The sequence below is a fragment of the Enterobacter kobei genome (assembly GCF_001729765.1).
GTDB classification, from domain to species: domain Bacteria; phylum Pseudomonadota; class Gammaproteobacteria; order Enterobacterales; family Enterobacteriaceae; genus Enterobacter; species Enterobacter kobei.
Map to the genome: position 1 here is coordinate 2,914,064 of NZ_CP017181.1, position 56,685 is coordinate 2,970,748.

At 53.1% G+C, this 56,685-nt stretch carries 56 protein-coding genes, 3 tRNA genes and 5 pseudogenes (2 of these 64 only partly in view); 33 read left to right on the forward strand and 31 right to left on the reverse strand.

Annotation, left to right across the window (positions count from 1 at the left end):
• Window positions 1–987, reverse strand: partial view of a site-specific integrase gene (locus tag BFV64_RS14055; protein WP_235611119.1) — the 5' portion only. Its footprint begins 129 nt before the window's first position; 987 of the gene's 1,116 nt are visible here — the first part of the coding sequence; the start codon lies at window positions 985–987; the stop codon falls past the left edge of the window.
• Between the two features lie 180 nt (window positions 988–1,167).
• Between BFV64_RS14055 and BFV64_RS14060 the strand changes: the two genes are divergently transcribed.
• Window positions 1,168–1,908, forward strand: coding sequence for a hypothetical protein (locus BFV64_RS14060; protein ID WP_069602201.1), 741 nt, complete (start codon window positions 1,168–1,170; stop codon window positions 1,906–1,908).
• 241 nt (window positions 1,909–2,149) lie between these two features.
• Here the strand turns inward: BFV64_RS14060 and BFV64_RS14065 are convergent.
• The 6 genes from BFV64_RS14065 to uvrY form a co-directional block, all read right to left on the reverse strand.
• Window positions 2,150–2,236, reverse strand: a tRNA-Leu gene (locus BFV64_RS14065).
• Between the two features lie 11 nt (window positions 2,237–2,247).
• Window positions 2,248–2,321 (reverse strand) — tRNA-Cys (locus BFV64_RS14070).
• Window positions 2,322–2,367: 46 nt separating this feature from the next.
• Window positions 2,368–2,443 (reverse strand) — tRNA-Gly (locus tag BFV64_RS14075).
• A 152-nt stretch (window positions 2,444–2,595) separates the two neighbouring features.
• Window positions 2,596–3,144, reverse strand: a complete 549-nt coding sequence (gene pgsA, locus BFV64_RS14080; RefSeq protein ID WP_008500348.1) for a CDP-diacylglycerol--glycerol-3-phosphate 3-phosphatidyltransferase — start codon at window positions 3,142–3,144, stop codon at window positions 2,596–2,598.
• Between the two features lie 56 nt (window positions 3,145–3,200).
• Window positions 3,201–5,033: an excinuclease ABC subunit UvrC gene (gene uvrC / locus BFV64_RS14085; protein ID WP_014884376.1), complete on the reverse strand. Its 1,833-nt coding sequence runs from the start codon at window positions 5,031–5,033 to the stop codon at window positions 3,201–3,203.
• Window positions 5,030–5,686 carry a UvrY/SirA/GacA family response regulator transcription factor gene (gene uvrY / locus BFV64_RS14090; RefSeq protein ID WP_023330806.1) on the reverse strand — a complete coding sequence of 219 codons (657 nt, stop codon included), beginning with the start codon at window positions 5,684–5,686 and terminating at the stop codon, window positions 5,030–5,032. The genes uvrC and uvrY overlap by 4 nt, the downstream gene beginning before the upstream one ends.
• Before the next feature lie 370 nt (window positions 5,687–6,056).
• Between uvrY and BFV64_RS26160 the strand changes: the two are divergent.
• Together BFV64_RS26160 and BFV64_RS14095 are read left to right on the forward strand one after the other, a co-directional pair.
• Window positions 6,057–6,125 (forward strand): annotated as a pseudogene (locus tag BFV64_RS26160) (hypothetical protein); the annotation flags it as partial.
• Between the two features lie 25 nt (window positions 6,126–6,150).
• The gene (locus tag BFV64_RS14095) at window positions 6,151–6,375 is read left to right on the forward strand and encodes a DUF2594 family protein (protein ID WP_014832453.1); all 225 of its coding nucleotides are present in this window, start codon (window positions 6,151–6,153) and stop codon (window positions 6,373–6,375) included.
• Between the two features lie 66 nt (window positions 6,376–6,441).
• Here the strand turns inward: BFV64_RS14095 and sdiA are convergent, their stop codons facing one another.
• The 8 genes from sdiA to BFV64_RS14135 form a co-directional block, all read right to left on the reverse strand.
• Window positions 6,442–7,164, reverse strand: a complete 723-nt coding sequence (sdiA, locus tag BFV64_RS14100) for a quorum-sensing transcriptional regulator SdiA (protein ID WP_047625769.1) — start codon at window positions 7,162–7,164, stop codon at window positions 6,442–6,444.
• Window positions 7,165–7,385: 221 nt separating this feature from the next.
• Window positions 7,386–8,138, reverse strand: coding sequence for an L-cystine ABC transporter ATP-binding protein TcyN (gene tcyN / locus BFV64_RS14105; RefSeq protein ID WP_014884379.1), 753 nt, complete (start codon window positions 8,136–8,138; stop codon window positions 7,386–7,388).
• The gene (gene tcyL, locus BFV64_RS14110) at window positions 8,135–8,803 is read right to left on the reverse strand and encodes a cystine ABC transporter permease (RefSeq protein ID WP_014884380.1); all 669 of its coding nucleotides are present in this window, start codon (window positions 8,801–8,803) and stop codon (window positions 8,135–8,137) included. The genes tcyN and tcyL overlap by 4 nt, the downstream gene beginning before the upstream one ends.
• A 21-nt stretch (window positions 8,804–8,824) precedes the next feature.
• Window positions 8,825–9,811, reverse strand: a complete 987-nt coding sequence (gene dcyD, locus BFV64_RS14115; RefSeq protein ID WP_023330807.1) for a D-cysteine desulfhydrase — start codon at window positions 9,809–9,811, stop codon at window positions 8,825–8,827.
• Window positions 9,812–9,918: 107 nt separating this feature from the next.
• A complete protein-coding gene (gene tcyJ / locus BFV64_RS14120) occupies window positions 9,919–10,719 on the reverse strand; it encodes a cystine ABC transporter substrate-binding protein (protein ID WP_014884382.1) in 801 nt (266 codons plus the stop codon).
• 86 nt (window positions 10,720–10,805) lie between these two features.
• Complete coding sequence (gene fliZ, locus BFV64_RS14125) at window positions 10,806–11,357, reverse strand: flagella biosynthesis regulatory protein FliZ (RefSeq protein ID WP_014884383.1); 552 nt, start codon at window positions 11,355–11,357, stop codon at window positions 10,806–10,808.
• 54 nt (window positions 11,358–11,411) lie between these two features.
• Complete coding sequence (locus BFV64_RS14130) at window positions 11,412–12,131, reverse strand: RNA polymerase sigma factor FliA (protein WP_014170714.1); 720 nt, start codon at window positions 12,129–12,131, stop codon at window positions 11,412–11,414.
• A gap of 163 nt (window positions 12,132–12,294) precedes the next feature.
• Window positions 12,295–13,647 (reverse strand): FliC/FljB family flagellin, encoded by a 1,353-nt coding sequence (locus tag BFV64_RS14135; protein ID WP_063308697.1) that lies wholly within the window; start codon window positions 13,645–13,647, stop codon window positions 12,295–12,297.
• Window positions 13,648–13,916: 269 nt separating this feature from the next.
• On the opposite strand from BFV64_RS14135, the gene fliD reads away from it, so the two are divergent.
• From fliD to amyA, 4 genes are all read left to right on the forward strand, one after another.
• Window positions 13,917–15,329, forward strand: a complete 1,413-nt coding sequence (gene fliD / locus BFV64_RS14140; protein ID WP_063308698.1) for a flagellar filament capping protein FliD — start codon at window positions 13,917–13,919, stop codon at window positions 15,327–15,329.
• Window positions 15,330–15,359: 30 nt separating this feature from the next.
• A complete protein-coding gene (gene fliS / locus BFV64_RS14145) occupies window positions 15,360–15,770 on the forward strand; it encodes a flagellar export chaperone FliS (RefSeq protein WP_014884387.1) in 411 nt (136 codons plus the stop codon).
• Window positions 15,770–16,141 carry a flagella biosynthesis regulatory protein FliT gene (fliT, locus tag BFV64_RS14150; protein ID WP_014884388.1) on the forward strand — a complete coding sequence of 124 codons (372 nt, stop codon included), beginning with the start codon at window positions 15,770–15,772 and terminating at the stop codon, window positions 16,139–16,141. The genes fliS and fliT overlap by 1 nt, the downstream gene beginning before the upstream one ends.
• Window positions 16,142–16,238: 97 nt before the next feature.
• On the forward strand, window positions 16,239–17,726 hold the full coding sequence (gene amyA / locus BFV64_RS14155) for an alpha-amylase (protein ID WP_045135352.1): 1,488 nt from the start codon (window positions 16,239–16,241) through the stop codon (window positions 17,724–17,726).
• A 93-nt stretch (window positions 17,727–17,819) separates the two neighbouring features.
• Here amyA and yedD read toward each other — a convergent pair whose 3' ends face one another.
• Together yedD and BFV64_RS14165 are read right to left on the reverse strand one after the other, a co-directional pair.
• Window positions 17,820–18,233 carry a lipoprotein YedD gene (gene yedD, locus BFV64_RS14160; protein WP_045135351.1) on the reverse strand — a complete coding sequence of 138 codons (414 nt, stop codon included), beginning with the start codon at window positions 18,231–18,233 and terminating at the stop codon, window positions 17,820–17,822.
• 229 nt (window positions 18,234–18,462) lie between these two features.
• On the reverse strand, window positions 18,463–18,852 hold the full coding sequence (locus BFV64_RS14165) for a HumD family translesion DNA polymerase (RefSeq protein WP_069602202.1): 390 nt from the start codon (window positions 18,850–18,852) through the stop codon (window positions 18,463–18,465).
• 113 nt (window positions 18,853–18,965) lie between these two features.
• On the opposite strand from BFV64_RS14165, the gene BFV64_RS14170 reads away from it, so the two are divergent.
• The 4 genes from BFV64_RS14170 to BFV64_RS24355 all read left to right on the forward strand — a co-directional run bounded on the left by BFV64_RS14170 (window position 18,966) and on the right by BFV64_RS24355 (window position 22,191).
• Complete coding sequence (locus BFV64_RS14170) at window positions 18,966–19,328, forward strand: GtrA family protein (RefSeq protein ID WP_069602203.1); 363 nt, start codon at window positions 18,966–18,968, stop codon at window positions 19,326–19,328.
• Window positions 19,325–20,257, forward strand: a complete 933-nt coding sequence (locus BFV64_RS14175) for a glycosyltransferase family 2 protein (protein ID WP_069602204.1) — start codon at window positions 19,325–19,327, stop codon at window positions 20,255–20,257. Before BFV64_RS14170 ends, BFV64_RS14175 begins: the two co-directional genes overlap by 4 nt.
• A gap of 9 nt (window positions 20,258–20,266) precedes the next feature.
• On the forward strand, window positions 20,267–21,769 hold the full coding sequence (locus BFV64_RS24350; protein ID WP_071978058.1) for a glucosyltransferase domain-containing protein: 1,503 nt from the start codon (window positions 20,267–20,269) through the stop codon (window positions 21,767–21,769).
• A gap of 149 nt (window positions 21,770–21,918) precedes the next feature.
• Window positions 21,919–22,191 (forward strand): P63C domain-containing protein, encoded by a 273-nt coding sequence (locus tag BFV64_RS24355; protein ID WP_071978059.1) that lies wholly within the window; start codon window positions 21,919–21,921, stop codon window positions 22,189–22,191.
• Window positions 22,192–22,581: 390 nt separating this feature from the next.
• On the opposite strand, the gene BFV64_RS25680 is transcribed toward BFV64_RS24355, so the two are convergent.
• The 3 genes and pseudogenes from BFV64_RS25680 to BFV64_RS25440 form a co-directional block, all read right to left on the reverse strand.
• Complete coding sequence (locus BFV64_RS25680) at window positions 22,582–22,944, reverse strand: tail fiber domain-containing protein (protein ID WP_080964260.1); 363 nt, start codon at window positions 22,942–22,944, stop codon at window positions 22,582–22,584.
• 408 nt (window positions 22,945–23,352) lie between these two features.
• Window positions 23,353–24,729, reverse strand: a pseudogene (locus tag BFV64_RS25685) (DUF4055 domain-containing protein); the annotation flags it as partial.
• Between the two features lie 4 nt (window positions 24,730–24,733).
• Window positions 24,734–25,234, reverse strand: a pseudogene (locus BFV64_RS25440) (terminase); the annotation flags it as partial.
• On the opposite strand from BFV64_RS25440, the pseudogene BFV64_RS14200 reads away from it, so the two are divergent.
• Window positions 25,235–26,203 (forward strand): annotated as a pseudogene (locus tag BFV64_RS14200) (tyrosine-type recombinase/integrase); the annotation flags it as partial.
• Between the two features lie 26 nt (window positions 26,204–26,229).
• On the opposite strand, the gene fliE reads toward BFV64_RS14200, so the two are convergent.
• The gene (gene fliE / locus BFV64_RS14205; RefSeq protein ID WP_014884391.1) at window positions 26,230–26,544 is read right to left on the reverse strand and encodes a flagellar hook-basal body complex protein FliE; all 315 of its coding nucleotides are present in this window, start codon (window positions 26,542–26,544) and stop codon (window positions 26,230–26,232) included.
• A 228-nt stretch (window positions 26,545–26,772) separates the two neighbouring features.
• Here fliE and fliF point away from each other — a divergent pair, with 228 nt between their 5' ends.
• The 14 genes and pseudogenes from fliF (at window position 26,773) to rcsA (ending at window position 38,304) form a co-directional block, all read left to right on the forward strand.
• Complete coding sequence (gene fliF / locus BFV64_RS14210; protein ID WP_045281537.1) at window positions 26,773–28,452, forward strand: flagellar basal-body MS-ring/collar protein FliF; 1,680 nt, start codon at window positions 26,773–26,775, stop codon at window positions 28,450–28,452.
• Entirely contained in the window at window positions 28,445–29,443 is a 999-nt protein-coding gene (fliG, locus tag BFV64_RS14215) for a flagellar motor switch protein FliG (protein WP_008500327.1), read from the forward strand. The genes fliF and fliG overlap by 8 nt, the downstream gene beginning before the upstream one ends.
• Window positions 29,436–30,143, forward strand: coding sequence for a flagellar assembly protein FliH (gene fliH, locus BFV64_RS14220; RefSeq protein ID WP_045281538.1), 708 nt, complete (start codon window positions 29,436–29,438; stop codon window positions 30,141–30,143). The genes fliG and fliH overlap by 8 nt, the downstream gene beginning before the upstream one ends.
• Complete coding sequence (gene fliI / locus BFV64_RS14225; RefSeq protein ID WP_014884394.1) at window positions 30,143–31,513, forward strand: flagellar protein export ATPase FliI; 1,371 nt, start codon at window positions 30,143–30,145, stop codon at window positions 31,511–31,513. The genes fliH and fliI overlap by 1 nt, the downstream gene beginning before the upstream one ends.
• 21 nt (window positions 31,514–31,534) lie before the next feature.
• Complete coding sequence (gene fliJ / locus BFV64_RS14230; RefSeq protein ID WP_014884395.1) at window positions 31,535–31,978, forward strand: flagellar export protein FliJ; 444 nt, start codon at window positions 31,535–31,537, stop codon at window positions 31,976–31,978.
• Window positions 31,975–33,204 carry a flagellar hook length control protein FliK gene (gene fliK / locus BFV64_RS14235; RefSeq protein WP_045135290.1) on the forward strand — a complete coding sequence of 410 codons (1,230 nt, stop codon included), beginning with the start codon at window positions 31,975–31,977 and terminating at the stop codon, window positions 33,202–33,204. The genes fliJ and fliK overlap by 4 nt, the downstream gene beginning before the upstream one ends.
• Window positions 33,205–33,310: 106 nt before the next feature.
• Window positions 33,311–33,781: a flagellar basal body-associated protein FliL gene (fliL, locus tag BFV64_RS14240; RefSeq protein WP_014884397.1), complete on the forward strand. Its 471-nt coding sequence runs from the start codon at window positions 33,311–33,313 to the stop codon at window positions 33,779–33,781.
• 4 nt (window positions 33,782–33,785) lie between these two features.
• Complete coding sequence (gene fliM, locus BFV64_RS14245; protein ID WP_014884398.1) at window positions 33,786–34,790, forward strand: flagellar motor switch protein FliM; 1,005 nt, start codon at window positions 33,786–33,788, stop codon at window positions 34,788–34,790.
• Window positions 34,787–35,200, forward strand: coding sequence for a flagellar motor switch protein FliN (fliN, locus tag BFV64_RS14250; protein WP_014884399.1), 414 nt, complete (start codon window positions 34,787–34,789; stop codon window positions 35,198–35,200). Before fliM ends, fliN begins: the two co-directional genes overlap by 4 nt.
• Window positions 35,201–35,202: 2 nt before the next feature.
• The gene (gene fliO / locus BFV64_RS14255; RefSeq protein ID WP_014884400.1) at window positions 35,203–35,577 is read left to right on the forward strand and encodes a flagellar biosynthetic protein FliO; all 375 of its coding nucleotides are present in this window, start codon (window positions 35,203–35,205) and stop codon (window positions 35,575–35,577) included.
• Complete coding sequence (gene fliP, locus BFV64_RS14260; protein WP_014884401.1) at window positions 35,577–36,314, forward strand: flagellar type III secretion system pore protein FliP; 738 nt, start codon at window positions 35,577–35,579, stop codon at window positions 36,312–36,314. The genes fliO and fliP overlap by 1 nt, the downstream gene beginning before the upstream one ends.
• A gap of 9 nt (window positions 36,315–36,323) precedes the next feature.
• Entirely contained in the window at window positions 36,324–36,593 is a 270-nt protein-coding gene (gene fliQ / locus BFV64_RS14265) for a flagellar biosynthesis protein FliQ (protein ID WP_008500315.1), read from the forward strand.
• A gap of 7 nt (window positions 36,594–36,600) precedes the next feature.
• Window positions 36,601–37,402, forward strand: a pseudogene (gene fliR, locus BFV64_RS14270) (flagellar biosynthetic protein FliR).
• A 278-nt stretch (window positions 37,403–37,680) separates the two neighbouring features.
• On the forward strand, window positions 37,681–38,304 hold the full coding sequence (rcsA, locus tag BFV64_RS14275) for a transcriptional regulator RcsA (protein WP_008500313.1): 624 nt from the start codon (window positions 37,681–37,683) through the stop codon (window positions 38,302–38,304).
• Between the two features lie 102 nt (window positions 38,305–38,406).
• Here rcsA and dsrB read toward each other — a convergent pair whose 3' ends face one another.
• Complete coding sequence (gene dsrB, locus BFV64_RS25795; RefSeq protein WP_013097741.1) at window positions 38,407–38,595, reverse strand: protein DsrB; 189 nt, start codon at window positions 38,593–38,595, stop codon at window positions 38,407–38,409.
• Between the two features lie 129 nt (window positions 38,596–38,724).
• Between dsrB and yodD the strand changes: the two genes are divergently transcribed.
• Both yodD and BFV64_RS14290 read left to right on the forward strand, forming a co-directional pair.
• Complete coding sequence (gene yodD / locus BFV64_RS25800) at window positions 38,725–38,952, forward strand: YodD family peroxide/acid resistance protein (RefSeq protein ID WP_014884403.1); 228 nt, start codon at window positions 38,725–38,727, stop codon at window positions 38,950–38,952.
• Between the two features lie 301 nt (window positions 38,953–39,253).
• Complete coding sequence (locus tag BFV64_RS14290; RefSeq protein ID WP_069602208.1) at window positions 39,254–40,054, forward strand: mannosyl-3-phosphoglycerate phosphatase-related protein; 801 nt, start codon at window positions 39,254–39,256, stop codon at window positions 40,052–40,054.
• On the opposite strand, the gene dgcQ is transcribed toward BFV64_RS14290, so the two are convergent.
• From dgcQ to BFV64_RS14305, 3 genes are all read right to left on the reverse strand, one after another.
• Window positions 40,039–41,739, reverse strand: a complete 1,701-nt coding sequence (gene dgcQ, locus BFV64_RS14295) for a cellulose biosynthesis regulator diguanylate cyclase DgcQ (RefSeq protein WP_069602209.1) — start codon at window positions 41,737–41,739, stop codon at window positions 40,039–40,041. The genes BFV64_RS14290 and dgcQ overlap by 16 nt on opposite strands.
• Before the next feature lie 73 nt (window positions 41,740–41,812).
• Window positions 41,813–41,995 carry a YodC family protein gene (locus tag BFV64_RS14300; protein WP_008500307.1) on the reverse strand — a complete coding sequence of 61 codons (183 nt, stop codon included), beginning with the start codon at window positions 41,993–41,995 and terminating at the stop codon, window positions 41,813–41,815.
• Between the two features lie 78 nt (window positions 41,996–42,073).
• Window positions 42,074–42,988, reverse strand: coding sequence for a DUF808 domain-containing protein (locus BFV64_RS14305; RefSeq protein ID WP_349675177.1), 915 nt, complete (start codon window positions 42,986–42,988; stop codon window positions 42,074–42,076).
• Window positions 42,989–43,163: 175 nt separating this feature from the next.
• Between BFV64_RS14305 and yedA the strand changes: the two genes are divergently transcribed.
• Complete coding sequence (gene yedA, locus BFV64_RS14310) at window positions 43,164–44,078, forward strand: drug/metabolite exporter YedA (protein ID WP_014884407.1); 915 nt, start codon at window positions 43,164–43,166, stop codon at window positions 44,076–44,078.
• On the opposite strand, the gene BFV64_RS14315 is transcribed toward yedA, so the two are convergent.
• The 3 genes from BFV64_RS14315 to BFV64_RS14325 form a co-directional block, all read right to left on the reverse strand.
• Window positions 44,050–44,541, reverse strand: coding sequence for a very short patch repair endonuclease (locus BFV64_RS14315; protein WP_023330822.1), 492 nt, complete (start codon window positions 44,539–44,541; stop codon window positions 44,050–44,052). The genes yedA and BFV64_RS14315 overlap by 29 nt on opposite strands.
• Window positions 44,522–45,937: a DNA cytosine methyltransferase gene (locus tag BFV64_RS14320; protein WP_014884409.1), complete on the reverse strand. Its 1,416-nt coding sequence runs from the start codon at window positions 45,935–45,937 to the stop codon at window positions 44,522–44,524. Before BFV64_RS14320 ends, BFV64_RS14315 begins: the two co-directional genes overlap by 20 nt.
• Window positions 45,938–45,998: 61 nt before the next feature.
• Complete coding sequence (locus tag BFV64_RS14325) at window positions 45,999–46,700, reverse strand: phosphohydrolase (protein ID WP_063614368.1); 702 nt, start codon at window positions 46,698–46,700, stop codon at window positions 45,999–46,001.
• Between the two features lie 285 nt (window positions 46,701–46,985).
• On the opposite strand from BFV64_RS14325, the gene ompC reads away from it, so the two are divergent.
• Entirely contained in the window at window positions 46,986–48,128 is a 1,143-nt protein-coding gene (gene ompC, locus BFV64_RS14330; RefSeq protein ID WP_014884411.1) for a porin OmpC, read from the forward strand.
• A 59-nt stretch (window positions 48,129–48,187) separates the two neighbouring features.
• On the opposite strand, the gene BFV64_RS14335 is transcribed toward ompC, so the two are convergent.
• Window positions 48,188–49,051 carry an N-acetylmuramic acid 6-phosphate etherase gene (locus BFV64_RS14335; RefSeq protein ID WP_063666227.1) on the reverse strand — a complete coding sequence of 288 codons (864 nt, stop codon included), beginning with the start codon at window positions 49,049–49,051 and terminating at the stop codon, window positions 48,188–48,190.
• A 164-nt stretch (window positions 49,052–49,215) separates the two neighbouring features.
• Here BFV64_RS14335 and BFV64_RS14340 point away from each other — a divergent pair, with 164 nt between their 5' ends.
• Complete coding sequence (locus BFV64_RS14340) at window positions 49,216–50,832, forward strand: sensor histidine kinase (RefSeq protein ID WP_014884413.1); 1,617 nt, start codon at window positions 49,216–49,218, stop codon at window positions 50,830–50,832.
• On the forward strand, window positions 50,829–51,548 hold the full coding sequence (gene dcuR, locus BFV64_RS14345) for a two-component system response regulator DcuR (RefSeq protein WP_058690832.1): 720 nt from the start codon (window positions 50,829–50,831) through the stop codon (window positions 51,546–51,548). The genes BFV64_RS14340 and dcuR overlap by 4 nt, the downstream gene beginning before the upstream one ends.
• Here the strand turns inward: dcuR and BFV64_RS14350 are convergent.
• On the reverse strand, window positions 51,529–52,488 hold the full coding sequence (locus BFV64_RS14350) for an FAD:protein FMN transferase (protein WP_045135165.1): 960 nt from the start codon (window positions 52,486–52,488) through the stop codon (window positions 51,529–51,531). The two genes, dcuR and BFV64_RS14350, sit on opposite strands and share 20 nt — an antisense overlap.
• A gap of 93 nt (window positions 52,489–52,581) precedes the next feature.
• Window positions 52,582–55,362 carry a flavocytochrome c gene (locus tag BFV64_RS14355; RefSeq protein ID WP_069602210.1) on the reverse strand — a complete coding sequence of 927 codons (2,781 nt, stop codon included), beginning with the start codon at window positions 55,360–55,362 and terminating at the stop codon, window positions 52,582–52,584.
• Between the two features lie 610 nt (window positions 55,363–55,972).
• Between BFV64_RS14355 and BFV64_RS14360 the strand changes: the two genes are divergently transcribed.
• Window positions 55,973–56,685, forward strand: partial view of an anion permease gene (locus BFV64_RS14360; RefSeq protein WP_014884418.1) — the 5' portion only. It continues 796 nt past the right edge of the window; only the first 713 of its 1,509 coding nucleotides appear in the window; its start codon is at window positions 55,973–55,975; its stop codon lies beyond the right edge, outside the window.

Genomic DNA, 56,685 nt, shown 5'->3' on the forward strand with positions numbered 1-56,685 from the left:
CGCATGCGCCAGTTGGGCTTTAACGTCATACAAACTGTACTGACCACTGGAGACAAGTAATGATGCGACAGAATGGCGCGTGGTGTGGAAACAGACTTCACTTTTATTTATCCCGCACTCTGCCAGTATTTTTTCATAGGCCCATCGGGGTTCAGATATCGGTTTTCCATTGTCCTTTATGGCGAACAGATAGGGATTACTGCCAACCCGTGGGATCGAATCAATAATTGATAATGCGGCTTCGCTAAGATATACAGTCCGGCTGCGACCATTCTTTGTATAAGGAATAAACAAGGACCTGTTATCTCGATCAACATGTTTGTGCATGACGTTAAGCATTTCTGATTTGCGGGTACCGGTTAACAACAGCATCGCTATCAGTCCCCCAGCAGCCTTATTGGGATATCGTGCCGCAGCGTCGAGGATCCTCCTGATCTCATCAGCGTCAAAAAAGCGCGTCCGCTGATTATTTTCCTTTAGCAAAGGGATCTTATCGGCTTCATTCTTCTCCAGGACATCCTGTCGTAGCGCATAACGCCCCATAGTTTTCAGAATAGCCAGTGCCCTGTTACAGGTAGAAGGTGCATACTGCTGGCCGTGAATACGGCCCTCAAGCATGTCAAAAAGCACCTGCTGAATCTCCCGGGCCCGAAGGTCGCAGTAACGTATCTTCCCCAGACGAGGTTCAATGTATTGCGTGAAACGCTGAACATCCTTATCCCAGGACTTTTTATGGCGTTTGATGAACGGAACATAGGTCTGGTGAAAAAACTCACTAAGTGTTGGCATCGCACGATAATTATCGCGTTCTGCTTTAGGGTCATTTCCCAGTGCAATCGCCTCCTTGTGACGACGAGCTATCTGACGGGCTGTCCCCACATCGATTTCAGGGAATCTGCCAATACTGATACTTTTTTTGGTACCGTGGAATGTGTAGCGCAGGAGGAAACGTTTGTTACCCGTTCGACCTGAGACATTTGAGGCCAATGACCTCGGTATCTGATACCTCTAGCTCTGTAGATCTGGTATCTGTGTTTGCCGGAAGGGCTTTGATGGATGAATTGGTGAATCGGAAGGATTTTTGCATATTTATCCTCATGTATCTGATTGATATCATGAAAATAATATATATCTGAAGGTGTTTTTATTACGGGGCAGGATTGAAGAATGGAAAAGCTATTAGACGCGTACAAACGGATATTGCAGGAAGTTAACGCCCAGTCATTTAACCTGAATGAGGATAAATACTCAGGCGTATTTTTACCCGTACCCTTTGAAGAATACTGGCATTCACCGATAAAAATCATGCTGGTTGGACGTGAAACCGCAGGCTGGAATACGCTGAATGGTAAGAATACGATATCACGGGTGTTGGGACTTATACCTGACGTCACCATCGGTCAAGTGGTTGAAGAAGCTGTAGATCGTTACAGGAAACATCTTCCGGTACAAAATTATGGCACCACCAACCTCAAATCACGTAGCCGCTTCACGCAGTATCATTTCCGGCTGGCCCGGGAGCTTAATATTCCTCCTCAGGCTATCGTGTATGCCAATCTACTGGCGTGGGATTACGATGGGCTGACACCTCTCACCCGACCTGTAAATGAAGTGCAGGAAGTCATATTAGCCTCACTGAAACTGCTGGCGGTACAAATTAAACACCTTGAACCAAATTTCATCATCTTTGCATCCGGAGCCCGGAGAACAGACTACATCATAAAACAAGTGCTTACTGAGTTAGGCGGCTATGAGACTTCTTCAGTCATACCGGGGAAGCTGTGGGAGTTCAAAACAGGTAATGCAATCTGTTTCAGAATTGCCCATCCAAGGGCTATGCGCGGACACCAGAAGTACAGAGATGAGGTGATTGCACGAATTAAGCAACTTTGTACTCAGGGTGGCTAGAGCATTACAGCTTGCTCAGCAGGGCCCCCTTCCCGGAAGAGTACCGGAAAACAGGCAAAACGACCTGGTTCTCTATGCTGGAGGCGACACGTTCGATTCGGCATTACCACGCTGGAGATTGCAGCTCATTGCACCCCGTGAGCACAGGATATGCACAGGACATGAATTTCAGGCACAAAAAAACCACCCGTAGGTGGTTTCACGACACTGCTTATTGCTCTGATTATTCTGATGTTTCCCATGGTAGCCGGAGTGGGACTTGAACCCACACAGCGCGAACGCCGAGGGATTTTAAATCCCTTGTGTCTACCGATTCCACCATCCGGCCAGGGAAGAAAGTGGAGGCGCGTTCCGGAGTCGAACCGGACTAGACGGATTTGCAATCCGCTACATAACCGCTTTGCTAACGCGCCGTAAAACTTTTCTAACTGACACCCGCTACTGCGCATGTCTTTAATCTGGAGCGGGAAACGAGACTCGAACTCGCGACCCCGACCTTGGCAAGGTCGTGCTCTACCAACTGAGCTATTCCCGCATGTCATCAAGTCAACTTCTAAACACTTGATTTCATTATCGTCCGGCTTGCTGTGCCGCCGTTCGATGCGTTGCATTCTACTGATATGACGTTATGAGTCAACGTTATTTTTTGCTTCCCTGGATCGTTTGCTGAAAATTACGGCGAAACGATCACTGATCAAGCAAATCCCCGCGCGCAGCGTTCAAATATTGCAGCATTGACCACAACGTCAGCACTGCCGCTACCCACAGCAGACCAATTCCCGCCCACTCAACCCAGGCGTTTGGACGCCAGAGCATCCAGACCAGCGCCGCCATCTGTGCGGTCGTTTTCACTTTCCCGATCCAGGAGACCGCCACGCTGCTGCGTTTACCCAACTCCGCCATCCACTCACGCAGCGCAGAAATGATGATTTCACGGCCGATCATGGTTGCCGCAGGCAGCGTCACCCACCAGGTATGATAGTGTTCAGCCACCAGCACCATCGCGATAGCAACCATGACCTTATCCGCTACCGGATCGAGAAACGCGCCGAAGCGAGTGCTTTGATTCCAGCGACGCGCCAGATAGCCATCAAACCAGTCCGTTACCGCTGCGATAAGGAAGATCAATGCGCAGGCAAAAGGTGCCCACACAACCGGCAGATAAAACGCCAGCACGAAGAACGGAATGAGTACAACACGAAAGAGAGTGAGCAACGTAGGGATATTATATTGCATAGTGACGGTAACTATTTGTTGTCAGTAAAATTTAGCTCTATGTTGCTACAGAGCCCTCAATGTTTCAACGAGTAGTAGATCTTTTCTGCCAGCCCTTGCGAAATACCCGGCACTTTTGCAATTTCCTCCATGCTGGCGTTGAGTAATCCTTGCAATCCGCCCATATACTTCAGCAGCATCTGACGACGTTTCGGCCCGACGCCCTCAATGGTTTCCAGAGTACTGGTATTTTTCACCTTCGCCCGTTTTTTACGGTGCCCGCTGATAGCATGGTCGTGCGATTCATCGCGAATATGCTGGATGACATGCAGCGCCGGGGAGTCTGGCGGCAGACTGAAGCCCTCACCTTCCGGTTCGAAGAACAACGTCTCCAGACCCGCCTTACGATCGGCCCCTTTCGCCACACCTAACAGCAGCGGATGGTTTTTGTCCCACTCAACGTCGAGCGATTCAAATACCGCTTTCGCCTGGCCAAGCTGGCCTTTACCACCGTCAATCAGGATCACATCCGGGATCTTGCTCTCTTCAATCGCTTTACCGTAACGACGACGCAGCACCTGATTCATGGCGGCATAGTCGTCCCCCGGCGTAATGCCGGTGATGTTATAGCGTCGATACTCGGCGCGCAGCGGGCCATTAGCATCAAACACGACGCAGGATGCTACCGTCTGCTCACCCATCGTATGGCTGATATCGAAACACTCCATACGTTTCACTTCCGGCAACTTCAGGAGCGTTGCCAGCGCGGTTAACCGCTGGCTGACCGTCGATTGCTGAGACAATTTTGTGGTCAGCGCTGTCGCCGCGTTGGTCCGCGCGAGCTTCAGATAACGCGCCCTGTCGCCGCGGGGTTTGGTTTGTACGTTGACCCGACGGCCCGCCAGCTCGGAAAGCGAATCGGCCAGCAGGGTTTTATCGTCAAGGTTGAAATCGAGCAGGATCTCCGAGGGGAGCGTTCGCATCTGGCTTCCCTGTAGATAGAACTGGCCGACAAAGGTTTCCACCACTTCCCCCAGCTCGGTGCCACCAGGCACTTTGGGGAAATAGCTGCGGCTGCCGAGTACTTTGCCCTGGCGGATAAACAGCACGTGAACACAGGCCATTCCTGCGTCAAAGGAGACGCCGATAACGTCGAGATCGTCACCGGTATTCGAGACAAACTGTTTCTCGGTGACCCGGCGCACCGCCTGAATTTGGTCACGGATCCGTGCGGCCTCTTCAAACTCAAGTGCGGCGCTGGCTTTTTCCATCCGCGCGATCAGCTGGGTTAACACCTGATCGTCTTTTCCGGCTAAGAACAGGCGTACATAGTCCACCTGCTGGGCATACTCATCTTCACTGACCAGCCCGGCAACACAGGGGCCCAGGCAGCGACCAATCTGGTACTGCAGACACGGACGCGAGCGGTTACGGTAGACACTGTTTTCGCACTGACGAATCGGGAAGATTTTTTGCAGCAGTGCCAGCGTCTCCCGCACGGCATAGCCATTCGGGAAAGGACCAAAATATTCCCCCTTCGCGTGTTTTGCACCACGGTGCATCGCCAGACGCGGATGGGTATCGCCACTCAAGAAGATAAAGGGATAGGATTTATCGTCCCGCAACAGCACGTTATAGCGCGGCTGATAGAGCTTTATATAATTGTGCTCAAGCAGCAGGGCTTCGGTTTCGGTATGCGTGACGGTGACATCAATATTATGAATGAGAGAGACCAGCGCTTCAGTCTTACGGGAGGCAAGGTTGCTGCGAAAATAGCTGGAAAGGCGTTTTTTAAGGTCTTTCGCCTTCCCCACATAGATAACCGTACCGCCAGCGTCATACATCCGATAGACGCCAGGCTGGCTGGTTACCGTTTTCAGAAATGCTTTTGAATCGAACACATCACTCACTGACTTAACAACGTCTCCGCATTACATAAACCATGTCGGATGGCCAGATGAGTCAGTTCAACATCACCATGAATGTTCAGTTTACTGAACATTCGATAACGATAGCTGTTCACCGTTTTCGGGCTGAGGTTCAGCTGTTCCGAGATCTCATTTACCTTCTGACCTTTCGTGATCATCAGCATAATCTGCAATTCGCGCTCAGACAAACTGGCAAACGGGGACTCGTTTTTCTCGGGTTCGATCTGGCTCAAAGCCATCTGTTGCGCAATGTCAGAGGCGATGTAACGCTGCCCGGCAAACACGGAGCGGATGGCATTGACGACCTCCTGCGGAGCGGCACCTTTACTCAGGTAACCGGCCGCACCCGCCTGCATCACTTTCGCAGGCAGTGGATTTTCAGTATGCACGGTCAGCATGATGACTTTGGTATCTACGAAGGTACGCGCAATTTTGCGCGTTGCCTCAAGGCCACCGATGCCGGGCATGTTCATATCCATCAGCACCACATCGGCGGAGTTTGTGCGGCACCATTTTACGGCATCTTCCCCACAGCACACCTCTCCGGCAACTTTAATCCCTTTTATATCTTCAAGAATGCGTCGTATCCCTGCGCGCACCAGTTCGTGGTCATCAACAAGAAGGACGTTGATCAAAGGAAATGTCTCCAGAATAGGGATAACGCTACTGAGTGATAATTTGGTTTATATTAACGGTTTTCCTCACAAGATTAAAACGTTAAAAAATCGGCTATTCGATTTTGCTCTCGTTTTTGGAAATTAGCCTGTACAGTCCGTGGAAAGAGAGTCCTTGCCATCAGGGCTTTTGCGCTTTTTTTTAAGCATCCGTATTCAAAAAGTTACAAAAACCTTGCTCCTTTTCTTCGGGGAAAACAGTTTTCAGATTTTTGTAACAATAATTAACGGTAAGCAAACCACTCATAAACAATTAATAGTCATACCAGGGCATCAGTCTACCGCCTGGCGGAGTTTACGCAAATAAACAGCGCAGTAAAAGTACGAAAAACAACCGCTGCATTTTTTGCTACAGCTTGTGGTATACTCCGCCGCCTTGACTTTCGTCGTCGCGCTTTAGCGCCGTTTAATAATGAGGAAAATAAATGAGCACACCTGAATTTGCCACTGCGGAGAATAACCAGGAACTGGCACAGGAAGTAAACTGCCTGAAAGCACTGCTGACGCTGATGCTGCAGGCGATGGGCCAGGCTGATGCTGGTCGTGTGATCATTAAAATGGAAAAGCAAATCGCGCAGATGGAAGACCAGGCGGAATCGGCTGTATTTGCAAACACCGTTAAGCAAATTAAACAAGCGTACCGCCAGTAACAAAAAACGGCTGGATGCACTGCATTCAGCCGTCCGCTCGTCTGTCACGCAGAACGTACTCGCTAATCAGATCAGTCCCGTTGCCGCCGCGTAACAAGCAATCTGGGTTTTGTTGGGTGCATTGAATTTTTTCTGCATATTCTTCTGATGGAAGTTAACCGTATTCTCTGAAATGGAGAGAATGATCGCTATTTCCGCTGACGTCTTCCCTTCCGCAGTCCATTTCAGAATTTCCCGCTCACGCTTGCTGAATTTCATCTCTGGCGGCATCACCATCCCATCTTCAAAACGCAACAACGTGGTTAATGCCATTTGCACCAGCATTTGCAACCGTAGTTCTATTTCTTCCTGCCTGTACGGCACATCCTGCACACTCGTACGGGAAACCGAGAGGAAACCGAGCGCGTGATTAGGCAGCATCAGACACTGCGTTATTCCCGTGCGTAAACCGTGATCCTGTGCGTTATGCCATAACTCCTGCGCATCCACGAATAATGCGTCCGTCCAGGGAAGATGACCCTGAATGAAATTCTCCGGCTTTAAAACCGGATCAATCGCGAAATAGTTCGCGGATTGATATTGCGCCATCCACTGCTTTGGATAAGTGGTTTGCAACGAGACCTTGGGCCGCGTAAATGGTACGGGATGGCGCACGCAGAGCGCGTAATAATCGAATTCAAGCGCCTGCGTTTGTCGCTGAAGTTCCTGATATACCTCGTCGGCACAGGTCAATTCCTGAAACCGGAGGAAGCAATCCCGTCGCCAGGTGAAAAAGTCTGAATCCTTCATACTTACTAAAAGAAGCCTCTGAAAAGATAATCATTATTATGGTGAATATAACCTAACACATAAAACTTATTTCTAACCACAAAATATCGGCAATAACACAATTAACTTTACTATTGATAAGGCTTATCTGCGTCGGGTGGAATAAAAAAGCAGACGCCCGGGGCAACAGGGAGAATAATTTGCTCCAGAAAAGATTTCCGGAGCAAATAAGGACAAAAATGCTACTGCATGAGGAATTTTTCAAGGAACTGGCGGGTTCGCGGCTGTTGAGGATCCGCAAATAAACTTTTCGCCGGCCCCTGCTCCACAATCCGCCCCTGGTCCATGAAAATGGCCCTGTCCGCCACGTCACGAGCAAAGCTCATTTCATGGGTCACGATGACCATCGTGCGCTTCTCCTGCGCCAGCTGGCGAATGGTGTTCAGCACTTCGCCCACCAGCTCGGGATCGAGCGCGGAGGTCGGTTCATCAAACAGGATCACGTCAGGGCGCATCGCCAGCGCACGCGCTATCGCCACGCGCTGCTGCTGGCCTCCTGACAGGCGGCGCGGATAGCTGGTCTCTTTACCTGCCAGCCCAACTTTAGCGAGCAGCTCGCGTGCACGCGCCGTCGCGTCCTCTTTTGGCTCACCTTTTACGATGACCGGCCCTTCAATAATGTTTTCCAGTACCGTGCGGTGCGGAAAAAGATTGAAGTTCTGGAAAACAAAGCCCACATGCTGACGCAGACGGCGAATTAATCCTTTCTGCTGACTGATGGATTTACCGGTATCAATCGTAATCTCCCCGACCCGGATGGTGCCCCCTTCCGGCTGTTCAAGCAGGTTAATACTGCGCAGTAGCGTCGTTTTTCCCGACCCGCTCGGCCCGATAATCGCCACCACTTCGCCCTGCTCCACTTCCAGATCGATCCCGTGGAGCACCGTTTGACCATGGAATTTTTTCACCAGGTTTTTAACGTCGATAGCACTCATTTTGGATCACGCTCCTGGCGGTTAAGCTGGTTTTCAAAATAGTTTTGCAGAGCAGACAACACCGTTGCCATCACCCAGTAAATCAGCGAGGCAGCCAGATACATGGTGAAGACTTCAAGGGTGCGCGAGGTAATAAGCTGCGCCTGACGGAACAGTTCAGGAACCTGAATCGTTGCGGCCAGAGAGGTATCTTTGACCAGGCTGATGAAGCTGTTGCTCAGCGGCGGAAGCGCCACCCGCGCAGCCTGCGGCAAAATAGCGCGACGCAATGTTTGCCACGGCGTCATCCCGATACTGGCCGCCGCTTCCCACTGACCTTTATCAATGGACGAGATTGCCGCGCGCAGGGTTTCAGAGGTATAGGCCGCCGTATTGAGCGACAGGCCAATCATCGCCGCCGGGATCGGATCCAGCTCGATACCGAATTGCGGTAGACCGTAGTAGATCATAAAGAGCTGAGCAATGAGTGGCGTACCGCGAAACACGGAGATATAGAAGCGCGCCAGCCAGCGTACCGGCAGAATGGGCGACATACGCATTAAAGCCAGCACGAAGCCCAGCACGAGGCCGAAGAACATCCCGCCAATACTCAGCTGGAGCGTGAATACCGCACCTTTCAGCAGATACGGCAGTGAATCAATAACCAGTTGTATACTTTCTTGCATTATTATTTTTCGACCTGATTTTTAGACATGAGGATGATAAGCAAACAGCGCGGGCGCCCCGCCGGTGTGCACAAATAAAATCGGCCCTTCATCCTTAAAGCGTTTCTGCGTAATGCCATCTATAAGCCCGGCCATCGCTTTACCCGTATAAACCGGATCAAGCAGTATACCCTCAAGGCGCGCCAGCAGTTTAACCGCCTCCATCCCCTCTTCATTAGGCGTGCCGTAGCCCGGCGCAAAATAGTCATCCCAGAGCAGAATATCGGCTTTTGCCTTAAGCGCCAGCTGCTCTGCCACCGCCTGCTGTAACGTGACCACTTTGGGCTTCTGATCCGCAACGCTGCGGGACACCGTCACGCCTATCAGTTCCACCTCGGGCATCAGCTGCTCCAGCCCCACCGCCAGCCCGGCGTGCGTGCCCGCACTGCCAGACGCGACAACCACGGAGGAGAGGCTCACCGCCCCCTCACACTGCTGCGCGATCTCCAGCGCACTTTCCACATAACCCAGCGCGCCCAGCGCATTCGAACCGCCGACAGGGATAACATAAGGACGGAAACCCTGCGCTTCGAGGCGCGTAGCCAGTTCATCTAGCTGCGCAGTCGGGTCGGTCAACGCATCGACCATCTCCACCTGCACATTAAACAGATCCAGCAGCAGACGATTACCGTTGGTGAGATAGTTTTCTGCCCGCGTGCCAATTGGGTTTTCCAGTAGTGCCACGCAATGGAGACCAAGCTTCGCCGCCACTGCCGCCGTCTGACGAACGTGGTTGGACTGGATTGCCCCGGCGGTGATGAGCGTGTCCGCCCCTTCACGCAGTGCATCCGCGGCCAGAAACTCCAGCTTACGCAGCTTGTTGCCCCCCATCGCCATCGGCGTCACGTCATCGCGCTTAATGAAAATATCGCGTCCTACGTAATCAGAAAATCGCGGCAGATACTCCAGCGGAGTCGGCGCGCCGATAAACTCCAGGCGGGGAAAGCGCGTTAAATTCTGTAGTGACATGGGTTCTCCGGTAACTCAGACAAAATGTGATATTTTTCATTATGCACGCAGACGCGTAAGAAATAAAAAAGGCGCTTTTAAAAGCGCCTTTTTTTCACGTCAAAGACTTATTTGGTGACGTCTGCGCCGAACCACTTCTCGGAGAGCGCCTTCAGGCTGCCGTCTTTTTGCATATCAGCAATCGCAGCGTCGATCGCTTTCACCAGGTCTTCGTTACCTTTACGGACCGCAACACCGGATTCCTGACGAGAGAACGCATCACCGGCAACCGCCAGGGTGTTGTTGGTTTTCTTCACCAGATCCAGCGCGGCCAGGCGGTCAACCAGAATGGCGTCAATACGGCCTACGCGCAGATCCTGGTATTTCGTCGGGTCATCATCATAGGTTCGGATGTCCACGCCCTGAACGTTCTGGCGCAGCCACTCTTCGTAGTTAGTGCCCAGACCGACACCCACTTTTTTACCTTTCAGGTCGGCCGCGGTTTTGATGGTGCCTTCGTTACCTTTCTTCACCAGCGCCTGAATACCGGACACGGTGTACGGCGTGGAGAAGTCATACTTCTTCTTACGCTCGTCAGAAATGGTCACCTGGTTAATCACCACGTCAATGCGTTTGGAATCCAGCGATGCCAGCATACCGTCCCATTTGGTCGGTTTCAGGGAGGCTTTCACGCCGAGGTGTTTTGCCAGTTCTTCGGCAAATTCCACTTCAAAACCGGTCAGTTTGCCGTCGTCGCCCTGGAAGCTGAACGGAGGATAGGTTCCTTCCAGCCCAACCAGCAGCGTTCCGCGCTCTTTTACTTTGTTCAGCAGATTTTCTGCAGCGAACGTTTTCACGCTCATACCCGCAACCAGCGCCACGGCCATAACGCCCATCAACGCCTGACGACCCAGAAGTGCTAATTTCATAAATACCCCGATAGCGTAGAATTTTTACGTAGTGTAGAGAAATCGCCTGCGACGTCAAAGGCGACTGCGCTACATCTTATTCTTTTTTAATATATATCAGAAGTTGTTCCGGCGTGGCCTTTCTGCTTCATCGCACCCGGCATTTGTACCTTATATTGCGCATACTTGCGCAGCGCAATACGGTAGTTGTTGGTGCTGGTGGCAGGCAGCCACGGCTCCAGATTCTCATCCAGATAACCGGTTTTTAGCAGATCGCGAGAGATGTTGTTAACGGTCAGATGCTGTCCAAGGCGGCGCAGGCGAACCACATATTCGCGCACGGTGCCGTGGCTCATCTCCGTTTGTTCAAACAGGAATTGTTTGAAGCCGATAATGTCGAAGAAGTCGCTTTGCTCTTTGCAGTGGAGATCGCCACAGAAACGGCAAAGCGCCACCCACTCTTTCTGCTCTTCGAGCCACGCCGCTTCGTCCATCAACGTGTCGAGGCGAGAGATCGCGATTTTATTCACGATCTCGCCACGGCGAACCAGCGTGATACGATCGAGTAGTTTCTTACAGTGGGCGCAATGCGTCTGGCTGTGTTTAAAGTCTTTCAGGTAGCGGCTTAAAGGCCGTCTTTTTGATTGCTGCACCGTCATGATAACTCCTGGTTGTCAATACGTTGTGCGGCATTTTTCGGGTGAAAAAATCACCTATAACTTACCCAGCTTGGTTCGTAAGCGTTTAATGGCCTGGCTGTGCAACTGGCTCACCCGCGACTCCCCCACCTCCAGAACAGCGCCAATCTCTTTGAGATTAAGCTCTTCCTGGTAATAAAGGGTCAACACCAGCTGTTCGCGTTCAGGCAGCGCTTCAATCGCTTCCATTACGCGCTGGCGTAAATTCCCTTCCATTAAATGGTGTAACGGGTTTTCCTGCTGGTGCTCATCCGTCACCAGCTCGATGCTATCGCCATGCTCTTCGCGCCACTCGTCATAAGAGAAGAGTTGGCTATTATTGGTATCGAGCAACATCTGACGATACTCTTCAACAGCAATGCCAAGACGTTCCGCCACTTCGGTTTCCGTTGCGTTGCGTCCCAGTTCCTGTTCCAGCTGCCCCATCGCATGCGCCACTTCGCGGGCGTTGCGGCGAACACTTCGCGGCACCCAGTCACGGCTGCGCAGTTCGTCCAGCATCGCACCACGAATACGCTGAACTGCGTAAGTCGTAAATGCCGTTCCTTGCAGAGCGTCGTATCGGTCAACTGCATTCAATAACCCGATACCGCCCGCCTGTAGCAGATCGTCAAGTTCCACGCTCGCCGGCAAGCGCACCTGGAGGCGCAATGCTTCGTGACGCACCAGCGGGACATAACGCTGCCACAGCGAGTGTTTATCCATTACACCTTCAGCGGTATAGAGTGAATTCACGATAAACAGCCCTGCGTTAATTGAGTTATCGGCATGATTATCCGATTCTGCAGGGGTTTCAATTGGGTGAATAGTGGGTGAAATGAGGGGTTATTTGGGGGGTTATGCGAATAGCGCTAAATAAAAAACCCCGCCGAAGCGGGGTTTGAGCATTATCAGGCGATTAGCCCTGCAGCAGAGACAGAACCTGCTGAGGAACCTGGTTAGCTTTGGACAGCACGGAGTTACCGGCCTGCTGAACGATCTGCGCTTTAGACATATTTGACACTTCGGTCGCATAGTCGGCGTCCTGAATACGGGACTGCGCTTCAGACAGGTTGGTGGTGGTATTGTTCAGGTTGGTTACCGCAGAGCTCAGACGGTTCTGTACCGCACCCAGAGAAGAACGGAATTTATCAACAGAAGCGATAGCTTTGTCCAGCAGAGCCAGAGGGTCATTTGTTGATGCGCCAGCGAATTCTGGGGATGCAGTTACTTTAGTAGTACCGTCAGATTCGGTGCCAGAGCTCAGTTCGATACCAACTGTTGCAGTACCAACAGAAGTAGTATCTGTTGCAGCTGCTGCATCATTACTGTTAGCAAGATAACCAGCGGCCACACCATAGTTTTTGCCTTGAACGGTAACAAAACCAGTCACAGTGCCAGCAGAATCGGTACCAACTTTAATCAACTGACCAGACATGCTTGCCTTGTTAGTATCGATGCCGTTAGCTGCATCGCCATAGGTTACATCAGTCGTGTTCAGTACTACTTTACCTGCATTAGCACCGGTGCTGCTGTCATTATCAACGGATACTGAGTAGTAATCGTTACCAGACTGAACAACATACTCAGAACTACCTTTAATGTTATGCAGGCTAAGAGTGCTTGCATCAACACCCAGTTTGCTTGCAACACCAGACAGGTCAACATCAACCATTGTGCCAGCAGAAGCAGCTGCGGTATCAGCAATCTGAGTAATTGAATCGCCAACATTCAGAGAGTTTTTAGAAACAGAGAAACCGTTCAGACCCAGAGTAGAAGAGTCGATTTTCTGCAGGTCGATGTTGATGGTCTGGCCATCATTCGCGCCAACCTGGATAGACATAGAACCGTTTTTAGCCAGTACGTTCACGCCGTTGAACTGAGTCTGACCCGATACGCGGTCGATTTCGTCCAGACGGGATTTGATTTCGTCCTGGATTGAAGACAGGTCAGAATCAGAGTTAGTACCGGTGGTCGCCTGAACGGTCAGTTCACGAACACGCTGCAGGTTGTTGTTGATTTCAGACAGCGCGCCTTCAGTGGTCTGCGCCAGAGAGATACCGTCGTTAGCGTTACGTGCAGCCTGAGTCAGACCTTTGATGTTAGACGTGAAGCGGTTAGCGATAGCCTGGCCCGCAGCATCATCTTTAGCGCTGTTGATACGCAGACCAGAAGACAGACGCTCGATAGAAGAAGACAGAGCAGACTGGTTCTTGTTGATGTTGTTCTGAGTGATCAGCGAGAGGCTGTTGGTATTAATGACTTGTGCCATGATTTCGATTCCTGTTGTTCATCAAATCTGTTTGGTTAGATTTGGGTTTCCACCCTTCGGCTTCATCGCCGTCAAAGGTGTTATCGTCTGGTCCAAAACAACCTTTAGATTTTTTTTCAGGATCTCGATAATTTTTTTAGCCACGGAAATACTCTTCTCTATTACCGTTATTCCCGCCATTAAAAAAAAGAAATTAACCGTAAACTTTCCCCCATTAAGGCCGATAACCCCACTATTCGTTCTACGTGTCGATAGATTAAGGAATAAATATGGCAAGTATTTCATCATTGGGGATTGGTTCGGGTCTTCAGTTAGCAGACATTCTGGATAGTCTGACCAAGGCCGAAAAAGAGCAGCTAACACCGATTTCCAAACAACAGTCATCTTATACCGCCAAGCTTAGCGCTTACGGCACGTTGAAGAGTTCACTGGAAGCGTTTCAGACCGCCAACACCGCGCTGAATAAAGCCGACTTGTTTACGGCCACCAGCACGGCGAGCAGCACCACGGCATTCAGCGCCACCACCTCCGGCAGCGCGATTGCGGGGAAATACACCGTTAGCGTGTCGCAGCTGGCGCAGGCGCAAACGCTGACCACCAAAAATACCCAGGCGGATACTAAAACCGCTATCGCCACGACAGATAGCAAAATTACCTTTACCGCAGGCAACGGTAAAAAACCGGTGACGGTAGATATCAGCGCCGCCAACTCCTCGCTGACCGGCATTCGCGATGCGATTAACAAAGCTGACGCTGGCGTGACCGCCAGTATTATTAACGTCGGTAATGGTCAGTATCGTCTGTCCATCACCTCTACCGAAACCGGGGCGGACAACGCGGTCAGCATCAGCGTGAGCGGCGACAGCGCTCTGCAATCCTTTATGGGTTATAACGGCACCAGCACCGACGCCAGCAACGGGATGACGGAAAGCGTCACCGCGCAGAACGCGAAGCTGAAGGTGAACAACGTAGATATCGAAAACAGCAGCAATACCATCAGCGATGCGCTGGAAGATATCACCCTGAACCTGAACGATGTCACCACAGGCAACCAGACGCTGACGATCACCAAAGATACGTCGAAAGCGGAAACGGCAATGAAAGCCTGGGTGGATGCCTACAACACCCTTCAGGACAGCTTTGCAACATTAACCAAATATACGGCGGTGGATGCAGGTACAGATGCACAGGATGCCAGCAACGGTGCCCTGCTCGGTGACAGCACGCTGCGTACGATCCAGACCCAGCTGAAAACCATGCTGAGCAACACCGTAGGCGGCACCACCTATAAGACGCTGTCGTCACTGGGCATTACCTCAGACCCAAGCTCAGGCAAACTGGAGCTGGACAGCGCGAAGCTGAAAAAAGCGCTAACTGATAACCCGATCGCCGTAAAAGATCTGGTTGTGGGCGACGGTAAAGCCACCGGTATCACCACCACCATGGCCACCAATCTGACTGACTGGCTCTCCAGCAAAGGGATTATCCAGGCGGCAAAAGATGGGGTCAGCAAAACGCTGAACAAGCTGACGGATCAATACAACTCAGTCAGCGATCGTATTGATGCTCGTGTGGCACAGTATAAAGCTCAGTTTACCCAGCTGGACGTACTGATGACCTCATTGAACAACACCAGTAGCTACCTGACGCAGCAGTTTGAAAATACGTCCAGCAACAAGTAGTAAACGCTAATCAGACCCGAGGGGGATAACATGTACGGCGCAAAAGGTACACAAGCCTACGCAAAAATAGAGGTTGAAAGCGCGGTGATGAGCGCCAGCCAGCAACAGCTGGTTATCATGCTATTTGATGGAGCCCTCAGCGCGCTGGTTCGCGCGCGTCTGTTCCTGCAAGACGGCAATATCCCGGCAAAGGGACTCGCGATTTCGAAAGCGATCAACATTATCGAGAACGGTCTGAAGGTCGGCCTGGTGGAAAGTAATGGTGATGAGCTCACACAAAACCTGATCGCCCTTTATGCCTATATGGTTCGTCGCCTCCTGCACGCCAATGTGAATAACGACGCCAGCGCCATCGAAGAGGTGGAAACATTGCTGCGCAATATCGCTGACGGGTGGAAGGAGGTTGCCGGTACCCCACAACTGATGCAGGACGCCGTCTAATGAGTAATGCACCGCAGCTCTATACCCTTTATCAGCAACTCCTTGAGCAGAGCCAGTTGATGTTGCGACTGGCCCGGCAGGGGCTATGGGATGATCTGATCATCTGTGAAACCGACTATGTTAATGCGGTGCACTCACTGGCTCGTCTCACTCAGGAAAGTGAACCTTCGATGCAGATTCAGGAGCAGCTTCGCCCGACGCTGCGGGTGATCCTGGACAACGAAGGCCAGGTAAAAACATTGCTGCAAGCCAGAATGGATGAGCTGGCGAAGCTAGTTGGGCAATCCTCCATCCAGAAAACCGTTCTCTCCACCTACGGTAATCAAGGCGGCCATGTCCTGGTTCCGCAAAGTAATAGCGATATAAGTTAGCCATTTTACTGGCGTACGAGCATTAACCGTTTCGTACGCCAGCATTTCTGCCAAACCTGCGCCATACTTGAGTCTCGCGACCTCATGGAGATGGTGCATGCGCAACCCAACACTTTTACAATGTTTTCACTGGTATTACCCTGCTGGCGGTGAATTGTGGCGCGAAGTCACGGCGTTAGCCCCTAATCTTAATGAAATCGGCATCAATATGATCTGGCTTCCCCCCGCGTATAAAGGTGCGTCCGGCGGGTATTCGGTTGGCTATGACTCATATGATCTGTTCGATCTCGGCGAATTTGACCAGAAAGGCAGTATCGCCACGAAATACGGTGACAAAGCGCAGCTGCTGGAGGCCATTGAGGCGCTGAAAAGCAATGATATCGCCGTGCTGCTGGACGTCGTGGTGAACCACAAGATGGGGGCAGACGAGAAAGAACCTGTCCGCGTTCAGCGCGTGAACGAGCAAGACCGCACGCAAATTGATGATGAAATCATTGAGTGTGAAGCCTGGACCCGCTATACCTTCCCTGCCCGTGCCGGGCAATATTCCCAATTCGTCTGGGATTACAAATGCTTCAGCGGCGTGGACCATATTGAAAACCCGGATGAAGACGGCATCTTTAAAATCGTCAACGACTACACTGGCGAAGGCTGGAACGATCAGGTTGATGATGAGATGGGTAACTTCGATTATCTGATGGGCGAGAATATTGATTTTCGCAATCACGCGGTCACCGAAGAGATCAAATACTGGGCCCGCTGGGTCATGGAACAGACGGGCTGCAACGGTTTTCGTCTGGATGCCGTCAAGCATATTCCCGCCTGGTTTTATAAAGAGTGGATTGAGCACGTCCAGGACGTCGCTGACCAGCCGCTGTTTATTGTGGCGGAATACTGGTCCCATGAGGTGGATAAGCTGCAGGCCTATATTGACCAGGTCGACGGTAAAACCATGCTCTTTGATGCTCCCCTGCAGATGAAATTCCACGAAGCGTCTCGTCAGGGACGGGATTATGACATGAGCCAGATTTTCACCGGTACGCTGGTGGAGGCGGATCCGTTCCATGCGGTCACTCTCGTCGCTAACCACGACACCCAACCTTTGCAGGCGCTGGAAGCACCGGTAGAAGCCTGGTTTAAACCGCTGGCGTATGCGTTGATCCTGCTGCGGGAAAACGGCGTGCCGAGCGTGTTTTATCCGGATCTCTTCGGGGCGAGCTATGACGATACGGGTGGAGATGGCGAGACCTACCACATCGACATGCCGGTCATTGAGCAGCTTCATGAACTGATCCTCGCCCGGCAGCGTTTTGCCCACGGCGTGCAGACCCTGTTTTTTGACCATCCTAACTGCATCGCCTTCAGCCGCAGCGGTACGGAAGACGATCCCGGCTGTGTGGTAGTGATGTCGAACGGCGACGACGGCGAGAAAGTGATTTGTCTTGGGGAAAATTACGGCGACAAAACGTGGCGTGATTTCCTCGGCAATCGCGAAGAAACGGTCACCACCGCGGCAGATGGCGAAGGCACCTTTACCTGTAATGGAGGGAGTGTCAGCGTTTGGGTAATAGAAGATGCGCTGTAGAAACAATGCCGGGTGGCGCTGACGCTTACCCGGCTTACGGGACGGTACTTTTGTAGGCCGGGCCAGGCGAAGCCGCCACCCGGCAACAAACGGCTACGGTAGTTTACTCTCCAGCGGGTTTTTGCTCAGGTAATCAGCACATTCCACCGTTGGGCGGTCAACCTTCTGCAGCTCCATCCCGTCATACTCAAGCGTCGCGCCATCGCGCTCCAGCGGATAGATATCCAGCTTGCGGGTAACGTTGTAGTAGCTGTCTGAACGCAGCATGATTTTACCCGGCACGGCAATCACGCGCTGCCACTGGCGGCAGTCCAGCGTATCGCCCTCTTCGGTCACCACCAGCGTGGCAATCGCTTCAGGACTGACCAGGCTACTCTGCGGTCCTTTTGACTGCCAGTATCCCGCCAGATGCGCCGGGACAGGATGCTTGATCACATCCTGATAGTTATCGACCTGTACGCACCCGGTCAGTGCCAGCAGCGCGCCAGCAATTGCTATTTTTTTCATCATCTTTCCTGCTTTCGAAGAAAAAAATATTGTGGCATTAAAGCGCTGCGGCTGCCAGCGAAGATAAAAGGCTTAAACCTGCATCCCCATCACATGAGCATACATTTTTCATAATCGACAAAGATCGTCCAAGAGCGCACCAAATAACAGATGGTTAGAGTCGTCGAAAACATCATTCGTCTAAGTTCACCTTAGAGCGAGTGCTGTTTTGTGTCCCATATATGCCCCATCACATCACCGGGCAGTCGTCGAACTCGCCAGAGCGAGCATCGTTGATGCTGTACGTGATCACCCCAAACACCGGCCGCGATGTATCCGACACATCGTCTTTCATCGGTAACGGCTCCCTCCTTCCATTTTCTGGGTTTTCCAGGCAGGGATGCGGTAGCTTCCTGTAGCGCATAATCCTGAACTCACCATCAACAGCACAGACAAGCAGAGAACCATCCTTCGGCGTCAGCGACGAGTCGACGATAAGCATAGCGCCCTTCATGATCCCGGCGCGCAGATATGTCGTTCCGGCTACCATCATGTACTTGGCTGATGGATGAGCGATAAGACGCTTATCGAGTGATATGCGCTCTTCAACGTAGTCTTGTGCTGGACTTGGAAATCCCATAACTCACCTCCGACAAATACTGTGTATAAATACAGTATAGTTAATCATTGGGGGTGATCAATGGTTGATCAGGTGCTAAACTTCAGACCTTTCCGAATTGACTGATTTATATAATGTTAAAGCTCTTTGCTAAGTACACATCAATCGGCGTCATAAACACGCTCATTCACTGGGTAGTGTTCGCTATTTGCATATACGTGTTTCGCACAGGTCAGGCACTTGGCAACTTCGCCGGTTTCGTCTTGGCGGTGTCGTTCAGCTTCTTCGCAAACGCCAGGTTCACCTTTAAGTCTTCGACAACTACGATGCGCTACATGCTCTACGTTGGATTTATGGGAACACTAAGTGCTGCTGTAGGTTGGGGCGCTGATAGATCTGGCATGGCCCCTATTATCACGTTAATCATCTTCTCCGCCATCAGTCTGGTGTGCGGCTTTATCTATTCAAAGTTCATTGTCTTTAGGGATGCGAAATGAAAGTTTCTCTGGTCGTTCCCGTCTTCAACGAAGAAGACGCGATACCTATTTTTTATAAAACGGTTCGGGAATTTGAAGGGCTTCAGCAGCATGAAGTCGAGATAGTCTTCATAAACGATGGCAGCAAAGACGCTACAGAATCAATTATCAACGCGCTTGCTGTTTCCGATCCGCTTGTGGTCCCGCTGTCATTCACAAGAAACTTCGGTAAAGAGCCTGCGCTATTCGCTGGCCTGGACCATGCAACAGGTGAGGCAATAATCCCAATTGATGTTGACTTGCAGGACCCAATTGAGGTCATTCCACACCTGATTGAGAAGTGGCAGGCTGGGGCAGATATGGTGCTGGCTAAGCGCACTGACCGCTCCACCGATGGGAGACTCAAGCGTAAGACCGCAGAATGGTTCTATAAGCTACACAACAAAATCAGCAACCCAAAGATCGAGGAGAACGTCGGTGACTTTCGCCTGATGTCTCGAGATGTTGTTGAGAGCATCAAGCTGATGCCAGAACGTAACCTTTTCATGAAAGGCGTTTTGAGTTGGGTTGGCGGACGCACTGACGTTGTTGAATACGCCCGCGCAGAACGTGTTGCCGGGGATTCTAAGTTCAATGGCTGGAAGCTGTGGAACCTTGCATTAGAGGGCATTACCAGTTTCTCAACTTTTCCACTGCGCATGTGGACGTATATCGGCTTGTTCGTTGCTGGCCTGGCCTTCATCTATGGCGCATGGATGATCGTCGACACGTTAGCATTTGGCAATCCGGTTCGCGGCTATCCATCAATGCTTGTTTCAATACTTTTCCTTGGTGGGATTCAGTTGATAGGCATAGGTGTTCTTGGGGAGTATATCGGAAGGATTTATGTTGAAGTTAAGGGAAGACCGCGATACATCATCAAAAATTATGAACCAACAAACAAGTCTTAAGGTGTTAAAATGCTTCGTTTCAATTTAGACAAAAAGCTTTTTTCAATGATATTGCTTATGTCATTGATATTCTTCTTACCAATTATCTTATCAAGTCACTATTACGTTGATGATTTAGGTCGTTCTATTTACGGATATTCAAAGTGGTCTGAGAACGGCAGGCCTCTTGCTGATCTTTTATTCCTATCTTTGAGCTTTGGGCCTCAGTTGCCAGACATATCTCCACTACCGCAATTGCTTGCCTTGGGCATCTTATCGCTGAGCGTTTACTTTTCTGCAAAAGCATTTCTCACTGAATTTGATGGGTACTTTGCTGCCATCATTTCAATGGTTGCAATTTCAAGCCCATTCTTGTTGGAGAATATATCATATAAATACGATGCTTTCCCAATGTCGATATCCGTATTGTGTGCAATAATTCCTTTTGCATTCAAATCGGTAGAATTAAAAAAACAATTTCTATATTGCTTTACTTCTGTAATTTTAATTTTGTGCATCTATCAGGCATCAATTAACATATATATAATATTCGCTATTATATACGTATTAAATATGTTCAGATTAGGTGAAACTCGCAATGGATTGTTATCAATAGTAGCATCCATTGGCGGATTAGGTATTAGTTATCTTATATATTCAACTTTCATTTCACCATATTTTTTAGTTGGTAGTTATAATTTAAGGCATAGTGAACTTGCAACTTCAGGAATAAATGATGCCTTAACGGTTCTATCACGCAATATTACCGAATTTGGAAAATTGATAAGTCTTGTTGTTACCACGCCATTTATAATATTTTGTGTAGTGGTGTTAACATTATCTTTAATTGCGTTAATAAAGATCTCGCTTGTTAAATGCAGTTACTCTAAGCCTGAGAAAATAATGAAGCTTTTAGTCATTGTATTTTCTCCATTTGCAGTTTTGTGCATGATAACAGGACCCATGATGCTCCTGAGGGACCCAGTACTATCTCCCAGGGTTCTAATGGCATTTGGAACTGCGTGTTTCTTCTTTGCGGTTCTTTCCACCTGGGCCTTCTCTCGCACAAAGCTTTACAAATCATTATGCGGTATTTTATTTACAGTCTACGCCCTATACTCTTTAGGGATTGCCTATGCTTACGCGAACTCACTTAACAATCAAGAAAAGTATGAGAATGCGATAATTCAATTAATGATGTCTGACTTAAACAGCCTTGGCTTGAGCAGTTATGAATTTATTGCTTTCAAAGGTGGAGTGTCGTTGTCACCAGAAGTTAGGATGGCAGCAAAAAAATACCCAATAATTTCAAAACTTATACAGCCGACAATAAATAATCAATGGGTGTGGGGCCATACCCAAATGATGCATTTCGATTTGGATAAAAAATTTCAAAGCTTTGATTATCACATGTCGCTTAAATCGAGTTTATGTACATTTGAAAATATCAGAAACTCTAACAACTATAACATTTTAGTTGATAAAAAAAGCTCAACTGTTGTATTTGATTTCACGAAGACAGAGTGTAAATAGCTTTTGAAAGCCCCCCCCCTCCAGATACTGGGGAGGGGGAATGTATTTATATGCTACTTGTATAAGTAGCACCGGAAAATAGGTATTTTCCATACCTTGTTTTGCTCCAATACCCTTCCAGCCTCATAGGAAAGAGAGGTATTCAGGTTATGCGCGCTCGCACCATCAACGGATGTGAGAAGATCAACGCTACATGGGATATTGTGAAAGCTTGGCGTTGTTTTAATTACCCACCAGAGTTTTTTGAGCAGTTGTGCCGATTGAGAGGTGTTCCGTTCAAAGCCAATATGCTCAAGCCACAATACTTAGGGCATCTTGTAAACAATATAACTTATGACCGTATGGCACCTGAGCTCAGAAGCGCATTAAAAGAAGAAAGAGCAAAAACCAAAAAATCGGGGCAAAAATGCATCAATTTTTAACCAATGGAACAGGATACAGCCTTCTCCAGAAGAGGCTCACAGGAGTTACAACGCTGATGCAAGCCAGCGATACATATGAGGGCTTCTTAGAGTTACTTGATAAAGTACATCCTCTTATGAAAATAGAAGAGAGTCATGATATAGATTAACCCATCACTCAGTCAGACAACTACCCGGCCCCCAAGCCGAGTTCTTTGTTTACAGAGCCTAGAAAGCACATTTGGCTGAGTTCCTGATAGTTCGCCAGGTTGGCCTTTAGATTTTACTCGGTTAATATTCCCCACGTTTGCTCGGGCATGAACACTGAGCAACCATCCGCCGCCCGTTCTTTCTTAAGTCGGACGGCGGTTTTCTTAGCGAAGCCGTTTCAATATGCTGTCTTCAGGTATATCAAGCTCCACCCTGTTTTAGCTCATCAACCTGTTTACTAAGTTCTGCTACCTTTGCGTTAAGTGCCTTTATGGCTGCAAGGGCATCCATCATCAGTGGGTTAAGGTCAAGCGTCATTTTCCCTACGCCCTCAGCAGAGTGAACATATTCCTTGTCGATTTGTTCGATCTGCTGAGCAATTACGCCACGGCGCTCTGTCTGCTCATCATCATCAAGATAGTAGAATCGCTTAAACTCCATTTGACAGATGTTTTCAAGAGAATCAGCAACATCGAGATCGCCGTTGACGTGTTTAAAATTAATATCTGATGTTCCAACAGACTGCATCTGTGTCCATGGAATGGTGGACGAAGCTGTATTCATAGCAGCACTAGCCAGGTTCCTGACAAAAAGATTGCCGGAAATTCCTGTAAATATTTGCTGTCGGCGAGTTAGGTCATACCCGCATACAATTCCAGATCCTGCTTGCGGCGCCCAGGAAGTACCAGAGCCGTCAATACCATAAAACCCTGATTCGGTACTTCCTAAAACGTTAACACCTGGAGTTCCGAAACCAAAGTATCCAACTCCTAAGACATTACCAGTATTGGGGCCAACATCTTTGGTGGCGGCACTTCCCAAATCGAGGTTTTTGCGAGCGTCAGCAGCATTCTTTGCACCTGTTCCGCCCTGGCTGATACTGAGCGCGGTAGTCAGGCCGCTTAGGCTGCTTATATCGCTGTTAGCCCCTTTCTTCGCCAGTGATTTCTGGCCCGGTAACGTTCTGGTATCCAGAGACGATGATTCAGCCAGCAGTTCGCTCAGAACCACATCAGGATCCGCATCGGCATCAATAATGTTCAACTTCTGTAGCGATTTAATCGCATCAGCTCGACGGATATCACCACCCTGGCGCAGTGCCTGGATGGCAAGCGCGGCGGACGGATTGAATACGGTCGATTCGACATCCAGCTCAGTGCGAACATCAACGTTGCCACCATCTTTCTCGCCGATGTACTCGGCCATGATTTGCAGAATGTTGTCGATCGCATCTTCAAGGCTGGTAGCCATGGTGTAGAGCGGTGACTGCTCCTGCATTTTCTCTTCGGAGGTCTGGTCTACCGATTTGGTAGAGGTGTTTTCCGTACGCAGCAGCTTCGCACCAGCCTGGCGCATCTGCTCCACAAGTTCTGCCAGCGACTCTTTACCAGCACCGATGGAGGAGCCTGTATGCTCGACGTATTCCAGACCCTGCTTTTGCCGATCAGTGAACGACGTAGCTGAAGACGAGCCAATTATCAGCTCTTGCCCCTCCTCCAGCCCGAACACCGTGAGCAACGGCACCCTGGCGACGTGCAGAATGTTGTCCTGCTCGCTCTGACTCTGCCAGTGCTTAACGTTCAGCAGCGCCATATTGAGCAGAGGCGGTGAGCCGCACATAAAGCCGGTGCGCTTCGTGTAGAGCGTGACCAGAGTGATATCCTGGCGGGATGTCTGCCACTCCTCGAATAGCGCCCAGTTCGCGGCACCGTCAGCATTTTTGGCCTTGCGGTAAATTTCCACCTTTCCGGGTGTCAGGTACCGGATTTGCTCGACCTTGGTCTGGCCGAAGTCGTCGCCGTCTTCGACCACAACCTCTTTGATACGCAGCGCAGTCAGCACCACTTTGCCGTCCACAATTTTCGACTTCCAGCCAATTACCTGGCGTGGATTGAGCATGGTGACATAGGGGCGCGCGCCGGTAGCTTTCTCTTCAGCTTTGGTTTTCACCTTTTCGGTGTCCACCCTGGGATAATCCACCAGCGCGTGGGAGAGGCCATACTGCATCGCAAGGCCGAAGAATGCCTGTGCCCATACGTCCAGGCGCGTCCCTTCAAGGTCGAAGTTTTTCGCATACTCGCGCAGTTGATCAGGAACATTCTCGGCCAGCTTAATCGGCTCGGCGAATACACGTCCGATGTTCTGCTTAATGGTCTCTTCGTAGGCTGGCAGAAGCGTGGCCACGGCGAGGCGTTTTTTGTAATCCTCTTTGTCTTCCTTGGGCCAGCGAGGGAGATAGGACTCGCCCAGCTGGCGCATATAAAGCGTGCCGCCCATCAGGGCATCGTTGATATCCCACGCCTCGACCATGTTCCCATAGTCCAGATTGGGGGTTGAAATATCAGGCATGGGGTTAGATCCGTAGGTTGGTGACTTTGCCGGTTGGTTTGCGGCGGTTTGTCTTCACGACTGCGAAATAGCGGAATCCATCAGAGCCGTGAGAGGTTTTGTCATGAAGTGGTTTATCTTTCCAGCAGCCGCGCTTGTCATCCCATTCCTTGCGATAACCCTCAAGGTGAGAGATCCCCTCTGCGCATCTTTCTTCCGCAAAAACACACGAAGGGAGTATTTCACGGACTGACTCAATGCCGGTATCGACCGAGACTTTCGGCACAACCTGGAAACGCAGCGAGTATTTCTGCCCGTCGATTTCGTAACCTTCACGAGCAAGCTCACGGCGTGATTTGGCATCGCTACCGAACTCTCTGTTATCGATATCGTGTGGCCCCCAGTGCTCACCGTAGGTGTAGCCCCGGTCTTTCAGCACCTTCATGTAATGCCGCAGGCCCTCGCCTGAGTTTTCGTAGTAGTCGATGATGTGGAACTCTTCGCCGACCTCGCGAACGAACCAGATATAGTGCGCAACATGGTGCCAAGGATCGGCGGTGACAGGCTGGTATCTGTGGTGACGCAGGAAGACCTGCTATTTATCAGGAAGGAATTGCTGACCGGTTATCACACTTTGAAGGCCGGGCAAAAAACGCCGGTTAAAGGCCGCTCCGTCAGAACGGTCAACAACTACATGAAGATCATGGGCGGGATGTTTAAGTTTGCCGCTGACAGCGGGTATGTCAGGGTGAACCCGTTCACCGGCATAGCCATGCTTAAGCGTTCACGTTGCGAGCCTGACCCGCTGACTCGCGAGGAGTTTGTCAGGATGATTAACGCCTGCGCCCACCAGCAGCTGAAAAACATGTGGTCGCTGGCCGTGTACACCGGCGTGCGCCACGGAGAACTTGTGTCGCTGGCCTGGGAAGATATAGACCTGAAAGCGGGTACGATGATGATCCGCCGAAACCACACGTTAACGAAGGAGTTCACCCTTCCAAAAACGGAGGCCGGAACGGACCGCATCATCAACCTCATTCAGCCGGCAATCGACGTGCTGAAGAGCCAGGCTGAACTAACACGCCTGGGTAAGCAGTATCAGGTTGAGGTGAAACTGCGCGAGTATGGCCGTACTGATGTGCATCCGTGCACGTTCGTGTTCAACCCGCAGATCGCATCACGTAATGGCCGTGCCGGGCATCATTACGCAGTGGGGTCGATTAACCAGTCGTGGGAGGCAGCAATGCGACGCGCCGGGATTCGCTATCGCAGAGCATACCAGTCCCGACACACGTATGCATGCTGGTCGTTGGCTGCCGGTGCTAACCCGAACTTCATCGCGAAGCAAATGGGTCACACCGACGCGCAAATGGTTTACCGGGTGTACGGATCCTGGATGGCTGAAAATAACCAGGACCAGATACTCATCCTCAACCAGAAATTGAGTGAGTTTGCCCCATCCATGCCCCACGCAGTGGGATCGGATGGTTATTAATTATAAATATCATTAGGTTAGACAACCTAAACCTGCATGCCCATCACTTCCTGATAAGCCGACACCAGTTTATTCCGCACCTGAATTCCCATCTGCAGGGAAACCGTGGCTTTCTGCAAATCGGCCATCACGTCATTCAGCGCCACGCCCGGCTCACCGAGGGTGAATTTCTCCGCCTGGGTACGCGCCGCGGTCTGGGTATCGCTGATACGGTCAAGAGCGGCATGCAGTTGCCCCGCAAAGCTGATGGTCGGCTGTTGTTCTGCCACATTCTGATTACGGGCCGTCATCGCCGTTGCCTGCAACTGACTGATTACCCCTTCAATGCCCTGTATAGCCATGACTCTCCCCTGGATGGTTTTTTACGCGGTCAAGACTAACAGCTTGTCAATAAGATAATGGCGGTAAATAGCGTGAAAAAACCAGGTTATTTGACGCATAGAAAATCCGGAATCATCAAATAATGGCAGGGCCATCAATATGGAACTTTTGTCGTGTTTGCCGACCCGGGAGTCAGTTTTGTTTCTCTACACGAATAACGTAAACCACCAGGATTTAAGAGGTGCGCAATGAGTGCAACAGCATCGACAGCGCCGCAAAATAAATCACTCGAGTGGATGAACCGCCTTCGCGCGAATCCTAAAATCCCGTTGATCGTGGCAGGCGCTGCCGCTATTGCCATCCTTGTAGCGATGGTTTTATGGGCAAAAAGCCCTGATTACCGCACGCTCTATAGCAACCTTTCCGATCAGGATGGCGGTGCCATCGTCACCCAGCTTACCCAGATGAACATCCCTTATCGCTTTGCCGATAACGGCGGTGCCCTTGAGGTGCCTGCTGATAAGGTCCACGAGCTGCGTCTGCGTCTGGCCCAGCAGGGCCTGCCGAAGGGCGGTGCGGTCGGTTTTGAACTGCTGGATCAGGAAAAGTTCGGTATCAGCCAGTTCAGCGAGCAGGTGAACTACCAGCGTGCGCTGGAAGGTGAGCTGGCCCGCACCATTGAAACGTTAGGCCCGGTGAAGAGTGCCCGTGTGCATCTGGCGATGCCTAAGCCTTCTTTATTTGTTCGTGAACAGAAATCCCCTTCAGCTTCCGTGACCGTGAACCTCGAACCTGGCCGCGCGCTGGACGAAGGGCAAATCAGCGCGGTGACGCATCTCGTCTCCAGCGCCGTCGCCGGTCTGCCACCGGGTAACGTGACGGTGGTCGATCAAAGCGGACACCTGCTGACCCAATCCAATACCGCCGGGCGTGACCTGAACGACGCGCAGCTGAAATATGCCGCAGACGTAGAAAACCGTCTCCAGCGTCGCATTGAAGCGATCCTCGGCCCGGTTGTCGGTAACAGCAACGTGCATGCGCAGGTGACCGCGCAGATTGACTTCTCTAATAAAGAACAAACCGAAGAGCAATACAGCCCGAACGGCGATCCGGCTCAGGCGGTGATGCGCTCGCGTCAGATCAACTCCAGCGAACAGGTAGGCGGCGCCTACCCTGGCGGCGTGCCGGGTGCGCTCTCTAACCAGCCTGCTCCGGCAAACACGGCACCGATTTCCACGCCGCCGGCCAATCAGCAGAACGGTCAGCAAAATAATCAGCAGACCACCTCAACGACCAGTAACGCCGGTCCACGCACCACTAGCCGTAACGAAACCACGAACTACGAAGTGGATCGGACGATCCGCCACACTAAACTCAACGTGGGCGATATTCAGCGTCTCTCTGTTGCGGTGGTGGTGAACTACAAAACGCTGGCGGATGGCAAACCGTTGCCGTTAACCGCTGAGCAGATGAAGCAGATTGAAAACCTGACCCGCGAAGCGATGGGCTACTCCGAGAAGCGTGGCGACACCCTTAACGTGGTGAACTCGCCGTTCAACGCGGTTGAAGAGACCGGCGGTGAACTGCCGTTCTGGCAACAACAGGCGTTTATCGACCAGCTGATGTCCGCAGGACGCTGGCTGCTGGTGCTGATTGTCGCGTGGCTGCTGTGGCGTAAGGGCGTTCGTCCACAACTCCAGCGTCGTGCTGAAGCAGAAAAAGCCGCTCGCGAACAGATGTCTACGCGTCAGGAAACGGAAGAAGCGGTTGAAGTTCGCCTCAGCAAAGATGAGCAGATGCAGCAGCGTCGGGCTAACCAGCGCATGGGCGCCGAAGTGATGAGCCAGCGCATTCGCGAAATGTCAGATAACGATCCGCGCGTCGTGGCGCTGGTCATCCGCCAGTGGATGGGTAACGAACATGAGTAATACGCTTACAGGCACCGATAAAAGCGTCATCCTGCTGATGACCATTGGCGAAGACCGCGCGGCAGAGGTGTTTAAGCACCTCTCCCAGCGGGAAGTGCAAATCCTCAGTGCGGCCATGGCCAACGTGCGTCAGATCTCCAATAAACAGCTGACCGAAGTGCTGTCGGAATTTGAGCAGGAAGCCGAACAGTTTGCCGCGCTCAACGTCAACGCCAACGACTACCTGCGCTCCGTCCTGGTCAAGGCGCTGGGCGAAGAGCGTGCCGCCAGCTTGCTGGAAGACATTCTGGAAACGCGCGATACCGCCAGCGGGATCGAAACGCTTAACTTTATGGAGCCGCAGAGTGCCGCCGACCTTATTCGCGACGAGCACCCGCAGATTATCGCCACCATCCTTGTCCACCTCAAACGGGGTCAGGCAGCCGATATTCTGGCCCTGTTCGAAGAGCGTCTGCGTCACGATGTGATGCTGCGTATCGCAACCTTCGGTGGCGTCCAGCCGGCCGCGCTGGCGGAGCTGACCGAAGTACTGAACAACCTGCTCGACGGTCAGAACCTCAAGCGCAGCAAAATGGGCGGCGTGAGAACGGCGGCGGAAATCATCAACCTGATGAAAACGCAGCAGGAAGAAGCGGTTATTACCGCGGTTCGCGAATTCGACGGCGAGCTGGCACAGAAAATTATCGACGAGATGTTCCTGTTCGAAAACCTGGTCGAAGTGGACGATCGCAGCATCCAGCGCCTGCTCCAGGAAGTGGACTCCGAATCGCTGCTTATCGCCCTCAAAGGTGCCGAACAGCCGCTGCGCGAGAAGTTCCTGCGCAACATGTCTCAGCGTGCGGCGGATATCCTGCGCGACGACCTTGCCAACCGCGGTCCGGTTCGTCTGTCTCAGGTGGAGAACGAACAGAAAGCCATCCTGCTTATTGTTCGTCGTCTGGCGGAAACCGGCGAGATGGTGATTGGCAGCGGAGACGACACCTATGTCTAATGAGCTGTCGTGGAAGCGCTGGACGCCAGACGATCTGGCCCCTCCCCTTTCTGAATTCACGCCCGCGAAGGTCTCACCCGCAGAGCCTGACGCCGACGTCGGGCAGCCCGAGCTGAGCGAGGAGGAGAAGCAAGCGCAGATGCTGGCGCAGCTGCAAATGCAGGCGCATGAGCAGGGCTACACTGCCGGTCTGAATGAAGGCCGCCAGAAAGGTCACGATCTGGGCTATCAGGAAGGTCTGGCGAAAGGATTAGAGCACGGTATCGACCAGGCGCGTCAGCAGCAGGCGCCGATCCACGCCCGCATGCAGCAGCTGGTCAGCGAGTTCCAGCACACGCTGGACGCGCTGGACAGCGTGATTGCGTCCCGTCTGATGCAGATGGCGCTGGAAGCTGCGCGTCAGGTCATTGGCCAGACGCCTGTGGTGGATAACACGGCGCTGATCAAACAGATTCAGGGGCTTCTGCAGCAGGAGCCGCTGTTCAGCGGCAAACCGCAGCTGCGCGTTCACCCGGACGATCTGCAGCGCATTGAAGAGAGTCTGGGGGCAACCCTCAGCCTGCACGGCTGGCGTTTGCGCGGCGATCCGTCGTTACACCACGGCGGCTGCAAAGTCTCTGCCGACGAAGGTGACCTGGATGCCAGCGTCGCCACTCGCTGGCAGGAACTGTGCCGCCTGGCGGCACCGGGAGTCGTCTGATGACCGCACGCCTCACCCGCTGGCTCAACACGCTCGACAACTTTGAGACGAAGATGGCGCAACTGCCATCCGTTCGTCGTTATGGACGACTGACGCGCGCGACCGGTCTGGTACTGGAAGCCACCGGCCTGCAGCTTCCGCTGGGCGCAACCTGTGTGATTGAGCGTCAGGATGGTCAGGAAACGCGTGAAGTCGAAAGCGAAGTGGTTGGGTTTAACGGTCAGCGACTGTTCCTGATGCCGCTTGAAGAGGTGGAAGGTATTCTCCCCGGCGCCCGCGTCTACGCGAAAAACATCAGCGGCGACGGCCTGCAAAGCGGGAAACAGCTGCCGCTTGGTCCGGCCCTGCTCGGCCGCGTGCTCGACGGCAGCGGGAAACCGCTGGATGGCCTGCCTGCGCCGGACACCACCGAAACCGGGGCGTTGATCACCCAGCCGTTTAACCCCCTGCAGCGTACCCCTATCGAGCATGTGCTGGATACCGGCGTACGGCCGATTAACGCCCTGCTCACGGTAGGACGCGGACAACGTATGGGTCTGTTCGCCGGCTCCGGCGTGGGTAAATCGGTCCTGCTCGGCATGATGGCGCGTTATACCCAGGCCGACGTGATCGTCGTTGGGCTGATCGGTGAGCGTGGCCGTGAAGTCAAAGATTTCATCGAAAACATTCTGGGTGCGGAAGGCCGGGCCCGTTCAGTGGTAATCGCCGCCCCGGCGGATGTGTCCCCCCTGCTGCGTATGCAGGGTGCCGCCTACGCCACCCGTATTGCCGAAGATTTCCGCGACCGCGGCAAGCACGTGCTGCTGATCATGGACTCCCTCACCCGCTACGCGATGGCACAGCGTGAAATTGCGCTGGCTATCGGTGAGCCACCGGCCACCAAAGGCTACCCGCCTTCGGTCTTTGCCAAACTTCCTGCGCTGGTTGAACGCGCAGGGAACGGCATCAGCGGCGGCGGATCCATCACTGCATTTTATACGGTACTGACCGAAGGCGATGACCAGCAGGACCCGATTGCCGACTCCGCGCGCGCCATTCTCGACGGTCATATTGTGTTATCGCGTCGTCTGGCTGAAGCCGGACACTACCCGGCGATTGATATTGAAGCATCCATCAGCCGCGCAATGACGGCGCTGATCACCGAGAAGCATTACGCCCGCGTGCGTAACTTTAAACAACTCCTCTCCAGCTTCCAGCGCAACCGCGATCTGGTCAGCGTGGGGGCGTATGCCAAAGGCAGCGATCCTATGCTCGACAAAGCGATTAGCCTGTGGCCGCAGCTGGAGGCGTTTTTACAACAGGGCATTTTTGAACGTGCCGACTGGGAAGATTCAATCCAGGCTCTGGAGCTGATTTTCCCGCAGGTGTAACACAGGTGGAGGGCGAAGGTCATGGCGCAAAACAGCGCGTTATCAACGCTGAAAGATCTGGCTGAAAAAGAAGTTGATGATGCCGCATTGCAGCTTGGCGCAATGCGACGCGGGTGCCAGCAGGCTGAAGAACAGTTGAAGATGTTAATCGACTATCAGCATGAGTATCGCACCAACCTCAATACCGATATGACCCAGGGCATTGGAAGCCAGCGGTGGATTAACTATCAGCAGTTTATCCAGACGCTGGAGAAGGCGATAGAGCAGCACCGCCAGCAGCTTAACCAGTGGACCCAAAAAGTCGATACCGCGCTGAATTTCTGGCGTGAGAAAAAACAGCGGCTGCAGGCCTGGCAAACCTTACAGGACCGGCAGATCGCAGCCGCGACCCTGGCGGAAAACCGTCTGGATCAGAAAAAAATGGATGAGTTTGCCCAGCGCGCATCAATGAGGAAACCGGAATGATCACACTGCAACAACTGCTGATGAGCGACAGCGACCTGTCGGGCGGGATGCAAACAGGGAAAGGCACCGACGGTGCGCAAGACTTTCTCTCCCTGCTAACGGGTGCCCTGACGGACGCGACGGGCAAGGGCAAAGATGCGCCGCTGACCCTGGCTGACCTGAAAGCCGCTGGCAGTAAGCTGTCAAAAGTCGCTCAGGACGCCAAAGGCGATACCGCGCTGCAGGCCAAAATTGCCGACCTGCTCGCGCGTCAGCCAGCCCTGAGTGGCGATGAAACGGCGCAGCTTGCCACGCCTGAAACCCTGATTTCCGGGCTGGTGCCGCTGTCAAAGGGCGATGCCCTGAAAACGCTCAATGCGGCCAACAGCAAGGATGACAGCAAAAGCGAACTGAGCGAAGAAGAGCTGGCCGGATTAAGCGCGCTGATGGCAATGCTGCCGCACCAGCAGACCAGCACGCCTCACGCGGCGGGCAGTAACGGCGTTTCCGCAACCTCAACGTTGAGTTCAGCGACGCTTTCGCCAAACGCAGCGGGCCACTCCCCCCTGAACGCGGTAGCGGGAGACCACGATAAAGCGCAGCTTTCCGCACCTTATCAGAGTCAGGCGAAAAACAACGACCCGGATCTCTCCGCCAATGCGCCAGTCACTCCGGTCGTGGCCGCTGCGGCAGAGAAGCAGGAATTCGCCAGTTCCTCTTCATCATCCTCACCCACGGCTACCCTGGCGCCGATCATGTCCAGTCATGCTACCAGCCAGCCTGCCGCTACCGTTGCCACCGCGCCGGTGTTAAGCCAGCCGCTGGGTACTCACGAATGGCAGCAGTCCCTGAGCCAGCACATCACGCTGTTCACTAAGCAGGGGCAACAGACTGCGGAGCTGCGCCTGCACCCGGAAGATCTGGGCCAGGTGCAAATCTCGCTTAAACTGGATGATAACCAGGCGCAGCTGCAGATGGTCTCGGCACACAGCCACGTGCGCGCGGCGCTGGAAGCGGCACTGCCTGTCCTGCGGACGTCACTGGCAGAGAACGGTATTCAGCTCTCTCAGAGCAGCGTCAGCAGCGAAAGCTTTGCCGGGCAACAGCAATCCTCATCGCAGCAGCATCAGGCTTCACGTTCCGGTCACAACGGCGGATTTAATGAAGAGAGCGAGGAGCTACTGCCCACCCCTGCCGCCCTGCAATCCGCGGCGCGCGGTAACAGCGCCGTAGACATCTTCGCCTAAACGCCAGAGGTAGCGTGATTATCCCCGTCTTTTCCACGCTTTGACGACGGCAGGACACGGGATAATCACCTTATTAAGCTGTACCGAAACAGGAAGCTCGTATCAGATGACAGACTCCGCTATCACCAAAAAAAGTAAGCGTTCCATCTGGATCCCGCTGCTGGTGTTGATCACGCTCGCCGCCTGCGCTACCGCGGGCTATAGTTACTGGCGTATGCAGCAGGAACCTTCAACCGCTGCCGCCAAAGCCGAACCCGCACCGCCGCCGGCGCCGGTCTTTTTCCCTCTGGACACCTTCACCGTTAACCTCGGTGATGCGGATCGTGTGCTGTATGTCGGTATTACGCTGCGCCTGAAGGATGAAGCCACCCGCGCGCGCCTGAATGATTATCTTCCGGAAGTGCGTAGCCGTCTTCTTCTGCTGTTCTCTCGTCAGGACGCCTCCGCGCTGGCCACCGACGTGGGTAAGCAAAAGCTGGTCGACGCCATCAAAGAGACGCTGGCCACCCCGCTGGTAAACGGCCAACCTAAGCAGGAAGTCACTGACGTTCTGTATACAGCCTTCATTCTGCGGTAACGACATGGGCGACAGTATTCTTTCTCAGGCAGAAATCGATGCGCTGCTCAACGGCGACAGCGATAAAAACGATGATCCGCAACCGGGCCTAACGGGTGACGACAATATTCGTCCCTATGATCCGAATACCCAGCGCCGCGTAGTTCGTGAACGTCTGCAGGCTCTGGAGATCATTAACGAACGTTTTGCACGTCAGTTCCGTATGGGGCTGTTCAACCTGTTGCGTCGTAGCCCGGATATCACGGTCGGTGCGATCCGCATTCAGCCGTATCACGAGTTTGCCCGCAACCTGCCGGTGCCAACCAACCTTAACCTGATTCATCTGAAGCCGCTGCGCGGCACCGGTCTGGTCGTGTTTTCGCCAAGCCTGGTGTTCATTGCGGTGGATAACCTGTTCGGCGGCGACGGGCGTTTCCCGACCAAAGTAGAAGGTCGTGAATTCACCCACACCGAACAGCGCGTCATCAACCGCATGCTGAAGCTGGCGCTGGAGTCCTACAGCGACGCGTGGAAAGCGATTAACCCGCTGGAAGTGGAATACGTTCGTTCCGAGATGCAGGTGAAGTTTACCAATATCACCACCTCCCCGAACGATATCGTCGTCAACACGCCGTTCCACGTTGAGATCGGTAACCTGACCGGCGAGTTCAATATCTGTCTGCCGTTCAGCATGATTGAACCGCTGCGCGAGCTGCTGGTTAACCCGCCGCTGGAAAACTCACGCAACGAAGATCAGAACTGGCGTGAAAACCTGGTTCGCCAGGTCCAGCACTCACAGCTTGAGCTGGTGGCTAACTTTGCCGACATCTCAATGCGGTTATCCCAGATCCTGAAATTACAACCCGGCGACGTTTTGCCGATAGACAAACCCGACCGCATTATTGCCCATGTGGATGGTGTCCCCGTGCTGACAAGCCAGTACGGCACGATTAACGGTCAGTATGCGTTACGCGTTGAGCACTTGATCAACCCGATTTTGAATTCGCTGAATGAGGAACAGCCCAAATGAGTGACATGAACAATCCGTCCGATGAAAACAGCGGAGCACTGGACGATCTGTGGGCTGACGCGTTAAACGAACAAAAAGCGACCCCAACGAAAAGCGCAGCGGATGCGGTATTCCAGCAACTCGGCGGCGGTGACGTCAGCGGCACGCTGCAGGATATCGACCTGATTATGGACATCCCGGTCAAGCTGACCGTTGAACTGGGACGCACCCGGATGACCATTAAAGAGCTGCTGCGCCTGACGCAGGGTTCCGTCGTGGCCCTTGACGGTCTGGCGGGTGAGCCGCTGGATATTCTGATCAACGGTTATCTGATTGCCCAGGGTGAAGTGGTGGTGGTTGCCGATAAATACGGCGTGCGTATCACGGACATCATCACCCCATCTGAACGTATGCGTCGTCTGAGCCGATAAGTATGAAAACCCAGGCAACACTATCGCAACCGTCTGCCGTTCCCGGTTCCCCGCTGCTCCAGGTGAGCGGGGCGTTGTTCGGTATTATTGCCTTTATTCTTATCGCCGCCTGGCTGGCGAAGCGTTTTGGTCTGGCGGGTAAAACCGCCGGTACCCGTGGCCTGAAGGTGAGCGCCAGCACCACGCTGGGGCCGCGTGAACGCGTGGTTATCGTCGAGGTGGACGATGCGCGTCTGGTTTTGGGTGTCACCGCCTCGAACATCAACGTATTACATAAACTGCCGCCCGCCCCTGTCACGGTGGAGGAGCGCGCACAAGCCCCTGCGGATTTTCAGTCCGTCATGAAGAGTTTGCTTAAGCGTTCCGGGAGATCCTGATGCGCCGTTTGTTATCCCTTACGCTTGCGGGCATTGGCCTGTTTGCTCCCGCGGTTTATGCGCAACTGCCCGGTCTGGTCTCAACGCCCATTGCCGGTGGCGGTCAGAGCTGGTCGCTCCCGGTGCAGACGCTGGTATTCATCACCTCGCTGACCTTTATCCCGGCCATCCTGCTGATGATGACCAGCTTCACCCGCATCATTATCGTCTTTGGTCTGCTGCGAAACGCGCTCGGTACCCCTTCCGCGCCGCCAAACCAGGTGCTGCTGGGGCTGGCGCTGTTTTTGACCTTTTTCATTATGTCGCCGGTCATCGATAAGATTTATACCGACGCGTACCAGCCGTTCAGCGAAGATAAAATCTCCATGCAGGAGGCGCTGGATAAAGGCGCACAGCCGCTGCGGGAATTTATGCTGCGCCAGACGCGCGAGGCGGATCTGGCACTCTTTGTTCGCTTGTCCAATACCGGCGAATTGCAGGGGCCGGAAGCGGTACCCATGCGCGTTTTGCTGCCAGCCTACGTCACCAGCGAGCTGAAAACGGCGTTTCAGATTGGCTTTACCATCTTTATTCCGTTCCTGATTATCGACCTGGTGATCGCCAGCGTCCTGATGGCGCTCGGGATGATGATGGTGCCGCCCGCAACCATTGCCCTGCCCTTTAAGATCATGCTCTTTGTACTGGTCGATGGCTGGCAGCTGCTGGTCAGTTCGCTGGCGCAGAGTTTCTACAGTTAAGGAACGGCAATGACACCCGAATCGGTCATGATGATGGGCACGGAAGCGATGAAAATCGCCATTGCCGTTGCCGCTCCCCTGCTGCTTGTCGCGCTGGTTACCGGTCTGATTATCAGTATTCTGCAGGCCGCCACGCAGATTAACGAAATGACGCTGTCCTTCATTCCGAAAATCATCGCCGTATTTGTGGCGATTATCGTGGCCGGACCGTGGATGCTGAACCTGTTGCTGGACTATATGCGCAACCTGTTTACCAATCTGCCGTACATCATCGGCTGACCTGACGATGCTGCACTTCACCAGCGACCAGTGGGTTCAGTGGCTCGGCGTCTATTTCTGGCCGATGCTGCGCATTCTGGCGCTGATTACCACCGCCCCGATTTTCAGCGAGAAATCGATCCCCAAGCGTGTCAAAGTGGGGCTGGGCATTATCATCACCATCATCGTCGCCCCTTCCCTTCCCCCGGTGGATATTCCGATCTTCTCGGCGAATGCGGTGTGGGTGGCATTACAGCAGGTGATGATTGGCGTTGCCGTAGGCTTTACCATGCAGCTCGCCTTTGCCGCCGTTCGCACGGCCGGGGAGCTGATTGGCCTGCAGATGGGCTTATCGTTCGCCACGTTTGTTGACCCCGGCAGCCACCTCAATATGCCGGTGCTGGCGCGCATTATCGATCTGCTCGCCATGCTGCTGTTCCTGTCGTTTAACGGTCATCTGTGGCTTATCTCCATGCTGGTGGATACTTTTCATACGCTGCCGATTGGTGAAAACCCGGTCAACAGCAATGCCTTTCTCGCGCTCACCCGCGCGGCGGGGCTGATCTTCCTCAACGGCCTGATGCTGGCGTTGCCGATTATCACCCTGCTCCTGACCGTCAACCTGGCATTAGGTCTGTTGAACCGCATGGCACCGCAGCTCTCCATCTTTGTGATCGGTTTTCCGCTGACGTTGACGGTCGGAATTTTATTAATGTCATTACTGATGCCCCTTATCGCCCCCTTCTGTGAACACTTATTCGGCGAGATATTCAATCTGTTAGCAGATATTGTCAGCGAGCTGCCACGTAAATAATAGTCCTCACGATTGATATTGTCTTTCTGAGGATATTCCTAAAATAAAACATGAAAAACATCTTCCAGGATATATCTGACGGGGTTTAATTGTTTCTAACCACCTCACAATACTTAATATTTACTTTACTTTAAGAAGATTCCTGGCAAATTATACGTAACTTTACGGGATAGTGAGTCCGCCTGAAAGTCTTTGTCATGCTCACAGGTTTATTATTTTTTTCCATCCCGTATGGCTGTTTTGAGCTCTCAGGCAGATGGTGAATTATCGTTACGCATTGAGTGAGGGTATGCCATGTCAACGATCATTATGGATTTATGCAGCTACACCCGGCTAGGGTTAACCGGGTACCTGGCAAGCAGAGGGGTAAGAAAGAGAGACATCAACGATGCACACACCGTTGACGAACTCGCAGCCGCTTGTGACGAACTAAAACCAGGCGTGGTGTTTATTAATGAGGACTGTTTCATTCACGATCCAGCCAACAGTCAGCACATTAAGCAAATCATTAATCAGCATCCAAAAACTCTGTTTATTGTTTTTATGGCGATCGCGAATATCCATTTCGATGAGTATTTGTTGGTCCGTAAAAATTTATTGATCAGTTCTAAGTCGATTAAGCCCGAGTCGCTGGATGACATTCTGGGTGATTATTTGAATAAAGAAGTTAAAAATGTAGGAGCGGTTAACTTACCCACCCTATCATTAAGCAGGACTGAATCAAGTATGCTGCGAATGTGGATGGCAGGACAAGGAACTATTCAGATCTCTGACCAGATGAATATTAAAGCAAAAACCGTTTCATCACATAAAGGAAATATTAAAAGGAAAATTAAAACGCATAATAAGCAAGTGATCTATCACGTGGTACGTTTGACCGATAATGTGACGAACGGGATTTTCGTCAACATGCGTTAGTGGCTTAAACCCCTTTGCACCCTACCTTTGATCTCTGGCCAGGCCAGAGATTTTTGCTTATGTGGGCGTTGTCGGGCAACCGCAATGCCACCCGACGCTGTGTTACTCCGCTTTTTCGACAAAAATGCCGTCCGGATGCCCCAGTTCATTAAAAAACCAGATGCCGAGCGGGTAGTCTTCCAGTGATACCAGGTACATTGTCCCCTCACTGAACTCTTCAATTGCCAATACTACCCCCGGGCGGCGCGGCCCACCGTCCGTTTTAACGGTAACCCGATCGTTGACCTTCATACATTCCTCCTCTGGTTTTGAGCCAGTGTAGAACAAAACGCATGCGCTGACATCGCTGACGGATGCGAATGCCGTTTTTGTGTGCGGTCTATACTTAACCGTGGACACGTTTATATGAGGTACCCCGTAATGAAGACCAACAAAGCGTATAGCGACACCATCAAGCGCGAAGTCGAAGTGGATGTCGATGCCCTGCTGGCCGCCATCAATGAGATCAGTGAATCCGAAGTACGTCGCGCAGAGGATGATTCCGAGAGGGTGATGGTGAACGGGAGGGATTACCATACCTACCGCGAACTGGCGGAGGCCTTCGAGCTTGATATACACGACTTTAGCGTGTCTGAAGCCAATCGATAGCGCGAAAAAAATCCCGGTCATGGGGATGGCCGGGATCAAAACTTGCTTATGCAAGAAGCACTTGAAAATTCGTTACACCAGGAAATCTGATGTACAAACCACACTATCCCCAACGATTTTGTCTGACAAGCATATATTCTTACGGCGAATATAATATTTTTAACATAATCATTTTTGTTATGAGCAATAACGCACGGTGAATGCGGCTTTGGCTGAATCGCGTCTTATAAAGACGGTTTTCCCTTCAGTATTTTTTTAAGAATATTCTTAGGTAGAGGCGCGTGCGCTTTCAGGAGTCATCATGCTTTCACTTCAGGGTCCCCTGCTGGTTTTTTCCGATCTGGATGGATCGCTTCTGGACATTCATACCTACGAGTGGCAACCCGCGATGCCATGGCTGGACAAACTGCAGGATTATCAGGTGCCGGTGATTCTGTGCAGCAGCAAGAGTGCCGCAGAGATGCTGGATATCCAACAGGATCTGGGCCTGGAGGGGTTACCTTTTATTGCTGAGAACGGCGCGGTCATTCAGCCTGATGTGCGCTGGGAGATGGGGCAGCGCCAGATCACAGGGATGACGCATCGGGAAATTCATCCGCTTATTGAGCAAATCCGCGAGCAGGCAGGCTTTAAATTCGTCACGTTTGATGACGTGAACGAACGCGTCATCAGCGAATGGACCGGGCTGACGCGCTACCGTGCGGCGCTCGCACGCAAACACGACGCCTCTGTCACGCTCATCTGGCGTGATACCGACGACGCGATGGTCCGCTTTGAAGAGGCGCTGGCGCAAAGGGGTCTGAAATGTTTACAAGGGGCCCGTTTCTGGCACATTCTGGATGCACGCTGCGGTAAAGACGTGGCGGTTAACTGGCTGATTGCGCAGTACCGCGAGCAGGAAGATTGTGTCCCCACCACCCTGGGGCTGGGGGATGGCCCAAACGATGCGCCGCTGCTGGACAGCGTCGACTTCGCCGTGGTGATTAAAAGCATAAACCGCCAGGGCATTACGCTACAGAATGATAGCCCTGAACGGGCTTATCACACGCAGCAGAGCGGTCCCTTAGGCTGGCGGGAAGGGATGGATCACTTTTTCTCCTGATCGCTCCAGCACACCCGGTTACGCCCGCTCTGCTTGGCCTGATACAGCCTGTCGTCCGCGGCAGACTGCAGCTGTTCAAAAACATAGTTCTCTTTTTCCTGCGCGCTGGCAACGCCCAGGGAGGCGCTAATGCGAACGGTCGTGCTCTTTTTCACCAGGATCTCCCTGCTATTGATGCGTGACCGGATGCGCTCCGCGACCCTTCTCCCCTCTTCCAGGCTGCTCCCCGGCAGGACGACGCAAAACTCTTCCCCGCCCACGCGCCCGGCAACGTCATTTTTGCGCAGCACGCTGGCAATCAACCCTGCGGCATGGGACAGCACTTTGTCACCCGCCTGATGCCCGTACTGGTCATTAATGCATTTGAAATGGTCAAGATCGATCTGTATCACCGTAAACGGCTGACCCTGTTGTCGACAGTTCTCCGCAATCACTTTTGCGCGCTCAAACAGCGCGCCGCGGTTATTCAGACGCGTGAGGGGATCGTGCCAGGCCTGCCACTGCAGGGAGTGCTGCAGGGTGTACATATTGCTGACCATCCTGCGGATGACCAGCCATGAAACAAGCAGCATGGCGGTAAAGAGCGCCCACAGCAGGGCCAGCACAATACTGATGCTGCCAAAGTCACCCTGTACGCCTTCGTGCAACGTATGAACGCGTAAGATCACCCCGTCAAAATGATCGAGTCGCTCCCAGCTAATAAAACGGCTTCCAAGGCGTATACCGCCTCGGGTGTCGTGCTCAATCGCGTGAGCAATTTGCGCCGTTTCAACCTCGTCAAAGCGGTTCACCTGACTGCCGTCCGCTTCTGACGTGGCAATCATGTTCAGACGCGTGTCATACAGTTGATACTCGCCCTCCGTCCGGTCCTGCGTCGCCTCAGTCAGCAGGCGTTTCATGGTGTGTATGGAGAAATCCATCGCTACCACGCCATACCAGTAATGCTCAAAATAGATGGGCACGCTCGCCGTTATCGTGCGCTCCCCATTGCTCCAGGGCGACGGCGACGAAATAAACCAGCGCACCGCCCGCGCGCGATTGTGGCGTTCTGACTGCAAGGTAAACCAGGGTTGAGTCACCAGAAAGTAATAGCGGGCGCTGATATCGTCAGCCATATCAGGCGTGTCTGTCGACAGGTAAAACCCCGCGCGGGAAACGTAGATAATCCGCTCTTCACTTTGCACGCCCGAGGAGGCCAGGCGCAGTAAATACCCCACTTCCAGGGCAGCAGAGATCTCATTGCTGATACGCTCACTATCACGGTTAAGGAGCGTGGATTTTGCAACGAAGGCATCCGACACGCCGTTCAGGGGAAGGGTGCGTTTTTTATCAACGGCCAGCTGCCAGGTTTCATCCGTCCGCACGGCGCTAAAACGAGACACCGCATCGTGCAGGACATCAAACCCCAGGGGGGTCTGTAAGGCATCATGCATGCTGGTGCGAAAAAACAGCATTTTGTCCACGCTGTACTGCAGCTGACGGTCCAGCGACGTGGCGACCGTTTCGAGATGGTTACGCTGGCTGGAGATATACGCCTCCTCCAGGACCACCACCTCACGCCAGGTCAGGAGGGTGGAAAAGACAAGGACGACAAGAAAACAGAGATTAACGATTAACCCCGGATTGCTACGCTTATGCAGCCATTGCAGAAAATATTGTTTTACAACAAAGGTATCGCGCTGCACACACACTCCCTGATTACTGCCTTACACCCGGTACATGAGATAAAAACGCCCGGCAAAGCCGGGCGTTATGTGATTAAGCCTTGTCCCGCTTGTGCTGCCCGTCGCCCGGCTGAAGCTCATCTTCACGAAATGCTTCCCGCTTGATGCTATAGCCATCGTGCCACCGACACTCCACCATTCCGCTAGAATAGCCTGTGACAATCATACGTGGGCCACCTTTCTTAGGCTTAACTTCATCACTGACCAAAAAGACCATACCTGCCTCCTGTATCAGGGTGAAACTGTTTCAATTTAGACGAGGAATAGTCTTTTTGCATACCACAACAGGTAACAATTAGTGCGCAGAACCGCGCATTTTTTCGACCAGTTTCACCGCCGCCACCACGATAGCGCCAACGATAAAGCCCAGCACAAGATTAAGCAGCGTCGGCAGAATAGCGGCCACCACGCTCCCCTGCGCCGAGGAGAACTGTTCGATCGCATGGTGCAGCGGAGCAATGCCGTGGACCACAATACCGCCCCCCACCAGGAACATCGCCAGGGTGCCAACCACCGACAAGCTCTTCATCAACCACGGTGCCAGCGTCAGTAAGCTTTTACCGATGCCTTTTGCCACCGCGCTTGATTTCTCCTCCAGCCAGTAGCCGATATCATCCAGCTTCACGATCAATCCGACCAGACCGTACACGCCGACGGTGACCAGAATGGCGATGCCGGAGAGGATCAACACCTGATTGAGCAGCGGCGCATCGGAGACAATGCCCAACGTAATGGCGACGATCTCTGCCGAGAGAATAAAGTCGGTCCGAATGGCGCCTTTGACTTTATCGCGCTCGAAGGTTTTCGGATCCTGCGCTGCCAGCGCGTCCAGACGCTGCTGGCGCATCTCCGGCGTGTCGTTATGCTTGCGTGCGCTGAAGGAGTGCAGGACTTTCTCCACGCCTTCAAAGCATAAAAATGCCCCGCCAATCATCAGCAACGGCGTGATAGCCCAGGGAATAAATGCACTGATCAGCAGCGCCAGCGGCACCAGGATCACTTTATTCAGAAACGAGCCTTTTGCCACGCCCCACACCACCGGCAGTTCGCGGTTAGCCCGTACACCGCTCACCTGTTGAGCGTTAAGCGATAAATCATCCCCCAGCACACCCGCGGTTTTCTTCGCCGCCAGTTTCCCCATCACGGAAATATCATCCAGTAAGGTGGCAATATCATCCAGCAATGTTAATAAGCTACTTCCTGCCAAAATCGTGATCCTTCTTTTTTTGGTAATTAAGTGAATAGTATGGAGCAAAAGCGCAAACGCGGAAACAGGCACCTCACGTCAACAAAAAATTCACATCAACTACACAATTAAAGGGCTCGCCAGCACGATAGTTTTCGCGTTTACTATCAGCGACCTTTTTATTTCGTCGTGAGGGATTATGCGTTTCCGGCAACTGCTACCGCTCATCGGGGCACTTTTTTCGCTTTATATCATCTGGGGTTCGACCTACTTTGTCATTCGCATCGGCGTGGAAAGCTGGCCGCCGCTGATGATGGCGGGCATTCGTTTCCTCTCGGCGGGCGTGTTGCTGCTGGCCTTTCTGCTGCTGCGCGGTCATAAGCTACCGCCGCTGCGCCCGATGCTCAACGCCGCCCTGATTGGCCTGCTGCTATTGGCGGTAGGGAATGGGTTTGTGACCATTGCCGAGCACCAGAACGTACCGTCGGGGATCGCCGCCGTGGTCGTTGCCACCGTACCGCTGTTTACCCTCTGCTTCAGCCGTCTTTTTGGCATCCGTACCCGCAAGCTGGAATGGCTGGGGATTGGCATCGGCCTGGCGGGCATTATTCTGCTCAACAGCGGCGGTAATCTGAGCGGCAATCCGTGGGGCGCGATCATTATTCTTATCGGCTCAATGAGCTGGGCGTTTGGTTCGGTATACGGTTCGCGTATCGAACTGCCAACCGGCATGATGGCGGGGGCGATTGAGATGCTTGCCGCGGGGATCGTGCTTCTGATTGCCTCTATGCTGACGGGGGAAAGGCTGACGACCATGCCGGATCTGTCGGGCTTCCTGGCGGTCGGGTATCTGGCGCTGTTTGGTTCGCTCATTGCAATCAATGCCTACATGTTCCTGATCCGCAATGTGTCTCCGGCGGTTGCCACCAGCTATGCCTACGTCAACCCGGTCGTGGCCGTGCTGCTCGGTACCGGGCTCGGCGGGGAAACGCTCTCTCCGGTTGAGTGGTTAGCATTAGGGGTGATTGTTTTTGCCGTCGTGCTGGTGACGCTGGGCAAATATTTACTGCCAGCGAAGCCCGTGATTACGCCTTGCGGGGTGGAGAAACCGTAAGCGCGTGGATCCCCTGTGTGTCGATCTGCGCGGTGTGTCCGCCGCCGCAGATCCACTCTTCCAGCCGTTCGCGCAGATCGGCATCGTTCAGTTTTAGCCGCCCTCTCAGCGCACACTCCCAGACGATCAGCACGCGCCAGCCCTGCGCGATAAGCGTGGTGAGATCACGCGCGTCGCGCGCAACGTTCTTGCCAATCTTCTCCAGCCAGAAATCAGTGCGCGTTGCCGGAACTTTAAACAGGTAACAGTCGTGATGATGCCAGAAACAGCCGTGGGTAAAGATAATGCACTGATACGCGTCGATGACGAAATCCGGTCGCCCCGCCAGCGCGGCATCCTGCACGCGGAAATCAAACCCCGCCTGCGTCAATAATCCGGCCAGACGCTTTTCAATGGCGGTATCACGCGTGCCGATGGCACGCATGTTTTTGCTGCGCGTTGCCTTATCGTGAACGTCCGTCATTGACGGCCTCACTCTGGCGGAGTGCCACCGCCTGCCGGATACGTGAGGCCAGCAGTTTTGCCACCGCCGCAAACGCGGGCACCACCACCGAGTTACCAAACTGACGGTATGCCTGAGTGTCCGACACCGGAATACGGAAACTGTAGCCCTGCGGCGTTTCAAAGCCCATCAGTCGGGCACATTCCCGTGGCGTGAGGCGTCGTGGACGGTGGAGCTGGTTTTGCGGATCGTCGAAATCCCTCTCGCCCAGCGCTTTATCCCAGCCTCTGTCGATCAGGATTTCCGCGCCGTCTTTATAATAACGAGCGGACAAGGTGCGGGTCACGCTGTGCGGATCGTGAGGATTAACCATGCCAAATCCGAAGCCGTTGCCTTTTGCCTGATGCTTTTTGGCATAGCGGTAGAGGTATTTCCACAGAACGGGCGTAAGGATAAATTTCGCGTCGACCACAGGCTCCAGCAGGTCGGCGACGGTTGGACGACGCTCGGGATACAGAGACGGGATATCCCGCAGGGTAAAATCTCCCTTCAGATTGAGATCGCGGCGGAAGCCGACCAGCACAATGCGCTCGCGATGCTGGGGCAGGAAATGTTTCCCGTCAATGATTTTTGGGTCATCCGCGCCCATATCCTCAGAATCGGCCACGTCGTAACCCAGCTCATCCAGGGTTTGCATAATAATGCGGAAGGTTTTTCCGCCGTCATGGCTCTTTAAGTTTTTGACGTTTTCCAGCACAAAGATGGCCGGGCGGCGGGCGTCAATGATGCGGGCCACATCAAAAAACAGCGTTCCCTGCGTATCGCAGGCGAAACCGTGGGCGCGACCGAGGGCATTCTTTTTCGATACGCCGGCCAGCGAGAAAGGCTGGCAGGGGAAGCCAGCCAGCAGCACGTCGTGCGCCGGGATCGTCTGACGAATATGCCCGGCGGCCTGCTCATCCGTGACGCCGCTTTTATGGCTCAGGGTGACATCACGTATATCGGCGTTGAAGTGATGCTCGTGCGGATCGCAGTACCAGTTCGCTTTATAGGTGCGTACCGCATGTTTGTTCCACTCGCTGGTAAACACACACTGACCGCCGATGGCTTCAAAACCGTGCCGGATCCCACCGATACCGGCGAACAGATCGATAAAGCGGAATGCATAGTCCGGGTGCGCGGCAGACGGACGCGGAAGCAGGTTTTGCAGATAACGAAACTCACCGTCGCTCAGGCGGCGCCCTGCCCGCTCGCTGGTCAGCAGTCGCTTAAGGATGGCCGGGCTCCAGTGGCTCTCACCGTGCGCTATCAGCTGGTTCGCCAGCGTTTTGACATCATAAATATCCAGCAGCTGGCGCAGTAATGCCTGCACCGTTGCCGTTGATTTCTCAGCCTGCTCTGGCGCGGGCCCTGTCACTGATCGATTTTCCTGCATTCTTTTAACCGGAGAATAAAGACTGGGAACAGATTACCACAGTTCAGTTGGGCAAACTGCGACAGAAGCGGTGCTGAATCTGGCTATCCAGCCCGATGCAGTCGCCCTGTAATTCGGCACTGAGTTTCGCCATAAAGTGAACGAGAAAATCGGCGTTATGTTGCGCGAGCTCGCGCCCGACGTCGGTTTGCATTGTATCAGGCAAGCGCAGCAGCTTAGTCTGAAAATGATCGAGGGCAAATGCCCGGTCATCCAGCGAGCGCGCATCGGCAAAGGGATCTTCCGCGTCAAACAGTGCCACGCCCAGCCCACCCGAGACGGCAAACACGCGCGCCAGGCCAATCGCGCCCAGCGCTTCGAGACGATCGGCATCCTGGACAATTTTGGCCTCGATACTTTGCGGCGCAATACCCGCGCTGAAACTGTGCGCCTCGATGGCGTGCTCCACGGCGGCAAAGCGATCCGGCGGAAAGTCCGGGAAATCGCGGTGCAGAATGTCCCGCGTTTTGCGCGCCGCCAGACGCGATGACTGACTGCGTTCAGGATGATTTTTCGGCAGGCTAACGATGTCGTGAAAATAGCAGGCGGTCAGGACCACCAGCGGATCGGCCTGATGATGAATCATTATTTTTCGGGCCGTCATCCAGACGCGGCGGAAGTGCGAAATATCATGCGCACTGTCATCGCTGGCGTGATGTTCATCAAGCCAGGATTCAAAACGCTGCTGCCACTGTACGAGTTCCATCATTCTTTCCTGTGACGAAAACAGGCTGTGGATTATAACACAGCCGAATTAAATGATTTAAAAAATAGAAATGAGAAATACTTAATAATAATTATGCGCAATGTATTCAGTTCATTAATTCACATGAAAAATAATGAGAGCTTTAGAAATATTTTGCAATATTTTTACCGATTTAATTACATTTATTTTTGAACCAAAATAACAATCCATAGAATAGTATCAAAATCGTAATTACGGAGGGTGATTACATATATTCATATAAATTATCTTTAAAGGGAATATATAATGAAAAGAAAAGTTCTGGCAATCCTGGTACCCGCATTATTAATGGCTGGCGCAGCAAATGCGGCTGAAATCTATAATAAAAACGGCAACAAAGTTGACCTGTATGGCAAAGTTGATGCGCGTCATACCTTCTCTGACAACCCTGGTGACGACGGCGATGAAACCTATGTACAGGTGGGTTTCAAAGGCGAAACTCAGATTACTAATGAGCTGACGGGTTACGGCCAATGGGAATATAAAACCTACGCCAACGATACTGAAAACGCAGGTGGTAACTCTTTCAACCGTCTGGCGTACGCTGGCCTGAAATATGGCGAATACGGTTCATTTGACTATGGCCGTAATTATGGCGTGGTGTATGACGTTGAAGCCTGGACCGATATGCTGCCAGTATTCGGCGGTGATTCTTACACCTGGACCGATAACTTCATGAACGGCCGTGCTAACGGTCTGGCAACCTACCGTAATAGTGATTTCTTCGGTCTCGTTGAAGGTCTGAATTTCGCGCTGCAGTATCAGGGTGCGAATGAAGGTGCTAACGCGAATGAAGATCAGGAAGGCACCAAAAACGGTCATAGCAAAGTACGTTTCCAGAACGGTGACGGCTTCGGTATGTCTACCTCCTATGATTTCTCTGGCGACCTGTCCGGCCTGAGCCTGGGTGCGGCGTACTCGTCTTCTGACCGTACCAATGAGCAGGTTGCAAACGGCAAACGCTTTGAAGGTGTCGGGTTTGCGGATGGCGAAAAAGCCGAAGCCTGGACTGTTGGCGCGAAATACGATGCAAACAGCATCTACCTGGCGATGATGTATGCGGAAACCCGCAACATGACGCCATTCGGTGACGTTGGTGTCGCAAACCAGACTCAAAACTTTGAAGCGGTTGCACAGTACCAGTTCGACTTTGGTCTGCGTCCTTCCCTGGCATGGGTTTACTCAAAAGGTAAAGACCTGGATGGTCAGGGCTTCAACCAGGATCTGGTTAACTACATTGACCTGGGCATGACTTACAGCTTCAACAAAAACTTCTCCACCTATGTTGATTACAAAATCAACATGCTGGATCAGGATGAAGCGCTGTATGATGAGTACGGTATCTCTACCGACGACATCGTTGGCGTAGGCATGACCTACCAGTTCTAATTCCCCAAAAATACTAAAGCCCGCACTCGCGGGCTTTTTTTCATTTATAAGAGCCGAATTTACGGCGCTTCCTGCAACGCCACGCGAATAAACCCGTTATTATGCGCCAGCAGTTCGTGGGCTTTCCATGCATCCAGCCCGGTCAGTACCATCAGGACTGCCGTTTTACAGTTATGGTTACAGCTCTCAAGCGCGGCTTTTGCCTGCGCCCGGGTGCAGCCCCCCGCCTCCATCACAATGGCAATTTGTCGTTCGGCCCATTTGGTATTGCGTGCCTCCAGATCCACCCGCAGGTTGCTGTAAACGCGCCCGGTCCGCACGGCCAGCCCGGTGGTGACCATCGAGAGGATCATTTTTTGCGCAATCCCCGCTTTGGTATTGCTAAAGCCTGCCACCACATCAGCCCCCAGCGCCGGGGCAATCACCATGCTTGCCAGCTGCGCCGCTTCACTTTGTGCATCACCGGTAATGATGGCGACCATAGAGCCCAGCGACCATGCATGGCGCATTGCCCCCCAGACCCACGGCGTTTTTCCGCTAACGGTAACCGCCAGCATCATATCGTGTTCACCAAACTTAATGGCCTGCAGATCGGCAACGCCACGCTCGTAGCTCCCTTCCCCTTCCTGTGCCGTCACGGCAATCACAGGGGTTTTGCCCGGCGCATATTCATCGGCAGCCTGTTGTGCGACACGGCCAGACGGCCCCGCCCCGACAATGACCAGACGGCCCCCGTGACTAAGCGTCGCCGCGGCGTTATCCACCACGCGGGCGATCGTCGTTAAACAGGGGGATATTGCAGCGGAAATGAGTGCATCTTCCTGGTGAATGACCTTCAGCATGTCCAGCGTGGACAATCTATCAATATTCATCGTGCTGGCGTGCCGTCTTTCCTTGACCGAACCGGTAAGCATAATGCTCATAAACAGCCTCCTTATTATGAGTACCCACACACTATAAAGTGTTTTATATGGATGACCTGCGAGGAGGGTCACGAAAAGAGGACCAAATCCACGCCTTTACATGGCTTTAAGAAACGCGCGTCATCAGCGATAATTACCCCTTTGTTAATCATCGCGGAGTATTGATGAGCGATTTGCAGCCTTTCCTTCTGACGCGCAAGCGCCCCATGAAACTGAACACGCTGGTCACGTTGATGGTATGCGCGATTATTGCCTCTGTGCTGCTTCTGGTCTTTGCGCTCTACTCCGTTCAGATCACCCGGGCCACCCGCGATGATGTCAAAGACACCGCACTGGGTATCGCCCGCACGCTGGCCGACAGCCCGGAGATCCAGCGAGGTCTGATGCAGTCCCCGCAGGCCGACATCATTCAGCCCATCGCCAAAGCGGTCACCCAACGCAACGATCTGCTGCTCACCGTGGTGACCGACATGCGCGGTATTCGTTACTCGCACCCGAACGAAGCACTGATTGGCTTGCATTTTATTGGCAACGATCTGGAACCCGCCCTGGAAGGTAAAGAGAACGTCTCGGTTAACCGGGGCGCCCTCGCCGAAGCGCTTCGCGTCTTTACCCCGGTTTATGACAGCCAGCACGATCAGATCGGGGTGGTGGTGGTCGGTATCTCCCTCAAAAAGGTGGAAGACCAGATTGCCCGCGGGCGGCTGAATGCGCTCTGGACGATATTATTCAGTATCTTTATGAGTTCGATGGCGATTTGGGGCCTGGTGCGGGTGCTGAAGCGCATTCTGTTCGGCCTCGAACCCTACGAGATATCCGCCCTTTTCGAACAACGTCAGGCGATGCTGCAGTCGCTTCGCGAAGGCGTACTGGCCGTCGATATTCACGGGCGCGTGACGATGATCAACCACACCGCCAGAGAAATTTTACTCCTGCCCTCCGGCAAGCAAACGGAAAACGCCAGCGCACCACTTTTAGCCAGCCTGCGTGAGATTTCAAAAACCGGCGTCGCGCGCCAGGATCAGGAGATCAGCTGTAACGGTCGGCTGTTGCTGTGCAACATGGTGCCGGTCAAAAGCCAGGAGCAGGTCATCGGGGCGATCGCCACCTTCCGCGATAAAACGGAAATCAGCCAGCTGATGCAGCGCATTGATGGCATGGTCAACTACGTCGACGCCCTGCGCAGCCACACGCACGAGTTTATGAATAAACTGCATGTGATCCTTGGCCTGCTGCATATGAAGCGCTATGACAAGCTGGAGGAGTACATCATCCAGACGGCGCATAATTACCAGACGGATATCGGTACGATCCAGAGCAAGGTAAAATCGCCGGTCATTGCCGGGTTCCTGCTGGGTAAAATCAACCGGGCAAAAGAGGCGGGCGTCACCCTGACGCTGGCGGACGAAAGCCAGATACCGGATACCGCCAGCGAAGAGCAGGTCGCGGTGTTGATCACCGCGCTGGGTAACCTGATTGAAAACGCGCTCGACGCGATGGAAGGACAGCAGGAAGGCGAGATCGGCCTGCTGCTGCATTATCAGAATGGCTGGCTCAGTTGCGAAGTCAGCGACGATGGCCCCGGCATTGATCCCACTCAGCTGGAGGCTATTTTTACTAAGGGCTTCTCAACGAAAGGTGAAAACCGCGGCGTTGGGCTGTTCCTTGCTCGCCAGCAGATTCAGAACCTGGGCGGAGAGATCTCCGTGGAGTCTGAGCCTGGCGTCTTTACCCAATTTTTTGTTCACATCCCCTGGGATAGCGAGAGGAATATCGCGTGATAAATGTATTAATTGTCGATGATGACGCCATGGTGGCCGACCTCAACCGTCTGTATGTCAACCGTGTTGAAGGCTTTAGCTGCTGCGGTGTCGCCTCCACGCTCAACCAGGCGAAGGCCGTGATTAACGACCCGGGTCAGCCGGTCGATCTGGTGCTACTGGATGTCTATATGCAGCAGGATAACGGGCTGGATCTGCTGCCCGTGATTCGCGCGTCCGGCCGCCCGATCGATGTCATTATGATCTCCTCGGCCGCCGATGCCGCCACGATCCAGACCTCTATCCACTACGGCGTGGTGGATTACCTGATCAAACCCTTCCAGTTCCCGCGCTTTGAAGAGGCGCTCAACGGCTGGAAAGCGAAGCATAACCTGATGGAATCGCATCCGTATTATGAACAGGCCGACGTTGACCGCCTGATCCACGGCGGAGCGCCGGAGCTGGCGGACAGCAAAAAGCTGCCGAAAGGGTTAACGCCGCAGACGCTGCGCACGATCTGCCAGTGGATTGACGCCCACCCGGAGATGGAGTTTTCCACCGATGACCTGGCGAGCGCGGTGAATATCTCCCGCGTCTCGTGCCGCAAATATCTGATCTGGCTGGCGCAAATCAACATTCTGTTCACCAGCATTCACTACGGTGCCACCGGGCGGCCAGTGTATCGTTACCGTCTCCAGCCGGAACAGACGGGGCTGCTTAAGCAGTACTGTCAGTAACGCGGTAGGTATTATCCAGCAACGTAAAGCGGAAGTGGTGCATCGATGAGATCACCACTTCTTTTGTTTTGGTCACAAAAATGGCTTCAATATCCGGGCGAGAGCGCAGCACTGCGCAGCCCTTCTCTATGCCCATGCCGTACATCAGCGTGGTCCAGATATCGCCGTCGATAGACTCTTTTGACACGATGGTGACGCTGTCCAGCGCGTTGTCCAGCGGGTATCCGGTGCGCGGATCGAGAATATGGTGATAGCGCTTGCCGTTTTGCTCAAAGAAGCGCTCGTAGGTTCCTGACGTCACCACGGAGCGGTTTTCCACCGTCATCGCGCCAATCAGCGCGTCGCTGACGAACGGTTTTTTCAGCCCGACGCTCCAGCCCCCTTCCGGTGAGCCCAACGTCTGGATATTTCCCCCCAGGTTGATGAGTCCCCGCTCGGTCCCCTCTTTGTGCAGGTAATCCCGCACCCGGTCAGCGATATAGCCTTTGGCGATGGCGCCCAGGTCGATCTCCATGCCTGCTCTCGCCAGAAACACGCTGCTCTGCGCCTCATCAAGGATGACATCCTCAGGACGGGTAATCGCCAGCAGCGCCGCAATGTCATCAGCAGGCGGAACGCTGTCACCCCGGAAACCAATTTTCCAGCGCTTCACCAGCGGGCCTATCGCCAGGTTAAAAGCGCTGTCCTTGAGCAGGCTTGCCGCTTTTGCACAGCGGATCAGCTCGAACACCGGTCGGCTGACGATGACCGGATGCTGCCCAGCCGCGTGGTTGATGTCCATCACCTGCGAGTGGGCACGGTTGACGGTAAGCAGATCTTCATACTGTTTGATGAGTCGAAACACGCGGGAGGCGAGGGCTTCGTCATGGGAGAAGAGTTTCAGGAGGATGGGGGAACCCATCAGGACGGCGGAGTAACTGTAAACACGGTTATCTGACATGCATGTTTCCTCAGATGTAGCCCCGGCAAGCACCGCGCCGCCGGGGAAATCGCCGGATAACGTTGCGTTTATCCGGCCTACAACACAGGTGCTTTATGCCATTTTTGCGCGCATCGCCGCCTGATGTCCGGCAAGGGTACCAAAAATAATGATGTCTGCCACCGCGTTACCGCCGATACGGTTACCGCCGTGGATCCCGCCGACCACTTCACCCGCAGCAAATGCCCCTGGCAGCACGTTGTGGTTGCTGTCCAGCACGCAGGTTTCAGTGTTGATGGTCACACCGCCCATGGTGTGGTGCACGCCCGGCGCAATCTGAATGGCGTAGAACGGCCCTTCATTGATTGGCGCACGCAGCGCGGTGGTACGGCCAAAATCATCGTCGTGCTGTTTCTCGACAAAGCCGTTGTAGCGTTCCAGCGTTGCCAGGAAGGCGTGATGATCCATGCCCAGCGCTTCGGCCAGGGCTTTTGGTGAGCTGGCGCTGGTCACGAACCCTTTGGCGATGTACTCATCCGCAGCTTTGTTTTTGGCGCGTACGTGTTCATCAAAGACGATGTAAGCGTATTTCTCTGGCAGCGCGATGATCTGCGCGGAGACTTTGTCGCGGGTCGACATTTCGTTGTAGAAGCGCTCCCCTTTCTGATTGACCAGAATAGCCCCGCCGCCGCGGATGGATTCGGAAATCAGGTACGAGGTTTTCTGCTCCACGGTGGGGTGAATCTGAATTTCGCCCATATCCACGGTGCCCGCCCCGATGCGCTCCAGCAGTGCGATACCGCCGCCGGTGGCCCCTTTATGGTTGGTGGTGACGAATCCTTCCAGGTCCGGACGGTATTTCACCACCATCTGGCTGTTGGCGCTGAAGCCGCCGGTCGCCACTATCACGCTTTTGGTTGCCACGATGACGGTTTCATTCTCTTCGGTCGTCAGGCGCACGCCGGTCACTTCGCCGTTTTCGAAAATAATGTCACTGACGGAGGTATCCAGCATCACCTCGATGTTGCGTTTGTTGACGTTACGCACCAGACCGCTGATCAGATAGCCGCCTACTGCAGAACCGTCTTTTGGACGGTGAGTACGGTCGATGCTCATCCCGCCGGTGGTGGTGATGTCGTTGAGCATAATGCCGCGGGTTGCCAGCCACTCAATTGCTTCCGGTGCGTTCTCGACAAAGCGACGCAGCAGTTCCGGGTTGTTCTTGTTACCGCCGCCTTTCAGGCTTTCCTGGTAGAACAGCTCTTTGCTGTCCTGAATACCCTTCACGCGCTGGAAGCGAGTTTCAGCGGCGTTCATCCCGGCAGACGCTTTGATGGTGTTACCGCCGATGGTTGGCATTTTCTCGACAATCAGCACGCTTGCGCCTTCGTCGTGCGCCTGAATCGCCGCCGCCAGACCGGCACCGCCGCTGCCCACGACAACCACGTCAACGCTGCGGGTTTCGTTCGGGTCAACGCCCTCCTCTGCCGCCAGCGCTTTACTGGATTTCAGCATCGCTTTAGAAACCGCTTTTTTCACCGCTTCACTCTGGCTGGTTGCGCCGGTGATGGCATCTACGTGCGGGGTGTTGGCATCCAGAATGCGGGTACGGATCTCTTCGAAGCTGGTCACAAACTCAGCGTCTTCGCTTGGGCCGGAGGCCAGCGCGATGTCCGCAATGCGGTCGGTTTCCAGGCTGACGTTAATCACCAGCTCATTAGCGTCGTCCTGCACTTTCTCAACGAAGGTGCCCGGTTTGAATTTAGACTCGCCCATGCTCATGTCGCGGATCATCGCTTCCACCAGCGAGAAGCGCCACAGCGGTTCCGGGATGTTCAGTTCCTCGCGTTTGGTGCTGTCCATAAACAGCTCAAGGCTTTCGCCAGCCGCGATGCGGTCTGTCCAGTCCGGATAAGCGATGGTGGCGCGGCCAACGGCAATCAGGTCGTAACCGTGGTCCAGCGCGTCATTCACGTCTGAAGCATTCACCACGCCGCCCACGCCCATGACCGGAACCTGCGCCAGCGTTTCTGAACGCATCGCGCAGTATTTTTCGATGAGCGGGGTCGGGTCCTGGGTGTCAACAATCGAAGGACGCAGGGTTGCACCGACGGAGAAGTGCAGGTAATCCACGCCGCGCGCGGCCAGTTTCTCCAGCAGGTACATGGTGTCTTCAAAACGGATGCCCGGGACTTCCAGCTCTTCAGGGGAGAAGCGGTAACCAATGATGAAGGCATCATCCGCGTACTGGCGCACCATTTTGTGCGTAATGTCCAGCACGGCCAGCGGGAACTTCGCGCGGTTGTCGCGGCTGCCGCCCCACTCGTCATCGCGCTGGTTAGAGTTCGGTGAGTAGAACTGCTGAATCAGGTAGGTGTTGGCCCCGTGGATTTCCACGCCGTCGAAACCGGCCTGAATGGCGCGACGCACAGCTTCCCCAAACTTGCCGATCATTCCTTCTACTTCTTCGGCGGTCAGTGCAACCGGCGTTGCGGCACCGTCACGCGGTGCGGCCACCGCGCTTGGGCCAACCGGGGTACGGCCACCAATCAGTTTTGGGTCAACCATACGGCCGCCGTGGTAGATCTGCAGCAGCGCTTTCGAACCTTTGGATTTAATCGCCTCTGCGATTTTCGCCAGCCCGGCAATTTTCTCGTCGTTATCAATACCGATGGCGCCCGGGAAGGCGAGACCGAGATCGTCAACGAAGCAGCACTCCACGATGATGGTACCGATGCTGCCGGAGCGAGCCCGGTAGTACTCCACCAGCTCACTGGTGACAGTACCGTCATAGTAGCCGGTACAGGTGGTCATCGGGGCCATTAACAAACGGTTTTTCAGTTCAGTGCCATTCGGTAATGTGAAGGGGCTAAGAATGCGTTCGTTAGTGCTCATAATAGAAACTCCAAACTTTTAAAATTAAGAATTCGTTATCGGGTTTAATTTTTAAATTGGTTGTTATTTGCCGATGTCATGGTACTAATATAATGATTTTTTTAGTTTCTAAAGCCATTACGTTAGTTAAAAAACTATTTAATCCCTGAGATAACAGAAATAACACAATGGTGTTAGTGATAATAATTCACCCGTTTACAATAATTTAAAATACGTTAAATAAATATTGGTCATACCAATTTCACTTAACCATAAAAACTTCAATAAAATCAAATAATAAAAAGAATACCAGATTTTTGATTGTTACAAGAATGATAAAGAAAACGATAAAAATAAATAATAACCCATACGCCAGAGTGGTTATTAATAAAAGCACGAAAATAAGGCTTCACTTCTGTTTTTTTGATCCTGATCAATAGTTGCAGCATTCAAAAGCGCAATATAAAAACATCATCAATTTTTAATTTAACGCACACAGAAAGGCGTTAAATCGTTATTAATGAAAAAACCAAACCGCAACTTTAATAACTAAAAAAAGCAAAGAAACTTAAAAAAACACATTTGGTTTTTTCTGCACCACCGAATTTTTGACAACTTAAGACGTGAAACTATGAATACAAAAACTGCTGTAACGCCCCCAGTGGCGAACCAGGCATCAAATGGAAAAGCGAAACGACTGCTGATGATGGCGTTGCCCGTCATCGTCGCCGTACTGCTGCTGTTTGTTCCGGTACCGGAAGGTTTACCGCCTTACGCGTGGCACTACTTCGCTATCTTCGTTGGCGTGATCGTCGGGTTGATCTTCGAACCACTGCCTGGCGCGGTGATTGGCCTGACCGGCGTGGTCGCCATTGCGCTGTGTAGCCAGTGGGTGCTCTTCAGCCCGGACCAGCTGGCAGATCCAAAATTCAAGCTGGCAGGCGCCTCCTTCAAATGGGCGGTGAGCGGGTTCGGTAACTCAACGGTCTGGTTGATTTTCGGTGCCTTTATGTTTGCCGCAGGCTATGACAAAACCCGCTTCGGCCGCCGTCTGGCGCTGATTCTGGTAAAATATCTCGGCCGTCGCAGCCTGACGCTCGGGTATGCTATTACCTTTGCGGACCTGCTGCTGGCACCATTTACCCCGTCCAACACGGCGCGCAGCGGCGGGACCATCTACCCGATTATCGCTAACCTGCCGCCGCTGTACGGCTCAAAACCCAACGACCCAAGCGCGCGCAAAATTGGTTCTTATCTGATGTGGGTGGCTATCACCGCGGCCTGTATCACCAGTTCTATGTTCCTCTCCGCTCTGGCGCCGAACCTGCTGGCGCTGGCTCTGGT

Bases quoted from the DNA above. Each gene is read 5' to 3' on its own strand.
- fliM (WP_014884398.1), top strand. From the start codon at position 33,786: ATGGGCGACAGTATTCTTTCTCAGGCAGAAATCGATGCGCTGCTCAAC.
- ompC (WP_014884411.1), top strand. From the start codon at position 46,986: ATGAAAAGAAAAGTTCTGGCAATCCTGGTACCCGCATTATTAATGGCT.
- fliS (WP_014884387.1), top strand. From the start codon at position 15,360: ATGTACGGCGCAAAAGGTACACAAGCCTACGCAAAAATAGAGGTTGAA.
- sdiA (WP_047625769.1), bottom strand. From the start codon at position 7,164: ATGAAGGATTCAGACTTTTTCACCTGGCGACGGGATTGCTTCCTCCGG.
- BFV64_RS14290 (WP_069602208.1), top strand. From the start codon at position 39,254: ATGCTTTCACTTCAGGGTCCCCTGCTGGTTTTTTCCGATCTGGATGGA.
- BFV64_RS14135 (WP_063308697.1), bottom strand. From the start codon at position 13,647: ATGGCACAAGTCATTAATACCAACAGCCTCTCGCTGATCACTCAGAAC.
- fliL (WP_014884397.1), top strand. From the start codon at position 33,311: ATGACAGACTCCGCTATCACCAAAAAAAGTAAGCGTTCCATCTGGATC.
- BFV64_RS14095 (WP_014832453.1), top strand. From the start codon at position 6,151: ATGAGCACACCTGAATTTGCCACTGCGGAGAATAACCAGGAACTGGCA.
- yedD (WP_045135351.1), bottom strand. From the start codon at position 18,233: ATGAAAAAAATAGCAATTGCTGGCGCGCTGCTGGCACTGACCGGGTGC.
- tcyJ (WP_014884382.1), bottom strand. From the start codon at position 10,719: ATGAAATTAGCACTTCTGGGTCGTCAGGCGTTGATGGGCGTTATGGCC.
- BFV64_RS14335 (WP_063666227.1), bottom strand. From the start codon at position 49,051: ATGAGCATTATGCTTACCGGTTCGGTCAAGGAAAGACGGCACGCCAGC.
- BFV64_RS14315 (WP_023330822.1), bottom strand. From the start codon at position 44,541: ATGACGGACGTTCACGATAAGGCAACGCGCAGCAAAAACATGCGTGCC.
- fliQ (WP_008500315.1), top strand. From the start codon at position 36,324: ATGACACCCGAATCGGTCATGATGATGGGCACGGAAGCGATGAAAATC.
- fliT (WP_014884388.1), top strand. From the start codon at position 15,770: ATGAGTAATGCACCGCAGCTCTATACCCTTTATCAGCAACTCCTTGAG.
- fliF (WP_045281537.1), top strand. From the start codon at position 26,773: ATGAGTGCAACAGCATCGACAGCGCCGCAAAATAAATCACTCGAGTGG.
- amyA (WP_045135352.1), top strand. From the start codon at position 16,239: ATGCGCAACCCAACACTTTTACAATGTTTTCACTGGTATTACCCTGCT.
- fliE (WP_014884391.1), bottom strand. From the start codon at position 26,544: ATGGCTATACAGGGCATTGAAGGGGTAATCAGTCAGTTGCAGGCAACG.
- BFV64_RS14175 (WP_069602204.1), top strand. From the start codon at position 19,325: ATGAAAGTTTCTCTGGTCGTTCCCGTCTTCAACGAAGAAGACGCGATA.
- BFV64_RS24355 (WP_071978059.1), top strand. From the start codon at position 21,919: ATGCGCGCTCGCACCATCAACGGATGTGAGAAGATCAACGCTACATGG.
- BFV64_RS14060 (WP_069602201.1), top strand. From the start codon at position 1,168: ATGGAAAAGCTATTAGACGCGTACAAACGGATATTGCAGGAAGTTAAC.
- tcyN (WP_014884379.1), bottom strand. From the start codon at position 8,138: ATGAGTGCTATCGACGTTAAAAACCTGGTGAAAAAATTCCATGGTCAA.
- fliH (WP_045281538.1), top strand. From the start codon at position 29,436: ATGTCTAATGAGCTGTCGTGGAAGCGCTGGACGCCAGACGATCTGGCC.
- BFV64_RS14170 (WP_069602203.1), top strand. From the start codon at position 18,966: ATGTTAAAGCTCTTTGCTAAGTACACATCAATCGGCGTCATAAACACG.
- pgsA (WP_008500348.1), bottom strand. From the start codon at position 3,144: ATGCAATATAATATCCCTACGTTGCTCACTCTCTTTCGTGTTGTACTC.
- BFV64_RS14325 (WP_063614368.1), bottom strand. From the start codon at position 46,700: ATGGAACTCGTACAGTGGCAGCAGCGTTTTGAATCCTGGCTTGATGAA.
- yedA (WP_014884407.1), top strand. From the start codon at position 43,164: ATGCGTTTCCGGCAACTGCTACCGCTCATCGGGGCACTTTTTTCGCTT.
- fliD (WP_063308698.1), top strand. From the start codon at position 13,917: ATGGCAAGTATTTCATCATTGGGGATTGGTTCGGGTCTTCAGTTAGCA.
- rcsA (WP_008500313.1), top strand. From the start codon at position 37,681: ATGTCAACGATCATTATGGATTTATGCAGCTACACCCGGCTAGGGTTA.
- BFV64_RS24350 (WP_071978058.1), top strand. From the start codon at position 20,267: ATGCTTCGTTTCAATTTAGACAAAAAGCTTTTTTCAATGATATTGCTT.
- BFV64_RS14300 (WP_008500307.1), bottom strand. From the start codon at position 41,995: ATGGTCTTTTTGGTCAGTGATGAAGTTAAGCCTAAGAAAGGTGGCCCA.
- dsrB (WP_013097741.1), bottom strand. From the start codon at position 38,595: ATGAAGGTCAACGATCGGGTTACCGTTAAAACGGACGGTGGGCCGCGC.
- BFV64_RS14165 (WP_069602202.1), bottom strand. From the start codon at position 18,852: ATGGGATTTCCAAGTCCAGCACAAGACTACGTTGAAGAGCGCATATCA.
- BFV64_RS14355 (WP_069602210.1), bottom strand. From the start codon at position 55,362: ATGAGCACTAACGAACGCATTCTTAGCCCCTTCACATTACCGAATGGC.
- BFV64_RS14350 (WP_045135165.1), bottom strand. From the start codon at position 52,488: ATGTCAGATAACCGTGTTTACAGTTACTCCGCCGTCCTGATGGGTTCC.
- fliP (WP_014884401.1), top strand. From the start codon at position 35,577: ATGCGCCGTTTGTTATCCCTTACGCTTGCGGGCATTGGCCTGTTTGCT.
- BFV64_RS14340 (WP_014884413.1), top strand. From the start codon at position 49,216: ATGAGCGATTTGCAGCCTTTCCTTCTGACGCGCAAGCGCCCCATGAAA.
- fliN (WP_014884399.1), top strand. From the start codon at position 34,787: ATGAGTGACATGAACAATCCGTCCGATGAAAACAGCGGAGCACTGGAC.
- fliZ (WP_014884383.1), bottom strand. From the start codon at position 11,357: ATGACGGTGCAGCAATCAAAAAGACGGCCTTTAAGCCGCTACCTGAAA.
- fliJ (WP_014884395.1), top strand. From the start codon at position 31,535: ATGGCGCAAAACAGCGCGTTATCAACGCTGAAAGATCTGGCTGAAAAA.
- fliG (WP_008500327.1), top strand. From the start codon at position 28,445: ATGAGTAATACGCTTACAGGCACCGATAAAAGCGTCATCCTGCTGATG.
- dcyD (WP_023330807.1), bottom strand. From the start codon at position 9,811: ATGTCACTACAGAATTTAACGCGCTTTCCCCGCCTGGAGTTTATCGGC.
- fliK (WP_045135290.1), top strand. From the start codon at position 31,975: ATGATCACACTGCAACAACTGCTGATGAGCGACAGCGACCTGTCGGGC.
- fliO (WP_014884400.1), top strand. From the start codon at position 35,203: ATGAAAACCCAGGCAACACTATCGCAACCGTCTGCCGTTCCCGGTTCC.
- BFV64_RS25680 (WP_080964260.1), bottom strand. From the start codon at position 22,944: ATGAATACAGCTTCGTCCACCATTCCATGGACACAGATGCAGTCTGTT.
- fliI (WP_014884394.1), top strand. From the start codon at position 30,143: ATGACCGCACGCCTCACCCGCTGGCTCAACACGCTCGACAACTTTGAG.
- yodD (WP_014884403.1), top strand. From the start codon at position 38,725: ATGAAGACCAACAAAGCGTATAGCGACACCATCAAGCGCGAAGTCGAA.
- tcyL (WP_014884380.1), bottom strand. From the start codon at position 8,803: ATGCAAGAAAGTATACAACTGGTTATTGATTCACTGCCGTATCTGCTG.